Here is a 57,671-nt window from a genome sequence, read left to right on the forward strand (position 1 = left end):
GGTTCGGTGATCTTGATGGGCATCCCCACGACTATGTGTAAACACGATATCCGGCTCGCTTGTGCTGCGTAGCCCTATCAGCCATTCTTTGATAGCCCTGCTCTGAGCAGGAAAATAGCTGTCCTCAAAGTCCCTCAAATGAATTCTGTTATTTTGCGTTCCGGCAAGAAAATTACACGCAGAAGTTTCTGCTTCTGCGTGCCGCTCTCTTCCACCAGACAAAACGCACCAATCCACCTCTAGAGGTATCCCCATTTCGATCAGACTTAGAAGGGTTCCGCCGCATCCAATCTCGATATCGTCTGAATGTGCGCCCAGACATAACAGTCTGAGCGGCCTGCCAAGCTGTGTTAGTGAACACAGGTCAATCATAGTGCGATCGCAATGTTAGCTGCACTAATCTCTGTCTTATGCTTTTTCCAGGGCATATCTCCTTTTTCGACCATGTCTTCGAGAGTCTGCCAATCTCGTAGCGTATCCATGGAACGCCAGAAACCCTCGTATTTATAGGCCATAAGCTGATTGTCGGCGATCAGGCGGCTGAACGGTTCCAACACGAGTTCCTCGCCTTCGCGCATATAATCGAAGATCTCTTTGCGAAACAGAAAATAACCACCGTTTATCCAGATATCGGAGGTGTTGGACGTTCTGAATGCGCGCACGTCACCACCCTCTGCGATATCAGCAAGATGATATGTCAACGGCGGGCGAACGGCCAGAAAGCAGGCCAATTTACCACTCTTTCGAAAACGATCCGTCATATCGTCAAGGTCGACGTCACTAAGACCATCACTGTAGTTTGCGAGAAACATATCCTCGTCCTCGACGTGAGCACGCGCACTCCACAATCTTTCACCGATGTTTCGCCAGATGCCAGTATCAAGCAGGGTTACACTCCAGTCACGATCGACCTCTTCGAGCAAACGAACATTACGTCCGCCATCAGAAACTACACAATCCGCGAAGGTTTGAGGTCGTATACTGAGGAAAAAGTCTTTGACCACATTTGCCTTATATCCGAGGCACAAAACGAAGTCGTTGTGACCGTAGTCAGAATAATACTCCATTACGTGGTGGAGGATCGGCTGATGACCAAGCGGGATCATCGGCTTGGGGACATTCTCTGAATATTCCCTTATACGGGTGCCAAGACCACCGCAGAAAAGAACCACTTTCATAACTAGCGCTCCTCTGTGAGTAATGCCGGATCGATCAGTGTGACATGCGGGATTGGTATGATAAACTTTCCGCCCCATTCAACAACGTGCTGCATCTGACGAATAATCTCATCCTTGAAGTTCCAAGGTAGGATCAGAATATAGTCGGGCTTATAGCTATCAATCATCGAGGTATCATAGATAGGAATATGCATTCCGGGAGTGAAACGCCCGTGCTTGTAAGGATTACGGTCCACAGTGAAATCGAGAAAGTCGGTTCCAATTCCGCAGTAGTTCAGGAGCGTGTTGCCTTTTCCGGGAGCTCCGTAACCGCAAATGCGCTTACCTGAATTTTTTGCAGCTATCAGAAATGACAGCAGATCACGCTTCGTGCGACGTGTCTTTTCAGAAAACTGTTCGTATGTAGCAATTTCGTTAAGACCGAACGTTTGTTCACGTTTTAAAAGTGCCGCAACGCGTGGCCCTGCTTTTCGTCTACTGGCATTGTGAGCGAGATAAACACGGAGTGAACCGCCGTGTGTCGGCAACTCTTCAACGTCAATCACCTTGAGGTGGTGACGATGAGCCATGTAGCGGATAGTAAGAAGTGAAAAATATGAGAAGTGCTCATGATAAATCGTATCAAACTGGTTTTGCTCTATCAGATTGGCCAGATGTGGAAACTCAAGAGTAATAACCCCTTCGGGTTTTAGCAGAATCTGCATACCGCGAACAAAATCATTAAGGTCCGGAACCTGTGCCAGGACATTATTTCCAATAATGAGATCAGCTTTCCCGCCCTCCCCGACCATCTGCGCCGCAAGGGTGGAACCAAAAAAGTCTATACGGGTAGGCACGCCCTTGGAAATCGCGGCCTTTGCCACGTTGGCAGCGGGTTCAATTCCCAGGATTGGAATACCCTTGGGCAGAAAATGCTGAAGTAAATAGCCGTCGTTGCTTGCGATCTCAACAACAAAACTGTCACTCTTGAGGCTCAGTTTTTCGGTAATTTCGTCACAATAAACCCGAGCGTGATCGACCCAGCTTGTAGCATAAGAAGAGAAGTATGCGTATTCTGTAAAAATATCGGCAGGACTGAAATATTCTTTTAGCTGAACCAGATAGCAATGGTCGCACACAAAAGCATATAACGGATAATACGGCTCCATGTGATCAAGTTGTTCCGCAGTGAGAAAGCTCTCGCACGGCGGAGACATTCCAAGATCCACAAATGTGTGTTTAAGAAGCGTCCCGCACAAGCGGCAACCTGCCTGCTCTCGAGCCATGCCTGCACTCCGCGTTATGCCCGGCGTTTGGATGGTCATACGATATACCTCGCCCTGCCCGGTCCCTTATGGGTATGTGGGTTTGAATTCCGTTCGATGCCGGACGATCAAAATTACTAAGTTTGCTATACTTTTCCGAGACTGTAATGAGGGGCGAGCAGTACATACGATCGGGCGCCCCCATCATCCGTCGATTGATCCCGGACAATCCCCCTAAATCCACCCTATGTCGATGTTGGGGTACATCACTACGCCTTTTAGGTAGCTAGACCTTAATCTTAGGGTCAGTTCGATGACCCGAAAACGACACTATTCCCCAACCATGGAACTGTCAGAATGGGCGTACAGAGTGATCCGAGGCAAATAATGCGATTTACCCCGCTTAAGATAGACGGTGCCTGGTCCGTTGAACCAGAGAAGCTCGAAGATGAGCGAGGCTGGTTCGCCCGTGTCTATTGTGAGAGCGCATTTGCCAAACGGAAAATGGAAACAAATTTCCCACAACACAGCCTGTCTTTCTCCCGCGAAAAAGGAACTCTGCGCGGGCTTCATTATCAAAATGAACCACACTCCGAAACCAAACTTGTTACATGCTTACAAGGTGTGATCTGGGACGTCCTCGTCGATCTGCGACCGAATTCACCTACCTATCGACGTTGGACCGGATTGGAGTTGTCGTCGGAAAATGGTGTGCAACTCTACATTCCTGAAGGCTGCGCGCATGGTTTTCAAACACTCACAGACGATGTGCTGCTGCGCTACATGATCTCTCGCCCTTATGCGCCTGATTTTTCAACAGGACTACGATACGACGACCCAGCTCTTGGGATTCCATGGCCCGATCAGCCAAGCGTTATGTCGGAAAAAGACAGAAGTTGGCCTCTCCTCTAATCACTGCAGAAATTCGTTCAACCACTGAGAACTTAAAGCGCCGTCAATAAACCGGCATCACGAAGCCGGTCTGCGGCATCCGCTAACTGTCCGAACGGCAGCTCGGCACGCTCAGCCATGTCGAGGATCGAATGATCACCGTCGGCCAGATTGAGCACCCATAACATGGACATCGCATTCTTAGCCGCATTCCGATCCCCTCCGGTGCTACCGTAAAGGCCTCGACGACCAAGTTGTGGCTCGCCCTTTGGCGACATATTGAGTGGCGTCCAGTTACGCTCTGCTATCTCAATCGCTTGGATAATAAGATTGTAAGATTGTTCCAGATAGTTGGGTTTGATAAAATCCAGATTGTCGGCGGAGGTATGATACTCAGCAAACTCCCCATAGAGACTGCGTTGAAACAAACCAACCGGCAGATTGAAACCCGGAGAGCAGAATTGCCGCTCGTCATATCCATATGGCCAAAAATCATGAACTTTTGCCTCTGGAAGATCGGACCCGTCCAAAATTTGGGTCATAATGCGATCGATTTCCGAATTGCCACGGCGGCTTCGCTTATAGTTGGGCCCGCCGCTATCGCCAACGCACGACAACACAAGGCCATACTTCACAAGTTTCAAATTCTCTTCGTTCTGTTTAAGCCAGGCGAGAGCCCCAAAAGTCGCAGGACCGAATAAAAGTCGGTATGTGAAATGTGTCTTTCGCAACTTCAATACTTCACCCAGACGCGTAAGTAGCGCTATTCCTGAGCAGTTGTCGTTGGCAAGTGAAGGATGACAAAGATGTGTTGAAAGTAAAAAGGTTTCATCAGTTTCGCCTTTATGGATGAATTCGCCAAAAATGAGAGAGCCATCCCGCCGCTCGGCATTAATCACCACCTCGTAAATCTGGTCCTCCATCTGCATAAGCGCATTATGTGTCATGCAGAAACCCCAGGCTTCCGTATGATAGCACGTGCGATAGGGGATCAGATCGGGCTGGTCAGGGAGCGTGTGGATATGTCCTTTCAACTCGTTTAATGTAAGTTTGGTGTGCACTGGCACGCTGAAATTGACCACGTGCAGATTATGTTCCGCAAAATCAACAAAGCGGCGTCCCGCAGTATCCATAATATATGCGTCACGGATCAGCCACTCCTGCGGAGCCTGCCAATCAAAAAGCTGAGTGCCGGTAGGAATTGTATGAATTTTCAAAGGCAAATGTTCACTGATGATGGAGAGCGTTTCGCGCACACCGTCACCAGTGAGACTACGGCAAATTGGGAAGAGCCGCGAAGCGAGCTCGTAGATGCTCATTCCACATGAAGAATGTATTTCAGAGCGTTTAATCTGCGGGCTTCCTACTCTGGTATCCATTATGCAGTTACCCGAAGCGGTTGTAGATGTTCATCTACTCTACGCAGATTGGCATCGAGCACACCTTGAGCAATCAGCTTTCGAATATGAGCTATACGCTGGAACCGCGGACCTTCAAATTCCTCTAGCGTCAATGAAGACCGGCTATAAGCCGCTAGAAGCTCCTGAGCACCAGCGACCGCATCCCATTGCGGCTTAGCCTCTGGCAGAACGCGCGCCAGTTTTTCAAAACTAACCCGATAAGAACGCGTATCAGGGCCTGCGTCATCTGCGTATTCTATCCGGCAATCAGGGACATTGTCTGCAACAATGCTGGCGATATCGCGAATGCGATAATTATGTTCGGTCGAGCCCACATTGAAGGATTCATTAAACACCTTATCTCGCGGTGCTTCCATTGCTGCATTAAACGCACGCGAGATATCTCGGATGTGAACTATCGGCCGCCAGGGTGTACCGTCTGATTTGAGATAAATAAGCCCCTTTGTGACTGCCCAGGCAACCAGATTATTGAGCACTATGTCGAACCGCAGAAATGGGGAAACGCCGTAAGCCGTCGCCGGTCGAAGATAGACCGGACAAAAACTGGTATCTGCCAAGGCTCGTATTTCCCGTTCCGCTCTCACTTTGGAACGGCCATAAGCAGTAACGGGCTTAAGTTCTCCGGTTTCATCAATCAAATCAGCATCACTGATGCCGTAATTGCTGCAGGATGATGCAAACAAGAACCTGGCAACACCGGCTGATTTAGCTGCTTTTGCCATAGCCACACTGGCATGATGATTGATCTCATAAGTGAGGTCTTCGTTGAGATTGCCCAGCGGATCGTTGGACAGCGCTGCTAGATGAATCACAGCGTCGAAGCCTTCCAGATCTCGTGGCGACACATCACGCACATCCTTGCGGATTGTCGGGACATTGAAGACCGAACCTCCCTCTTCAAAAAGACAGTGCTGATACAGGCCGATGTCATAACCCGAGACATCATGTCCCGCATTAATCAATGTCGGCACCATCACCGATCCAATATAGCCCTGATGTCCTGTAACAAGTACCTTCATGTCCGGTTCCTCAACTAAAAACATGGAACTAAGGTAGCGGGCCTGACTTGAAGGGACGAGTTAACCGAAGGCATGTTTACTTCGGACAAGCGTTGAAATCAGACGCGAAAGGTCGTGGAGACTACCTCTTTTGGATGAGCTGCAACTGTTCAGGACTGCCGATTACCAGAATCCAGTCGCTGTTATTTACGTTCTTGCGGTCTTCGGGTGCCGGATAAATGCCAAATTCACCGTCGATTTTCGGGCTTTTTGATGTCAAAATTTTGACCGAACTTGGATCGACCCATATGGCTTCCTGGCCATTAGCAATAGCATTTCGCTTCACTTTGAAACCGTTAGCATCGCCATAGATAACGATCAGACTGCGATCTGGCAAAGCTGCTGCATAGCTTTCATCAACGCCGGAAATCTCATTATCGCGATCTGGCTTCAATTGTGACCACGGTATCTTATCGAAAATCGCTTTCATGACTGACATTGACCGCGCACCGGGACTGGCCAGTGCCTCTTGCCATTTCTGATCCGAGGTGAAGACGCCGGGGCCAGTAAAGTGCCAGGTGGGATTGTTGCCAAAGAATTGCCCAGCCGCACCACCTAAAAGCGCGCCATAAGCATTGCGGCGTATCATGCGTGCGGTCGTCTCACGCTCGTACTCATAGGCCCCTTCGAGTAGGATTACCGGCATCCTGCTTGATTTGCTGCGGTCGAGGATCGTTTTGTGAATATCGTTATATGTATAGACCGTATCGATCACCAACCAGTGCTGATCTGCCCATAGCTTGGCAGTCTTTGTATCGCGTCCCGAATGAACGGTTTGCAGTGCATGAGGAGAAATCGCTGCAATTCCTTCTGCAAGCTTTGACACGAGTTCTCGATCCGGCGCATCAAAATCACCGCCCAACACCCAGACGATGTTGGGGAATTTTGAGAACCTTTGCGCGATGGCTTTGCCGTAAGCTTTCATTTTCTCAGGGCCTGCAGCCTGTGCTTCAGCGAACCAGCCCTGATCGCCACCATTTACGCCGAGATAGGCAGGCGCGAGAAAGACCACCAGCCCAAGCTTCTGCGCCCGTCCAATTATCCATGCAGCATGATCAAAATATTTCGGATTAAGCGCACCAAAGGCCTCGTTTGCGAAAGGCAACTCGCCATACGCATTTCTTGGCGGATTGCTTGAAAACTGACGTTCGATCAGATTGACCAGAATGGCATTAAAACCGCGTTCGCTGCGATCAGCCAGATAAGTTTCGACATCGTTTCGCTTCAGTTCCGCGATCAACGACCAGGCCGTGTCGCCATGCAACAAAAACGGCTTGCCTTGAGCGTCTTCAAAAGTGCGATGATCCTGACTTACTCTGACAGGGAAAACATTCTCGGCTTGAGCCACTCCTGTCAGAAGCAGCAAAAAGCACAAAATGAAACCTAATCGTGAAGTTCTCATCGCTTAGCAGGCGGATATGATGGCGCATCATTAAATCGGCGATATACCACCTGTGACGGGCGCCCAGTAAGATAATTATCGACACCGTCATTAAGTGCCCTGGCATAGACACCAAGTGCTCCATCAATTGCGTCGACGGTACGTGCAATATCCGTGTCACTATGCGTGTAGCTTACAACGAGTGACGGCATGAGAACACCTCGCCTGATCGTCTCTTGAAGAAGAAGTGTCCGCAGCGCCTGAGATGGCTGTCCATTCTCATCGAGAGTTGCGTAAGCCAGACAGCAAGGGCGTCCAACCAACCGAACATTTTTTTCTAATCCATACGCTGAAATTACTGCATTAACCCCTTCTGCAAGCCTCCGACCCTGCTCGTAAAGCCGCTCAATCACCGGTTCGTCACGATAGACCTTCATGGTGGCAATTGCAGCTGCCATGGAGTGAGTTTCAGCGCCGTGGGTGGTCGACAGCAAAAATACGCGGGCAAAGTCGGTTTGTGTAAGCCCACCTAGCTGCATATACTCGGCTTTTCCTGCGAGTGCCGAGATTGCAAATCCATTTCCCAAGGCTTTGCCAAAGCACGACAGATCAGGCTCTATGTCATAAAGCTTTTGCGCCCCGCGCATATGCCAACGAAAGCCCGTTATCATCTCATCGAGGATAAATAGGGCACCGTTTTCATGGGCAATTCGTTTTGCTTCGTGCAAGAAACTATCTTGGGGTTCATCCATCCGCGCTGGTTCAAGAATGAGCGCTGAAATCATGCCCGGATAATTTTCGAACAAAGCCTTTACGCTGGCAATATCATTATAACGAAAGGTAGCTGTCAAAGCGGACACTGATGCAGGAATACCCGCATTCATTTTCGTCGTCCCAATGAACCAGTCGTCAGTCGAGAAAAATGGGTGGTCGGCACAACACGCGATCATATCGCGGCCGGTATAGGCACGCGCCAGACGCACGGCCGCTGAGGTAGCGTCCGACCCATCCTTGCAGAATTTTACCATCTCAGCTCCCACGATTAATTCAAGAAAGCTCTCAGCGCATTCAATTTCTATCGCGCTCGGCCGGGTAAAGTTGCAGCCATCCTGCAACGCATCCCGGACTGCATGCAGCACTGGCGGATAGGCATGTCCGAGACCCACGGAACGATTGCCCATTCCGTATTCAATATATTGGTTTCCATCGACATCAAACACGTGCGAGCCTGAACCACGCTGTATGAAACCCGGTGCCAGAACTGGATATTGATCGTCGCCTTTGGCATAGGTATGACATCCACCCGGTATGAGAGCGTGTGCCTTGCTTCTGAGCACTTGCGAATTGCGAAACCGGGATGTGAAAAGGTTCATGACCTTGTCCCTTTGTTATTTACCAGTTTTGACGATCACACTGTGGACCAAGCTGTGTTCAGGCGCTCTCGCATCTGTCGCAGCCAGTTCTTGACGGGTTTAGGCAACCGGCTTCGCAGACTTGAATGCAACGCAGTTGGCATATTCCACTGCGACAAGGCTAAAGGTGGTGCAATTGCCGGTCGGCTCTGCATGAGGTTTTGGAGAAGCCCCGCATAGGTCTGACCCACCTGATCATTATTGAAAGCGACAGCTACTTTAAGGATAGCGGCCTGAGCCATCTCATCTCTCAAATGCTTATTATCTGCTAGAAAATCTATGTGGAGGGCTGCCTGTCGGAAATCTCCAACCGGAAACAAAAGGCCATCTTCACCGTTAGTGACGATCGTGTCAGTTACACCCGCGATCCTAGAAACAACCGCAGGACACCCCTGGCTCATCGCTTCAATGAGCGTAAGGCCAAATCCTTCAAACCGGGATGGCATAACCATAACGTCGTGCTGACTGACAAGCCAGGGAACGTCTGATGGCGCAATCCAGCTCGTGAAACTTATCCTCTCGCGGAAACTCTCAAGTCGATGACGCAATTCAGCCAAATCCGGGCCGTCACCTGCTACGGTTAGATGATAATCACATTTTAGTTCGCGCAAAATATTGGGCAGCCAGAACACGCCTTTTGAATTGTCCTCGATGCGGCCGAGATAAAGCAGGCGTAAAGGTGCATTTTCATCCCGCTGCGATACTGTTTGCGGTGTACAAATATTCTTGTTCAAGCCATGTGGGATAACCAGTGTTCGCGCGGCATCGAAGCCATAATGGTTCACCAGATCGTCCCGACAGCGTTTGGATACGCCCACCGTCGCATGAACGTGATCGCGTATCGCGCGAGCCGCTGCATAAGTACCCGGCGTGATATTGTGCACGATCATAATGCGTAAAATGTCATCTGGTAGATATCGCACCAAGTTGGTTTCGAAGCGGCTCGACAAAACGTTTACGAACACGGCCTCGAATTTTTTCTCACGCAGAAACGTGACCATCCTTCTGGCGCGTGTTTCCTCGTCCAGCACGCCCATCTGGTCAATTGCATCACCTTTTCGTAACGCATCGCCTAATCCCTGACCTGCAGATGGAAAACTGATCGTTTCTCCTGCGGCTCCCGCAGCTAACCAACGCAATTCAATACCGGACCGTCGAAGCGACGAACTCAGGCGCGTAAACACAGAGTAGGTTCCACCAATATGTGGACGGACGAAGTAAGCACATTTCATGATCGAAACCCTGCTGCCCAGAGACCAAGACTTCGAGGGAAAAATCCCTCGAAGCCTTACTCCGGTATATCGGGGGGCGTTTGATATACCGCTCGCCAGTGTAACGAAATTGCGCGGCAGCGCATTTTGTCTATGAGGGGTATATGCCTTCATACATTAGAGGATGGTGTTCACCCTTCTGCCAGTTTTCATAAAAACTCATACCGGCTTAGCTTGTGAATGCAGCTGGAGACACTTGTATGAGAATAGGTCTTTTCGGTCAGTTCGGTTCTGGCAATACCGGCAATGACGGATCGCTTGAAGCAATGCTGCAACTATTGAAACGCACGTGCCCAAGTGCTCAGCTCATCTGTATATGCTCCAGACCCGAAATCATCGACGAGAAATTCCGAATAGATGCGGTTCCTGTTGGGCAGCCTGCATCGGAAAATGCAATCATAAGGCTGATCAACAAAGTTCTCTTAGAGTTTCCGCGCCGTGTTACCGGCTTCTTGGGGGCAGTGTCGCTCGCCCAAGGCATTGATCTCATCATTGTTCCTGGCACCGGCATTCTTGATGACTTCAACGAAGATCCGTTTGGGTGGCCATTCGCAGTTCTACGTTGGTCTGTAGCAGCGAGATTGGCAGGAGCACGCTTTGCCTTCATTTCAATTGGTGCAGGTCCTGTCACACATCCATTGAGCCGCTTTTTCGTCCGCAAAGCTTCGATGATGGCCGCGTACCGTTCCTACCGCGATCAGGTTTCATGTGACTTCATGAAGTCTTTAAATGTGGATGTTGAAAACGACATTGTCAGTGCTGACATCGCATTTGCGCTACCCACCATAGAAGACGAATTGCGTAACAGCGGCGATCAGCGGGTGGGTCTGGGTATTATGACATATAAAGGTTGGAAAAAGCAGGCCGCGGATGGGGCTGCGATTTACGATAATTATCTCGATAAGATGACCGAGTTGATTGACAAACTTCTACAGGACGGACGGCAGGTACGCTTGCTTACCGGTGACAAGGGTGACCTTGAGGCAGTAGATGATCTACAACGGCGTATTAGCGCATCCAATTTAGGAAATGTTATTTTCGAGCCTGTTGCTTCTCTTAATGATCTCATGCAGCAAATTGCAAAAACGGATATCGTGGTTGCCAGCCGATATCATAACATCATTTGCTCTCTTTCTATGGGCAGACCCGCAATTTCGATTGGTTATGCACGGAAGAACGACGCACTTTTAAACGACACCGGCCTGAGTGAATTTTGCCATCACATCGAGAGCTTTGATCCGAAAACACTGCTCGCTCAGATCGACAATATGTTTTCTCGCAGAGAAGAACTCGTGAAAACTGTCGAAGATGGCGTCAAGCTCTATCGCAAGAGACTTGCTGAGCAAGAAGAAGTATTACGCGTCAATCTTCTCCAAAAAAGCAGATAACACGGTATTGCACGCCCCTAGTTTGAATGTCGTTGGCGGCGCTGAAACAAATAATCGAAAGGTGGCATCAAAGCCATAAGCGGATGCCTTTTGAGCGCAAAGGCCATCAAGGATGCAGATCCCTTTTCACGCCTGACGAGATTTGACCATGCCGACCAATATGCTCGTTTAGTGAGGCAATCACGCGCCATCTCGAGATAATGTTTGGCTTGCGGCATAACTCGTCCCTCATTTTCAAAGAACGAACGGAACCCTGCTTCAAACTCTCGATTCCAGTGCATGATCCCCGTAACTGTTGCAGACTGGTTGTCCGAATGAACACGCGCATAAGCTTGGATACTGTCGGTCGAGGCAACATTCCCGAACAATGCCAGACGTAACCACATCTCAAGATCATCGGTATGCGAGAGTGTTTGACGGTAATATCCAACTTGTTTTTGCACAACCGTACGCACCACCGCCGTCGGTCCCGCGACAGGATTAAAAGCATGTTTGCATGCAAGCCCAATGAAATCGGAGCCAGAGCTGATGTTCCATTGCCCGCCACCAACAATCGTGGGTTTTTGGGGCCTTTTCTCATCTTTTGAGATTTTTTGGGCCGCCCCGAAAGCAAGATGAACATCGGGACATTGTTCGAGCACATGGACAGCTCGGGACAAGGCTCCATGGGCAAGCAGATCATCGCTGCACAATATAAGAAAATATTCAGAGTGTGCCCAGTCGACTCCTTCATTAAAGGAGGCGTGCGGTCCTGCATTTTTTGATCTCAGCAACAATTCAACACGTTTATCGTGCGCTGCAAGATCGCGCGCTATAGCTGCGCTATTGTCTTTGGATGCGTTATCAATAATGAATAAACGGACCTGAACACCTGTTTGAGATAGCACGCTATCTGCGCATTCAAGCAGGTAATGGCCATAATTATAGTTAGGTATTACAACGTCGACAGTTGGGTAATCGGTGCTGTGGGGCTGCATAACAGGCCTCATTCCGCTGGTTCAGACAGATTTGATCGCCGCAATCGCGACCAACCGAAACGGCTTATGAACTTTCCAAAAAGCCATTTGAAAATTGGAATGAGTTCATCGGTGAAAGGGTGGCGGGTGACAAACACCGCCAAGAGCCAGCCTGCGATCCCCACCAAACCGATAATAACTGCCCTCGTCCAGTGCATATCAAGATTAAATCCATCCGCGGCCACCATCATAAGCGGGCCTGCAAGCGCAAGTATCGTGACAAGCGCACTTTTCATAAGCTCTTTGGCCAACACCCGATAAGAAAAATTCACGTGCTTGCGCACATAAACGATGGCGACAATCATTTGAAATGGAAGGCTAATGAACTGGCTCAACGCCACAGCCAGCAATCCGTGAAATGCGGCAAGACATAAGATAATCGTAGCGATTGATCTTGAAATGAAATTGGAAACGAAAGCCTCCCGGTTTGCGCCAAGCGCCATGAGAAGCGGATAGGTCAGAATAACTGGAAACCAGAACAGACTTGCGAGACTTGTGATTGCAACAATAAGCGCTGCTTCGGACCATCCCGGCCCTAGAATTATCTGGACCGCGGGATAGGCCAAAAGTGCCAGTAAGGCTTGTGCTGGCCAATAGACCACCGAAATATAAGATAAAGCCCGCACATAGGCGCGACTGATATCACCTCCTGCACGAACATGAGCCGAGAGCATAGGGAATGCCACGGTGAATACCGCAGAAAGAAAAACGCGATCGGGCAGTCCACTTACAGTGTTAGCCCGATTATATATTCCAACAGATGCTATTGGCATGAAGCGACCCAGCATCAGCTGAGGAAAAGTTTCACAAATCTTGTTCAGACCCGCATTGCCGCCGAGATAAATGCCAAATTTCCAGGCCACATCAATGCTGGCAACCGAAGGCCGTAGCAGACGTCCAAGCGGATAGATGGTCATCGCCAAACCTGTTGTCATCAAGGCGCTGGCGAGCAAACCGAAAGCAAAACACATGTGCCCAAAACCAGATGTCGCCATCGCAATCGTTACAGCGGCCCCGAAACCAGATCCAGCAGTACGGATTCGCGCAAGGATGCCGAATGCCATTTCACGTCGTAACAAAGCCACCACTGGTAATGAAAGGCTTTCAACGATTGCTGCGATGATGGTTATATCGAGGAACATCAAAAGTGATGGATCGTGATAGGATGCTGCAAAATACTCTCGTGCGAGATAAAGCCCCGCTGAGAGCAACAGTGTTACAATCATGAGGAAAGTCATCGAAGTCCTGATGTCGTGATCCTGAACTTTTTCAATCCGGATCAGAAATTCAGGGCTGGCAAATTCTCGCAAAGAGAAGACAATTGCACCAATACTCAGCCCAACCACACCCGCACCCGTTTCTGCTGGACCGAGAAAGCGAGAGACAGCGATGACGGTCAGGAAATTGAACAGCAGGCCAGCATATTGCTCAAGCGCCGCAATGAGAATGCCTCGTCGGCCACCGCTCATCTTCTGCTCCTCTTCGAGAGCTCGGACTTAAAATAAGCTTGGGCTCGCGTTGTAAGCTGCTGGTGTGTTTTCAAGATACTTTATCCCCCCCGGACGGCCTCAACAGAACGGCAATGGGCCATTTTTTGTGCTCACATGTAAGGATAACCGTTTGGAGCCCGTGGGGAACGTCACCGTTGGTGTTAGGCCCTGACCAGAAAGGAGTATACTGCACGCTCTATAGCCAAGTCGTCGGTGCGAGCATGAGCCGGTAAAAATCTACTCAGTCTTAATTTTTACCCGCGCTTGGGAGGAGACATGATCAGTCTTTTCTGCATCACGCTTCTTGCTTTCACCTTGTCAGTTGCATTCTGTTTAGGGTTTCGCGGGCTTGCACGCGAGTGGTATCTAATCGACATCCCCGATGCTCGAAAGAGACACGATGGAAATGTACCCCTATGTGGCGGGATTGCAGTTTTTCTGTCATTCTTGGTGGCCGTTTTTCTGACACCTTCCTTGGGGGGCTCTGCTAGTGCGGTAGCTTTGTTACCAGGTCTATTTCTGATCCTTGCAACAGGCGTTCTCGATGACAGATTCAATCTTCCCGTCGCGCCGCGCCTTGCAATGCAGATCGTGGCGGCATTCCTGATTATCGGAATTGCTGGAATAACACAGATCCATCTCGGCCTTGCTGGAGGTGCAACACAAAGCATACTCCTCCCGGCAACCGAAATCCTGGGGGAGATTCTTACTGGCCCTCTTTTCCTGTTAATCGCGCTCGCATTTGTGGTCGGCCTCGTGAATGCCATCAATATGAGTGATGGTGTTGATGGCCTTGCGGGTTCAGCGAGTGCTGCGGCCTTTTTCTGGTTGGCAGCTATATGCTTCTGGGTAGAGGAAAACCGTATCGGTTTACAAACACTTGCTTTGGCAGCTGGATGCAGCGGCTTTCTCGTCTTCAACATGCGGCATCGCTGGCGCGCAAAAGCCAGCCTCTTTCTCGGCGATGGCGGTAGCACTTTTCTCGGCGCGACACTTGCCGGAATAATCCTAATTCTCTCCGACGCCCATACTGAAGTTGCCTTTCCGATCGCGTTGTGGGTGGTAGTCGTTCCCGTGATCGACACGCTCAGTCTCATCGTGCGTCGTCTAGTAGCGCGCAGAAGTCCATTTTCTCCTGATCGGCAACATTTGCATCACTTATTCATCGACGCCGGATTATCGTCAGGACAAACTGCAGTTGCTGTGATGGCACTCAATTTTCTGGCAGGAGCCACAGCTTATATTGCTATACGCCTGGAAATACCCGCCTGGCCAATGCTGATAGCGCTCATCATCCCGGTGATTGCACACACGTTATTCGTAGTTCGTACCAACAGAGGCTTGCGCCCTATTGTGGCAGCGGCAGAGCCAGCTCAAACACCAAAAGCAAATGTGACTCTACCAGGGGCAACTTCATGAGCGTTTCAGTTCTTATCATGACATTAAATGAAGAGATCAATCTGCCAGCCTGTTTAGCCTCACTGGATTGGTGTGATGATATCGTCATACTCGATTCATTCAGTGAGGATCGCACGGTAGAACTCGCAAAATCAGCAGGCGCACGCGTGTTTCAGCGCTCCTATGATACAGAAGACCGACAGCGAATGTACGGGTTGACCGAGATCAGATTTAAACACGATTGGGTCTACACGCCAGATGCGGACGAGATCACGCCTGCTGATTTACGTGATGAAATGCTGGCAATTGCATCAGATCCAACACGGCCAGAAGTGTTCTTTAAAGCACGCTACAAGAACATGTTCATGGGCCGCTGGATTAAACATGCGAGCCTTTATCCCACATGGATCACCCGTTTGGTGCGCCCCGATCGTGTTCGATTTGAACGCTCGGTGCATTCACGTGCGAGCGGTGGTCCAGAGGGGGCTTTGCAGTCGCATTTCATTCACTACAGTTTCAATAAAGGCCTTGAGGCTTGGTACGACAAGCACAATCGCTATTCTTCTGCCGAAGCTGATCTTTCTGCCCATCGCTTGCTGGAACGAAAGATCGACTGGGGCGGCATAGTATCCACTGCTCCCGAGAGGCGGCGACGAGCTCTGAAGTCCCTGTCTTATCATATGCCATTCAGACCATCTCTGCGCTTTCTTTATATGTATCTGGTGCGACGAGGTTTCCTTGATGGAAAACCCGGCTATCTTTATTGCCGACTTCTCGCTGCTTATGAATTTATGATCGTTATCAAAATGGAAGAACAGCGATGCAATAAAAACGTCAAGTTAAACAACTCATCGGTTCACCATGGTCTGGACAGTAAAGAACCAGAACGGCGTATGGTATGATGTTGTTGATCTTTCTGCCCTGTGCCGTTCTTTTCGGACTCGCTGCGATATTTTATTCAGAACCTGTTCTGACTTTGCAGGATGATGGCGGTAAAGCTGATGTGATTGTTGTACCGGGTGGCGATGGCCCACCACGAGCAGCGCAAGCCGCACGGCTCTGGAAAGAAGGCCGCTCGCCGCTCATTTTGATTACTGGTGACGGCGATTGCCTTTTCAATAAGCAGATAATGGTGCGTGACGGCGTGAAGCCATCCGCTATCCTTGTTGAATGCAAATCGGGCAGCACCTGGCAAAATGCCTACTATTCTGCACCCGTCATGCGAGGAATTCAGGCAAGAAAAGCGCTGATTGTTACGAACTGGTATCATTCTCGTCGCGCAATAGCGAGCTTTCGTGCAGCCTGCCCACAAATGCGTTTCAGCTCTTCGCCCATTGGGGGCGATGGAAGGGAGGCCGGCTTTCCGTCAACCCCTGCTGATGTGGAGCTTGTGGCAAAAGAATACGTGAAACTTGGCTGGTATCTGGCATCCGGTCGCATTTTACCGCAGGATCTGGTTCGGGACGATTCTACCACCACCTTCGGCAGCGTTTGCGCGTCATATGGTAAAAGCCCATGAATATTTCGCTCACCTGGATTTTTGTCGGTCTTGTAGGATGCTTTCTGGCAGGCGGGCTGCTCCTTCGGGCAGAACGCATGTACCAGTTTCCGTTTCTTGCAGGCGTAATGACTTTTGGTTTCTTGCTGCCACAGATCCCGGCTTTGGTGCATGACCAGTTTTTACCCTCAGGTGCGTACGCCAAAACGATGTTCATGGGAATTCTGTCGCTCGCGATGCTGGCGCTAGGTTGGCGTATGACCAAGAAAACTTTCAGCTTTCTCAGCATGAGCTTTAGCGAACACCGCCTCATTTGGGCAGCAACAGGTTTATCCGCTTTTGGTGCTGTCTTCTATTTTCTCTTAAGCCGTCTGCCCGGTGATGTTTCAATCGGAATGCAAATGACAGGCATTCCCGTTGTTTATCTATTCTTTGCGCAACTCATGCCTTATGGCCTCGCTATTGCTCTTTTGTGCTTTGCGCGCCGACCTTCATGGACAGCATTGGCAATTATCGCTTTTGATCTGGTTTTCTATCTCGACCGCATTCTCGTAACAGGAAAGCGCGCAGAGGCAATTCAGCTCTTACTTATGATATTGCTCGCCTTCTGGTTTTATCGTCGGCTTGTGGTGCCGCGTATTCTGATGACGCTTGGTATTCTTGCAGGAACGTTTCTGATGACGAGCATGGGTGACTATCGTCAGATCACGCGCGAAACCTCCAGCTTTATTCTCGATGACATCATGCAGATCGATTACGCGGAAAACTTTAACGAGACGCTGGAGCGCGGTGGTCTCGAAATGCGTAATGCCGTGCAGCGCATTGACGAAATCGACAGACGCCTGGAGCTCGATTACGGCAAATTTCACTGGAACCGCGTCATCTTCACTTTCGTCCCCGCACAGCTCGTCGGCTCGAAGTTGAAGGAGTCACTTCAGTTGGATACGCCCAAACCAAGCCGCGACTATAACCCACTCACAGGAACAACTGAAACCGGACTGGTCGATGCATTTGCATCATTCTGGTATTTTGGAGCTTTCAAGTTCCTGCTGCTGGCATGGATAATGCGCAGACTTTGGGAAACTGCGATGGCGGGAGAAATGCTGGGGCAACTAGTCTATATGCTGTCCATCGTGCCTGCCATGCACGCAATTTCACATCAGACAGACTGGGTTATTCCAGTCTGGATTCATATGGCGATTTTCCTGATACCGGTTCTAGCGGTTTGCCGCATACGCAATCGGTCAGTCAGTCTGCCCACACCGTTGCAACGCGATCCACGCGTCCCTCAATTTATGTAAAGGATGAGAATGATGTCCATTGCATCGCGATCAGATTCTCACATAGCCATAAATGGACGGAAAGAATCCTCCCGTCCAATGGAAGGTGGGGCAACATTCACATTAAAGCATCGTCTTCAGCGTCTCTTCTGGCAGCTGACATGGTTTTCTTTGGCAGCGTGGACACCATCTTTCATGTGGCGCTGGCGGGCGATGATATTACGAGCATTTGGGGCTCAAATCCACAAAACCGCCATCGTACGCGGTAGCGCACAGATATGGTGGCCACGAAATCTCGTCATGGATGCACATTCGTCACTTGGACCCGGCGTACTTTGCTATAATGTCGCGCAAGTCACACTGGCCCCTTTTGCCATCGTCTCTCAACGCGCCCATCTGTGTACCGCAGGCCATAATATCGACCAACACGATTTCCCGCTCACTGCAGCCCCTATTGTAATCGGGCCTTGTGCGTGGATAGCTGCAGAAGCTTTTGTCGGACCAGGGGTAAATGTCGGGGAAGGTGCCGTATTAGGGGCAAGAGCAGTCAGTTTCCGAGATATGGAAACATGGATGGTTTATGCTGGCAATCCAGCAGCCCCTATACGTCCAAGACGAAAATTGTCTTGAACTCTAAAATTACTCTTACATTGCAGTAACCGTACTCAGTCTATCCTGACCAGAAACGACCCCAGTCTTGGGAAGTTGCCATGTCTGATAGGCATCGATGGTCTGAAGCGCAATTCGTGGCCAAGTGTAGTTCTCACACACCAAGCGGCTTCCGGCGATACCCATTTGAACGGCGCGCTTTGGGTCTTCCAGAATACGAATGAGTCCAGCAGCGACGGCCTCTGAAGACAAGGTACACACGACGCCGGCCTCCGCTTCAGCGACTTCAGGAAAATGGCAGGCGTCCGTGATGACAACCGGAACACCACACGCAAGCGCCTCGGTAATGGCAACACTAAAGCCCTCCTGACGGCTAGGCAAACAAAAGCAGGCAGCGTTCTTCAACGCTGCAATCTTGGTATTGCCATATAGTCCGCCCGTCATGTGGACACGATCTTTCAGTCCGGCCTCACGAATGATCTTCAAAAATTCTGTTTCTGCGCCTCCGTCGGGCCCTGCAACCAGGAGGTCCGTTTCCGGAAAGAGTGGCGCAATCTGCCGAAAGGCATCAGCCAGAATGTCGAGGCCCTTTTTATAGTGTAGACGAGACAGGAAAAGCACATACGGACGATCGGGCAAGCCGGTTTTGATCCCCTCACCTCCCTCAACTTCACTGAGAAATATTCCGTTTGGAATAATAATGGATGGAGGTTTCAAACCTAACGGTCGCATCAGTTCAACCTCATCTTGATTAAGCGCCTGGATGAACGCAGCCCCATCAAGCATTTTCCGAAAGCCAAGCCTTAATGCGAGTTTCTTTTTCCATCCCTTTTGTTGCATGCTCCAGACGTCGAGCATGCCACAACAGCATATGCAATAAGCAACATGATAGCGGCGACAGAGCATTGCCGCTCTGAGCAAGTTGGTTTCCCACACACCATGCATGTGGACAAAATCTGCCGCGCGTATAAGGGGCGACATAGCTTTGGTAGCGCGGCTACCTAGGAATTTCTCGCTTATAGTGGGCATGGCGAGCAATAAAGTCTGAACCTTACTGAAATCGGGTATCGCAGCCGTGGCTTTAACAGCGCGATAATTGATCTCATCATCACTATAGCTGACGATAGTGACATCATGCCCGAGCGACGCTTGCGCTGCAGCAAGGCGAACGACAACCGCCTGTGGACCACCTTTAGCCGGATCGAAAGACCCGATGACGTGGACGATCTTCATGCAGCTTCACCCATTGAGAGTTGCGATAAGGCTTGGACCAATCGTTCGCCGTAGCGCACAACGGTAAAATCGCTTGCTCTTTCGCGAGCATTCTCGCTCATTCTGAACAGCATTGCGGGACTACTTGAAAACTGACGAAGGATTTCGACGGTTTCATCAACGTCACGGATCGGGATAATGTATCCATCTATTCCATGGCGAACTATGCTCCCGGCATTTTCAGTACAGATGACTGGAAGACCCGCAGCAAGTGCCTCGTAACATGCAGTTGCCGATCCTTCGCACAATGAAGGGAGATAAAACACATCTGCCCATTCAAACTGTGAACGCATTTCGCTGCGCGGTATCGGTCCGGTCAACTCGACAATCGTTTTAAGCTGTTCATGCACTTTTGGCTGGATATCGATGGGACCCACCATACGAAACTGAACCTGCCCTTTTAACTTTCGCGCCACCTCACCCACATAAGGCGAGCCTTTTCTGAGTCCCACGGCACCAACTGTTAAAACCCGCAATGTTCCCGCTTTGCGCGAACCTGGGCTGATAGAAAAACGATCATCGACACCATAGGGCACAACGATCACCTTTTTGGCCGCACAGCCCGCTTCAATCACGTGTTTTGCCACAAAGTTCGATGGGCATATCACGGCATCTGCGATCTGCCATTCTGCCTGTTCCCTTGCCGCAAACGCTGCGGAATTCACATCGTCAGTAGTGGATAGTTGCCAGCCTGGATTTAGAATTTCCTCCTCGCAGGCCAATTGATCGACAACGTTACGCGGCGCGATCATTTGTTCGACTGCAGTCCAAAGACCCTGTTTTCTTGCAGCGCTCAGCAGTTCGAGTGCTTCTCCGCTAAATGCATAAACCCCGCTTGCGCCATGAAACCCCTGTGCAGCGACCAGCTTACCAAAGGTCTCGCCTGCCCATATCGCGTTAGCAGTTGATTGTGGCCCCGTCTGATTAGCCAGTCTTCGCATTGCAGAATGAAGGCCGAAGGTTGGAAATGTCGTCATTCTTTCCTGAGGAATGCCCTGAGGTGCGCGTCCCACCAGTCGCCGTACAGCAGTCGGCAACATTGTGGAAGGCAACCGACTGAGCAGCCTGGGCCATCCCTGCAACGCGCAGATATCGGTGTAAAAGTGTGCCAGCCTCTGATGGTTTGCAAATATACGAGGCACCGCATAATGCATTCGCGCGCCCAATTGGCTTACGACAAACGAGCCTTCCATCACATTTTCTCCGCGTGAAATTGCCGATCCATAACCGGCATTGCTGAGAACTGACCTTTCCTCACTATTCGGCCAATTGCTGACTGCCAGACGGCCGCACCAAATTCGCGTGAATAGGCGGTTTCCATGAGATAACGCGCGTTGTTACCCATCGTGTTGCGATTAAGCTGCGAGTTTCGCAACAACAGGATCGAACTTATCAACATCTCGACCTCGCCCGGACATACAGACAAGCCACAGTGAAAATCACGCACAACACTTGCTATCTCACCATCAGGATCACCAATGAAAATTGTTGGGCGAGCAGCTGCAAGAACACCATAGAATTTGCTTGGCACAATGCAGTGTTCAAGCTCAGGCTTCAGTGACACCAGATGAACATCGGCGGCACCCAGGCTATCCGAAAGCTGCTCCACGGGCTGGAAAGGCTTCATGACAACATTCGATAGCCTGCGTCGCTTTACTTCCTGTTCGACATAGACACGTTGTTGCCCCTCTCCAATCATCAAGAACACGATATCCGAATTCGACTGTAGCTGCTCTGCAGCATCGAGCACGGTGCTGAACTCATGCGCTCGGCCAAAATTACCGGAATAGCCAATGACGAATTTTTCGCCTAGGCCCCATAAGTCGCGCAGCGCATTCTCTTCACGGTTAACGGGCAAAATCTCGTTTTTATCTGCCCAGTGATGAACCACTGCTAAATTTTCTGAAGGTATGCCTTTTTCGGACAAATAGCGTGCCATTTTGTCTATGGGGCAAATCGTAAGTGCCGATTGACGCATCGACCAGTTGCGTAAAGCGACAGCGAGCCTCCCTGATACATTTTTGTGTTTCATCAGGCCAAGCTCGATAGCTGTTTCAGGGAACAGATCCATGACCCAGTTTACAAGGTGTGCTCGACGGAACCGAACAGGCAGCGCAGTTGAAACCGAAAGAAGTGGTGGGTCCGTGCAGACCACACAAATATCATCCCTTCTAGTGTTTACAGCAAACCATGCAGCAGCCGAGAGGTGAAACGTTGCGTAGTCAATTGCTCGACCTGCAAGCCTCTTGCGACCAAAACCGGACGTCCATATCCTATGTACATCGACACCCTCGATCGTTTCGCGAGCGGGCAAAGTGGGGTTGCCATTTTCATGATAGTTGCGGCTGGCAACTACAGTGGTTTCAACGCCTTCACGCACCAGTTCATGAGCTAGGCTCGTCACCATCCGGCTCGTGGCGGATTGATCGGGATAAAAATACCTGTTTGCTAGAACAACACGCATGATTTGGAGTTCCCTTAGCTCGATCGGGTTTTGATCAGGATGGCAACACCCTATCCAATGTCGCAAGGAGCCCAATGGCATAGGGAACACAGACAGCGGGCGAGAGACATACCTCTTTGGTCGAATGAGGGGATGTTCAATGCGAATTGATGTTCATCCAAAGAGGGATACTTGGCGTCTGTATTACCGTTTTGAAGTCGTTTAGTTGGGTATCTAAATCGCTATCATGGCTGTATTCAATTCTGGCCGGAGGGAAGACCTTGCAGGAAAAGACAGCTCTCATCATTGGCGTAACTGGACAAGATGGCGCCTATTTAAGTGAGCTACTGCTCAAGAAAGGATATCGAGTCCACGGCCTTAAGCGACGATCTTCTTCATTCAATACCGCTCGCATCGACCATCTTTATCAGGACCCACATGAAGAGGATATCCGATTTCGCCTGCATTTTGGCGATCTAACAGACGCGACCAATCTCTGCCGGGTCATTCAGGAAGTTCGCCCCGACGAGATTTATAATCTCGGTGCACAAAGCCACGTTCAGGTCAGTTTCGAAACACCTGAATATACTGCTAATACAGATGCGCTCGGCACATTGAGGTTGCTTGAATCCATACGGATTCTTGGACTTGGCAAATCATGTCGCTTTTATCAGGCTTCGACATCAGAACTGTTTGGAAACAGCTCCCCCCACGCGCAGAGTGAGCAAACGCCATTCGCCCCACAAAGCCCATATGCAACGGCAAAACTTTTCGCCTACTGGACAACCGTCAACTATCGTCAGGCATATGGATTTCATGCCTCCAATGGCATTTTATTCAATCATGAAAGTCCTCTGCGTGGCGAAACCTTCGTGACACGTAAGATCACGCGCGCGGTCGCAGCAATCGAAAGAGGACTTCAGGAAAAGCTGCGTCTGGGTAATCTTAATGCTCGCCGTGACTGGGGCCACGCGCGTGACTATGTTGAGGGGATGTGGCGAATTCTGCAAGAAGATGTGGCGGACGACTACGTGCTTGCCACAGGGGAAACCCATACCGTGCGCGAATTTGTTGAGCTGGCGTTTAACGCTGTTGACAAACAGATCGAGTGGGACGGTGACGGTATCAAAGAAATCGGTGTTGATCGAAGATCAGGTAAATGTCTCATCGAGATTGACCCGCGCTATTTCCGTCCCAATGAAGTTGATTTCCTGTTGGGCGACGCATCCAAAGCAAAGAACAGACTTGGATGGGAACATACGACGGGGTTTGGAAGTCTTGTTAGCGAAATGGTCGACTGGGATATGCGCAACATTATGCGAGAGGCTGGACGCAATGATTTCTACGGCTAATGATAAGCTTCGTCCTGTCTATTCGCTTTCAGGAAAAAAGGTGTTCGTTGCTGGTCATACCGGCATGGTGGGATCAGCTATCCTGCGAAGGCTTCAAACTGTGGATTGTGACGTCATTAGTATCGCCCATAGCGATCTTGATCTCACGCGACAAAGTCAGACAGAGCAATATATCGCTCATCATAAGCCCGATGTCGTTATCGTAGCTGCCGCCCGCGTTGGTGGAATTCTGGCCAACTCACAATACCCGGCAGACTTTCTGTACGACAACTTGGCCATTGGCATGAATGTTATTCGTGCGGCACATCTATCAAATGTAGAACGTCTGCTTTGGCTTGGGTCGAGCTGTATATATCCCCGCGATGCTCCTCAGCCCTTGCATGAGCCAGCATTACTGACTGGCTCTTTAGAGCCAACCAATGAAGCCTATGCAATCGCGAAAATCGCGGCGCTGAAGTACGCTCAGGCATGTTCTCGCCAATTCGGCAACCAATTTATGACGGCAATGCCTACAAACCTCTATGGACCCAACGACAACTTTGATCCTCATACATCACATGTATTACCGGCATTAATGCGTCGTATCCATGAAGCAAAAATCAATTGCAGTGATCATATAACGCTGTGGGGAAGCGGTACGCCATTACGTGAGTTCTTGCACGTGGATGATCTTGCTGATGCCTGTGTGCATCTGTTGCGTTTCAGCGATAGCATCGAGCCTATAAATATCGGTACTGGAGAAGAAATTTCGATCAAGGAACTTGCTCTGACGATCGCGAACGTAGTCGGATTTGAAGGCAAGCTGGAACATGATCTGACTAAACCAGACGGAACTCCGCGCAAGCTCCTCGACACTTCGCTCATGCATGCACTTGGATGGAAACCGCGTATCCGTTTGAATGATGGCATCAAAGAAGTTTATCGGAACTGGGTTCAAAACATCACCGCACCAGTTGCGGCTTGAGCCACAAATTTCACTGTCATTAAAACAACAATGGGCGCCTCCTTTTTCGTGGGAGGCGCCTTCCTTGTTGGAATCCGTGATAGTTTAAACTTATGAAGGTGAACCAGTTAATTTGCTCATGTCCAATTCGATACGCAAAATATCACCAGGCTTGATCTCGGTGCGTTCGTTGCCGACGATGTCCGCAAATGCGCCGTTTACATTCCGACTGATTGTAAAGACCAGTTTCTGACGCATGTCTGAAGATGAAATGTTGCCTGAAGATTTGGCGATTTCGGCCATCGTCTGAAGTTGCGCATTGCTGCGCAATTCCATACGGGCAATATTGAGATCCAGCTCCTGTAGACTACCAGCAGCTTCGCTTTTCCGGACTTCCTCAAGATTAGCAATACGCTGTTGTACTGCGAGTTGATTTTGTCTTGCCCGGGCCAAAAACGACCCTAACTCCAGTGCATCGCGCCGCGTTGCTGAAAGATCGCGTTCCATATCGCGAAGATTGGATTTTGCGGCAAGACCGCGATCGACGAGAGATTTACTTGAATCGACATTTTCCTGCAGAAGCTGAATTTCAGCATCGTGAAGTTTGATGCTCTGCTGGAGTGTCTCGATCTCATCTCCATAACTTGCCGACTGCGCTTCCAATGCCTGACGTTCGGCTGCGAGATTATTGCGACGGACATCAAACAGCGTCTTTTCACCATCAAGCATATGCTGGCTGAGTGCAGCAGCCTGCTTATTTGCTGGGGTAGAATCGGGTAATTCATACTTGAACTCAGTTCCATTGAGTTCAGCTTGAAGACGAACCCTACGAATATTCGTCGTTGTGATCTGCATTTGCAAATCAGCATATTCTTGTTGCGCGGAAATGAGTTGCATGCCGGCCGTGACTGCTGGGGCTTCACCTTTTCCGGCACCTCCTCCCAAAGCCATAAGCTCAAGCGCAACCATTCCCGGACGAAATTCATATTTACCGGGTGCTTTGACGTCTCCAACGATAAACACCGGCGCATATTGATTGATCGCTGCGGTTACAGTGAGTCCCGGAATATGTTCGGACAACGAACTGGCAATCTTTTCGCTGATTTGTGGGGTTGTCAGGCCGCTTACATTGATGTTGCCCACAACCGGATAGCCAATATTGCCATCCACATCGACCGGATAAAGGCCGGTTAGAGATGGTTGGCCGTAAACTGTGACCTGCAAAACATCATTGGGACTAACGAGATATGCCTGGCCTTGTGCCAAGGCCTCATTACTCGCCCCAATAGCGATAAATCCCGACAACATCGCTGCTTTGAAGTGGGCGCTCAACCGGAATTGATTAAGTCTATAAACCATTTTATTGCCTCACGCCTGATCTTGCATTTTGTCAGCCCCGGACTGATTGCGCCGCGCTATTGCTGCTTGCAGAAATCTGCCAGCTTTTCTGGCGCCAGGACGACAATACGCAAAAGCAATATTGATCCAGTTGCGATAGCTAGTTGAGACCTGATTGACGACTGCAAGCGCTGGCTTACGTCCTAAAGACGCCATTGTTTGTATGAGCGCCAGGTTCGCATGCTGATCCTTTCGATCCGGCTGGACCACTAGAATTGCAGTGTCAGTAGCTCGAGATAGAAGGAGCGAGCGCTTATCCTCCATCACTGCCGGTAGGTCCACCAGTATAATTTTATGGTCCAAGCGGAGTTGGGCTATGAGGTCTGCTAGCCATTCACCCTCTTGCAATTGCTTTCCAGGGGTTATGATGTCAATTCCTGAACTGTGGTCATGTATGAGAGTTGCCCCCGGAAGAACCCGGCCAAATGACGTCACACCATATTCATTTTCAGGAAGTCCGAAAGCTTCCGATAGCCTCGAATGCCGGTTGGTTGCATCAATGACAGCCACGGCCATACCTGATGCCGCAAACTGTTGGGCTAGCGCTGTAATAAGAAGGGTTTTCCCCTCATTGTCTGTCAGAGACACGACTGAAAGAGCGAGTGAATCTCTCCCACGTGTCAGCAAACGCAGACGATCATGAACTGATTTGATCGCTCGTCCGAAAGCGGTCGCTGGATCGAGCCCACGATTGACGAGCATCGGCACAGTCAGTTGCCGCGTCAATGGAAGCAGGGTCGCTGCGGGAATTCCGGGCAGTATAAAAGACGCCGTCTGAGCGGGACGAATTTTATCGAAAGTTTCTCTCAAAACGGTGCCTAGAAGCGCGGCCAGTCCACCCAGTCCCAAACCAAGTAACAACCAGTTTGCGAGATTAGGCCCCGCCTTGGCCATTGCTGGTTCTGCAGCAGAGATCATCTGCGCTTCAGGGACTGCAATGCCATCTTGCTCAATGAGCTGTTTGTAGCGCGTTAGGTAACTCTCATAAACAGTCCTGCTGGCATTGGCCTCCCGGTCGAGTTGCACTGCTTTGACCTGAGCCTGATTAGCATCGCCAAGTTCGAGCTCTGCGGTTTTGAGTGCTTCTTCGAGCCCTAGCCGTCGTTGTCGAGCGATTTGAATCTCGTTACCTAGACTTTTTGTGATTTCATCAACCTGGGCTGTAATCTGCTGCTTGAGCGCTTCCCGTTCAGCGGTTAGAACCGGGATTTCAGAGCTTTTCAAAGCTCCATTGGACCTCAGCTCATCGAGTTGGCGCTCGACACGCGCTTGCTCATTGCGAAGTGTCTGGATTGCCGGTGAGGATAACACTTCGGTCATAGCGGGCGCTTCATTGTTTGTTTTCAGAGACTCAGCTGTGCTAAGCCTTGCTTCTGCAAGTGATACCGCGCCTGTTGCCGCAACGATTTCAGTGTTTAGTGCAGCAACACGTTGAGCCTGAAAACTGATCTGTCCTGGATCTCCAGCGAGCCGCGATTTTTGTCTGAAGTCTTCAGCAGCGCGCTCGGCGTCTTCAAGATTGCTGCGCAACGTCACGAGCTTCTCCCCAAGCCATTCACTCACACGTCGCGCAGCCGATTGTTGCACATCGATCTGATGATCAAGGTAAGCCGTTACGAATGCATTGGCGACCTTTGCTGCATAAATGGGGTCTGGTGCACGATATGAAATGAATATTGTATAGGATCGACCATCGTTGTTTACGCGTAGGCGTGAAAGCAAAAGATCAATCCTCTGGCGTTCGCGCGCTACAGGGTCTACATCGCGTGCTTCACGCTCCCGCGTTACACTATCCGATGCAGAAGAAAGCACCGTGCGTGAGCGGAACTCAGTGGGCACGACGATATTTTCAGCTTGTAGAATGTCTATAACTTTACGTGCCATCATACGTGAACTGATGATATCGAGTTCAGAACGCAGAACAGGACTATCCTGAGGTAGTGGGGTGATAGCACTCTCGTTTGGAAGTGCTTGTACACGTCGCATATCAAGCACAAGAACGGATTCTGAAACGTAACTTACCGGCGCTGTGAGATAACCTACAAACCCGATGAAGGCCCCCGCCACCACCGGAACGATAAGTAGCGTCTTTCTGCGTTTTATAGTTTCTAGCACGTCAGCCAGAGGCTGCCGCGCGTTTCCTGATGAAACGTCGGAGATAATCACAAAAAGTCTCCTTTGAGAGAAAAGGCTCTGCGTTGTGACGAAGCTGTTTTACCGAACCCGTAAGGGCTTTAATGGATGTCGGAAAAGGATGTTTCCGACGGAAACAGTTCGTTGATAATGCAGGCAACTTCTGTGCGATTGGACGCCTTCAGTTTCTTCATGATATTACGAATATGAACTTTAACGGTACTTTCCCGAAGCTTGAGTTCATAGGCGATAATCTTGTTTGCCTTGCCACGACGCAACGCATTAACAACCTCAGCCTGACGCTGGGTAAACATGCCGCCTAACGGCTGAATCCGGTGCGAGTTGGGATCAGTCGCGTGACGAAGTGCAAGAACACTGCTTGCAGGAACAAAGGTTCCTCCAGCCATGGCCAGCCGCAAAGCCTCCACACATACATTCACATTGACGGATGTTGGAATATAACCCCTTACACCATAATCGAGCGCCTTGAGGACCTGGGAGATTTCCTCTTTGTCCGCCAGAATAATGACTGGTGCGGGTGCGCAGTCACTGACTATACGGTTCAGATAATTGCCTACTGCAGGATCCGAAACTTTTTGACCGCCTATATTAAAAAGTACGGCACTTACAGTCCGTCCCCGGCGTTGATGCTGCCATTGCTCGAAGGAGCTGAATGTCGCAATCGACATCTCTATACTGTGGTTGGTTAGCCCATGTGCCAGACATTCACGATCCAACGCACGGTTGTCGATGATAACAAGCAATGGTAACAAACTGTCGAATGAATCTTCCGATTTATTTGCTGAATCTTTCGCCACAATGTGACTATTATTTCTTATTTCACTGCTTACGCTATTGAAATGCGGAGAAACGTTCATTTTTTCGCCCTCAAAGCCGAATTAAGCGCACAGTTCAATCGTTCTCATGTCACGATGACTGAAAAGCAACGGCCGCCTGTTTTTGATTTCAGTGAGATATATTTATAACCCCGTAATCAATTCTTATTTTTGCTTTTATTGATTAGAAGACTGCCTGAATTTTATCACAATGTCATTAACCTAGATTAAGCACTTGCGGGAAATATGGTTTAGTAAAAGCTCAGACATCTACGCAATTAGTGGTAGAGATTACTACCTTGCCAAAACAAATGCGCTCCCTGACACTTAGTGGAACGTCTACTCCCTAGAAAAATGGACGGCGTGAGAATCAGGCAAACCATCACTTATATGGATATGTGCCAATGGCGGTCAGTACTGACGACGCAAAAACATTTCGCCATTTCCTCGAAAGCCCCCCAATCGGTGCGGTCTTTGAAGAGAGCGATTTCGGCATCATCAATTCACTTCCAGTGTCTGTCAAAACTTACGCGCCTCATACTGTTGTCAGCAGTCAAGGTGATTGGGCTAATTCTCTTCATATCATTAAAGGGGGGTGGGGCTGCATCTACCGCGATCTCGCTGACCGCGACCGGCAGATTCTCGACTTTCCGATGAAGGGTGACTTTCTCGGTTTCAGAACCGGAATCGGATTTAATTATTATACTCTGATCTCGGTCACTGAACTTTCGGTTTTCGAGCTTTCTCTGGACCATCTCACAGAATGTCTGTCAAAATCCCCCCGCCTCGCCATGACCTTCATGGAATTAATGGCGAGACAGCGCGCAATCCTTGTGGAACATATTATCAGCATCGGACGGCGCAGCGCCCTCGTACGCGTGGCCCATCTATTGTTGGAGCTTGGTCATCGCGCACGATTGAACGGAACAGGAAATGAGGACCTTTTCTTCTGCCCCCTTACTCAATCAGAACTTGGCGATGCACTCGGACTTACGCCGATACATATCAATCGGATGTTACGCGAATTGCGAAGCGACGATTTACTGACATTTCGAAACAACACGGTTGAATTTCTCAACCGTGCCGCTCTGGTTCATATCTCCAGTTTCGATGAAGACTATCTCTCAATGGAGATTTTTCCCCGTTTCCGCACGAACCGATAGCTTAGACGAGCGGAATGTAAGGCACGTTTTTCTTGGCGATTTCGTCAAAAGACTCTTCGTAGCCCGCATCGGCATAACGAATAACACCAAGCGCCGTATCGTTGGTCAGCGATTGTTCAAGGCGCTCAGCACCTTCCGGCGTACCATCAGCCACCACGGTCACGCCCGCACTGGTCATGTAACCGGCATAGCCACCACCACCCGAATGCACGACCACAAGATCAGCCATCGATGCGCAGAGCATCATCGCGTCGATCAGCGGCCAGTCAGCAATGGCGTCAGAACCATCCTTCATGCCTTCGGTCATGATATTTGGATGCGCCATAGCGCCAGCATCAAGGTGATCGCGTGAGAACGCAACAGGGCCTTTGAGTTCACCTGATGCAACCATCTCGTTGACGCGGAGTGCCAGCGCCGTGCGTTCGCCATGACCAAGCCATGCAATGCGTGCGGGCAGACCTTCAAATGGCACATATTCACGCGCAAGCTTGATCCAGTTGGTGACGATGTGATTGTCTGCAAACATTTCCAGTAACACATCATCAATCTTGGCAATATCGCTCTCTACACCGGAGGTCGCCATCCAGCGGAACGGGCCGATGGCTCGCGCGAACAGAGGGCGTAAGTAAGCTTCTGTGAAAATCGGAATATCGAATGCGTTTTCAACACCGCCTTCCCGCGCCTGCGTGCGGATCAGGTTGCCGTTGTCAAACACTTCCGAGCCCTTTTTCTGGAAGTCCAACATCGCCGTCACGTGCTCAACGATTGAGGCACGGCTTGCCGTCATCAGCTGGCCATGGCCGTCTTCGCGCAAGCCTTTTACTTGATCAAGGCTCATGCCCTTTGGCACATAGCCATAGACCAGATCATGCGCCGAGGTCTGATCGGTAACGATATCCGGCACGATGCCGCGACGGGCGATTTCCGGATAGATTTCCGCCGCATTGCCAACAAGACCAACCGACAGAGCGCGTTTTTCCTTAACCGCCTGATCGATCATGGCAAGCGCCGTATCAAGATCAGGCGCGATTTCCTGCAAGTAACCAATTTCCTTGCGCATTCTGGCGCGTTCAGGATCGATATCCACACAGAGGATTGCAGCCCCTGCCATACGACCAGCCAGCGGCTGCGCGCCGCCCATGCCGCCAAGGCCGGCGGTAAGTATAAAGCGTCCGGCCAGATCACCGTCGAAACGTTTCTGCGCGATCCGCATGAAGATTTCATAGGTGCCCTGAATAACGCCCTGACTGCCAATATATTGCCATGCGCCTGCGGTCAGACCACCCCAGCAGATCAGACCCTTGCGCTGTAGCTCGTAGAAATATTCGGCCTTTGCCCAATGCCCGACAATATTGCAATTCGCCATGATGACGAGTGGTGCCTTGGCATGGGTTTTCATCAGGCCAACCGGCTTGCCCGACTGGATGAGCAATGTTTGGTTCTCATCCATTTCCAGAAGCGTCTTGACGATGGCGCGATGCGCAGGCCAGCTACGCGCAGCCTTGCCGAGTGCGGCATAGACGATCAGGTTTTCAGGATCCTCACCAACAGAAAGCACATTTTCGAGGAGGCGCAGCAGCGCTTCCTGACGCCAACCCTTGGCACGAAGTTCTGGGCCACCCGGAATTGGGAAGTTTGGGTGACGTGGATTTGCCTTTGGCATGATTACTTCACTCCCTGCACGTATTTCGCAATTTCAATACCCATGGCTTTTTCAACCGAAGGGTAGACGCTGGCATCCAGAACACTGGCTGAGAGCGGGATGATATTCATCGGCACATGCAGGATGAAAATCTTCATGCCCTCTCTCAATTCGCCAACGCTTAAAGGATGGCCTTCTTCGGAAAGCGTGGTGATAACGGACGGGAATGTCGCCAGGCGTTGACCGTCTTTGTCATCCACCGCCATATATTCGTTCATCACGTGCAGCGTCACGGCCTTATCGCCATTGCCAACCTTCACAGTGCCAATATCGAAGGCTTCCTTGGTATAGACCACGTTCTTTTCCGTGATCACACCTTCCGCCAGAATATGTCCGCCAGTGTTCTTGCAGATCGCATCAATCACCGCATGACCGCCCTTAGCTTCGGCAGCGATGATCGCTTCGCCAAGGCTCAGAGCCAGCGAGATACCGCCGAGCGCTGCATGGGTGCGCACATAAGATGCGCGGAGCGGATTGCGGCAGGAAGCGATAAAGCCGCCCGACTGATCGGAAGCCGCACGCAGGATTGGCGAGACTTTCGCGGTCGCACCTTTGACCACCAGCTCGATATAGCGGTTTTCAGAGCGATTACCGCCAACAGCGGTCTGGATCATCTGTTCAGGCGAACCGGCCATGCCGATTGAACCCATATCGCCGGTCGGATGCGCTCGGATATCGCCCACGGCATCGACAACCTTGGTACCGAGAATAGCCGACGGCAACCAGCCATTGAGCGTCGAGGATTTGCCGTTCTGCCCGATGATCAGGCCCTTGAGCGGCTCGCCCAGTTCTTTTTGCAACAGATCGACAGCCTTGACATAATCAACGCCCTGCATTTCCCACGGCGTAGTGGAAGCCGGTGCGCCGATGGCTGCAGCAGTTGCAATCCAGTCATTGTCATCCAACTCATCGACGGAAACCAATTCCGGCTTGCCGATGCTCACCGCTGCATAGCCCAACATGCGGCCATGATCTGCCCAACCACCGCCGCCAGCCGCGTAAACAGAACCACCCTTGACCGCGGCTTCAACGTCTTTCTCAACGAGTATGCGTCCCATTCAGCTTCTCCTGCCTGTTCGTTATTTTGTCAGCGTTTTGTCGAGCGTCAGCACTGCTTCATAAAGCACGGCGGCGCCCAAGGTAATTTCGCTGTTTTCTGTCCATTCTTCCGGCGTATGGCTGCGCCCGCCTTTGCTCGGCACAAAAATCATCGCCGTAGGCGTAACTTTCGAAAGCCATGCCGCATCGTGACCTGCACCGGATGCGAGACGACGATGCGTGGCACCGACCTTGTCGCAAGCCTGCTCCAAATGTGTCAGCACAGTCGCATCGCTTGGCGCCGGATTGTTATCCGAAACGCGATTAACACCGGCAATTGCTACACCATCGGACTCAGCACGTTTGACACAAGCCTGATCAAGCCACGCGGCAAAATTCAGCATATCATCGCGATATTCTGCCCGTGCGTCGATCAGCAATCGCACCATTGATGGCACCACATTGGCAGCATTCGGCTCAATGCGGAACTCACCGACAGTCGCCGTGAAATGCCCCGGCGTTGCCGCCAGTGCAAAAGCCTTTTCGTTGATTTCCAGCACCAGCTTGGACGCCGCGGCCAACGCATCGGCACGCTGTCCCATCGGCGTAGTGCCTGCATGATCAGCACGGCCTTCGATGATGATTTCAAAGCGGCTGATACCGGCAATCGCGGTGACAATGCCGATATCTACATGCTCGGTTTCCAGCACCGGCCCCTGCTCGATATGCAGCTCCAGAAACGCTGCAAGATCAGGACGGCTCTGGCTTAGAACAATGCCTGCATCGCCACCGACCTCACCAAAAGCTGTATAAAGCGTGCGCCCATCGCTGACCCGATCCAGCCATTCCTTTGGCAACTGGCCTGTCATGCCGCGACTACCAATGCAGGAAACACCAAACGGGCTGACTTCCTCTGCGAGAAAATCAACGACTTCAAGATCGTGATCAAGCTCAATACCGTGATCGCTCAGCGCGCGCGCCACTTCCAAAGCCGTGACCACACCCGCAATGCCGTCGAAACGTCCGCCTTCCGGTACCGTATCGGAATGCGATCCGAGCATGATCACGCCTTTGCCGACACTTTTACCTTTGCGAAGGCCGATCAGATTGCCAGCCGCATCAATACGGGTTTCAAGACCCGCCGCCCGCATGCGCTTTTCGAGATAGGCGCGGCCTTCGAGATAAAGCGGCGAGAACACGCGCCGTGTCCACGGGCGACCCGGCTCGGTAATGGCGGCCAGCGCGTCGAGATCTTCCGCGATGCGTATCGCCCGAACCGGCAGATTGGTGCTCATTATGCATGCCCTGCAATGATATGGCGAAGTGGCGGGCGAACGAAATGGCCAAAGCCAGCCTCCGCTATCACGTTCTTGCCGTCATAGACCTTTTGCCCGCGCACATAGGTTGCCGCCACTTTGTAGGGCAGCTCTATCCCGTCGAAAGGCGACCATCCAGCAACATTATTGCCCGTTGAGGCCGCATCGTAGATATATGTTTCAGGTGTCAGGATGGTGATATCAGCATCGCGATCCGGCGTCAGAGCGCCCTTGATATGATCAAGGCGGAAATGCCTGGCAGGGTTCTCTGCCATCAGTTTGGCACCCCATGACAGCGACACGCCGCGTTCCATCGCACCCTTCACGAACAGCGGGATGAGCGTTTCCAAGCCCGGCAGGCCGGATGCATTGGCCAACATGTCCGGATTGGTTTTGCGATCAAGCGACCAGCTCACATGGTCGGTCGAGAGCAGCGTTACATTGCCATTGGCCAGTTCACGCCAGAGCTTTTCGACTTCCGCACGCGGGCGCAGCGGCGGGTTGCACTTGGAACGACCGCCAAGACGCTTGGCGTCATTTTCATCATCCAGCATCAGATAGTGGATGAGGCACTCAACCGTCGCCTGATACCCCCGCGCACGGTAAGATGCGGCGATTTCATAACCGCGACCAAGCGAGCAATGCACGACATGCGCCGGACAGCCGATTGCAGCACCTATCTCATAAATCTCGGTCATGGCGAGAAGTTCGGTCAGCGGTGGACGCGACATACCATGCGCACGATAATCGGTAATGCCCGCTTCTTTCACCTTCTTCATCGCCGACTGCACATATTCGTCATTTTCGTTGTGCACGCCAGCGGTCAGTCCGGTCTTCGCCACTTCCGCAAAACACTCTGCCAGAAGCGGCGGATTGATGCGCGGGAAGCGCTTCGGATCGGTGCCAAAGGTCGAGAACTTAAACGCTGCTACGCCTGCTTCCGCCTGCTCAGCAATACGCTTGGCACCTTCAAGCGGGTCAATCGTGCCATAGAGAGCAAAATCGACAAAAGCCTGCTTTCCGGCATGGGTGATCTTGCGTTCCACCGCCGCTGCCGAGCAGATCAGATCGCCTTCGTCATAAGGCATATCAACAATCGTCGTGACGCCACCTGCTGCTGCTGTGCGGGTTGACCAGATGAAATCTTCCTGATTTTTCTGCGATAGCGAATGCACCTGCGCATCAATCGCGCCCGGCATGATGAGCGCTTCGCCCAATAGGTGACGCTCCTTGGCTTCAGGCGGTGTTCCGGTGCCCAACTGGATGATTTTGCCATCGCGCACCGCCACATAACCGCGCTCCACCACGCGGTCGGGCAGCACAACGGTTCCCTGTAAAACCAGATCGAAATCGGCCATATCAATTCTCCTGCCCAATCAACTCTTTTGAGTCAGCGTGTTTTAAGTCAGTTTTCTTTAAATGCGGGGGCGGCAACCACGACTTTCGCGCGTGTTGCTTCCGGTGTGCCTTCGGGGGCTGTACCCAAAGCGAAGAAACTATCGAAACTATTGATTGGCGCGCGGTCGATGATCTGCGCCACAATCGCATCCGAGCAGATGAGCTCTTCGATGCATTCCACCTCAGCAGAAAGCGGTCGATCTTTCTCATAGAATGGCGAGCATTTGCGTACCTGTTCATAAATCAGGCCCGAAACGCCCTGCGGTTCATCACCGACAATATCTATAGCCTGCGACGCCAGAAGCGCTTCCAGAGCGGCCAGACGTTTCAACGCTTCCACCTGACGTTCAAAGCGCTCAATTACTAGCGGCAAGAAAGCCGCCTCGTCTTCCATTCCGCCAGCGACCACCAGCGACTGCGCAGACACTGGACTACTGAGCGAAAGCACGCGGGAGAAAATTTCACCTGCGAGCTTTATGATCGGGCCAAATCCGGTTGCGATCTTACCGTCCGGCACGAGATTGAGTGGTAGACCACGACGATGGCCATTGCCCAACAGCACGCAGCGATTGAATGCATTGCGCGCTGCATGCGCCATACAGACGGAGACGGATTCAAGCAACACTGTCACATCAAGTGGCAATGAGCCGCCGGAGGTCACGACACGGCCTTCAACCACAACCGGATTGTCATCAGAGCGTCCAGTCGCCTGCAAAATTTTGTACCCGGCACCAAGCAGGCTCTCGATAATCGTGCCAAAAACCTGCGCCACCATACGAAGGCTCAGCGGGTCCTGCACATGGGTCGATACCGGCCATTGCCATGAGGCGGCGGCATCGCAGAACCATTTGCCGACCAACGCCTCACGCGGCGTGCCAACATGACATGCCGCCAGCCACGGATCGGGCGATGCACCAAGTGCGCCGGAAGCCGTGAGGCTTGTTGCAAGCATAACGCGGATGACAGAAGCGGCATCACGCAGGGCGCGGGCAGCGGCAGCAAAGCTCACGGCATTGGCCGAAAGCGAAGCCAGTGCATCTCGCGGTGCCATACGGTGCGGCTTTAGCCCTGCCTGTTTCAGCGCTTCACTGGCAGGCATGCGCTTGCCTTGATACATTGCCTCGCCAACACCGGTCAGCACAGCGCCAATCTGCCCCATCAGCCCAATGTCGGCGCAACCAATCGAGCCAGTGCGACGCACGACAGGAATAACATCGGCACGCATCAGATCGAGATAGGCATCAACCAGACCCGTGGTGCAACCGACCTGACCGGTCAGGATCGTGTTGATGCGAATGGCGATCGCCTTGCGCACGACAGATGGCGGGAAAGCGGCACCGGTACCGAAATGATGCGCGCGTACCAGCCCCATATTGAACTCTTCGAGCTCATCATCAGACCAGCTCACATCTTTCATCGCGCCGACACCGGTCGTGCTGCCATAAACGGGGACACCGTTGCGGATTGCCTCTTCCAGCACTTCGCGCGAGGCTCTGACCCGCTCCATGCCCTCCGCAGAAGCCGCAACTTCCACTTCCCCATTCCCGATTTTCATCATATCGGCAAAGCCAAGCGGCTGCCCGTTCAAAACGATCTGCACTGTGTTCGATACCTTCAAGATTAGGCTGTCGGGATGAGTTTACCTGACAGGGAGATCACAAGGGATATCCCATATTGCGAACGCGCGATGTGGGAATTTTGGAGGAGTATGAGCCCTGAATACTGGATGATATGTTTCGGGTCGCGACTTCGAGCAACATTGCCAATCTCGCTGAATTGGCCTTCGAGAATTATAAAGACCTGCATAAGTCATGATGCAAGCAATATGAATCTATGCGATAGGCCAACGACAACTTGAGGCCTATTATTCAGCAAGCACATCACATGCGGCGCGACTGTAGTGTAGATCGGGGTATATTAATGGACATTGCCACTATTCTGATCATCAATTCGCTGATTGCAACTTGCTCCATCCGCGAAACCGCACGTCTGGAAGGTCGCGCTCCGTCCACGGTCAGCGCGGCCTTGGATCGAATGGAAACAGCGCTCGCGGTACCACTCATGCGGCGCGAGGGAGCAGTTCTAAGCCTTACACTCGAGGCACAAAAGCGCCGCAGACTATTTAATGAAACAGCGCAGCTCAGTCGCGAGCTGCAATCTATCGGCGGCACCACCAATAATCGTGCAGCCATCTCTCTCACCGCTCTCATTCGCTTTTCTGTTGCAGCCCAGGCGGGCAGTATCCGCGCCGCAGCCAAAAGCCTCGGCATGGGGCAGCCGCAGCTGACTCGTCAGCTATCGGAACTGGAGCGCAACCTTGATTGCCGCTTATTTGAGCGGACACGATCTGGTGTCAGTTGCACCGAAGCCGGTAAGCAAATGCTCACTCTTGTGGAAACAATTATAAGCAATTGGGAGGAGCTGTCTCATGCATCGTCTGATCGCTTCCGATACAACCTCGCGACCTGCCGGGTCGGGTCCGTTATGCCGCTTGGCCATGAAAGCAATATTGCGCAGATCCTTGCCAATCTGACAGCCGGATGGGAAAAGCTCTATCCGCGTCAACCGCTATCGATCTCGGCCAACACCGCAGAAGAACTGATCTCTGGGCTTAAAAGTCGCCGCTATGATGCGATCCTCATCGACCACGACGACTTCTCCCGGGACTTTGATGGCCGCATCGTATCAGATGCCCCGCTCGCCCTGATCGGTGATCATCGTGTCATGGCGGAACTGAATGACAACATGGCTACGTTCTTACAAAAGCATCGCCTGGCACTTCCCAGTGCGAAAAGCGGTATCCGACAACATGCGATGCTCTATCTGGAAAGCGTGCTTGGTCCGGTAGGTCCATCAAAACTTCGTTTAATCGAGATGGATTCAATTCCGGTCATCATCAATCTGGTCACGCGACACGGTTATCTTTCGATATTGCCCGAACCAGTTGTTGCCCGTCTTCCCTTCCCGATTACGCAATACCTACTTGGCCAAGAACACCGCCAGATACTTTCATTTGTATGGCGACGGAACACTTTCACACCAACGATGTTAAATGAGATGGTGTCACTACTGACAGAGGATAATTAGTAGAATTTTATTTCTCGCGACGACTAGTTTTCGACGCTTATAAAACACTAGCGGGATGACAGAATTTTGCTGAGGCATCCTTCGTTCGGAATCTGGGATATATCCCTTTCCGGTGTTTTAAACTAGCCTGCAAATCAAACAGCGGGTGACTGTGAGGGAGAACAAAATTATGAAGAGATCTTTGATTGTTGCTGGCGTATTGGCCAGCATGGTAGCTGCTGCCGGGTCTGCTTTGGCTGCAGACGTTGTTGTGGGGTCCAAGATCGACACCGAAGGCGGGGTGTTGGGAAACATTATTTCGCAGGTTCTTAAGGCAAACAATATTGCTGTTATCGATAAGATCCAGCTTGGTGCAACGCCAATCGTGCGTGAAGCCATTACGCAAGGTCAAATCGATATTTACCCGGAATATACCGGGAATGCTGCGTTCTTCTTCAACAAGGGCGATCTTGCTCTATGGAACAAGGCGCGTGAGGGATATGAAGAAGCCAAAAAGCTCGATTACGATGCCAACAAGATTGTTTGGCTGACGCCGGCTAATGCCAACAATACCTGGGCAATTGCTGTGCGCCGCGATGTCGCGGAAAAAAACAATCTCAAGTCTCTGACTGATTTCGGAAAATATGTGAGTGGTGGTGGGCAGATCAAACTTGCGGCGTCGTCAGAATTTGTAAGCTCGGCCACAGCTTTACCGGCGTTCCAGACGGCATACAGCTTTACCCTCAAGCCTGATCAACTGATTACGCTTTCAGGGGGTGACACTGCGGCTACGATCGCTGCTGCTGCACAGCAAACTTCGGGCGCCAATGCGGCCATGGTCTACGGTACTGATGGCGGCATTGCGCCTGCGGATCTCGTCGTATTGGAAGATGACAAGGGTGTGCAGCCGGTTTATTTACCCACCCCCATTATTCGCGAAGCAGTTCTGAAGGAAAATCCGCAAATAGCCGAACTGCTAAAGCCAGTGTTTGAATCCTTTTCCCTCGAAAACTTGCAAGAGCTCAATGGTCGCGTCCAGGTCGGTGGCGAACCTGCAGCTGATGTTGCACGCGAATACTTAACCTCAAAAGGCTTCATCAAGTAACCCTTTTGCCTGCCGGAATAAATAGCTTCGGCAGGGACTCAATCCTTAAAGGCTGGCTTTGGAGCGATGCTAAGCGCAATCGTCGCTAAAGCCAGTAGAATTCCCGGCGAACAGGACTCACCATGCAATTAGCCGTAGACCGTACCGCCGCCTCTCACCCACGTTTTGCCTTTGACCGACTGGGGCTGGTAATTTCCCTCATCATCATTGCTGCGATGTTCATCCAACCTTTTGCCCTCGTGCGTCCCAATCGCGTCGCGGCGACTGCACCGGTCTATATTTGGAATGCCTTACCGTCGTTACAGGCGTTTGCACTGATTGTCCTGTCGCTGGTCACTGCCCTCGTCATGGCGCTGCGCACGCAGCTGACATTGCGCCTTGGTCTTCTGGTAATCACCCTTATTACGCTCGCCATCGCTATTGGCTGGAGCGCGACCTACCTTACACCGGCAAGCAATAATTATGCCCGTGTTTCGCCTGGCGGCAGCCTGTGGCTAATACTCTTGGCGCTGGCACTCGCCATTGGTGACACGCTTGTCCGCATGCGTCTCAAGCCGCTTTCACGGCTGGCAGCGCTAGGTATCTTCATATTCCTTCTTGGCGTGTTTCTCTATAGCGGCGTCTGGAACGACATTTCCATTCTAAAGGAGTATGCCTCTCGTCGCGGTGCGTTCATGAGCGCACTGAGCACTCACGCTTTTCTCGCGATCGGCTCGCTCATTGCAGCCTTCATCATCGCCACGCCAATCGGCATACTTATCCACCGCGTCAAGCGCCTGCGCGATGCTGTTCTGTCCTTCTTCAATGTCATCCAGACTATCCCGTCCATGGCCTTGTTCGGCGTGCTGATTGCGCCGCTGGCATGGGTTGGCGCCAATCTGCCCGGTGCGAGCGCACTTGGCATCGCTGGTATCGGTCCGGCACCAGCCTTCATCGCTCTCGTCGCCTATGCACTTCTGCCCATCGTTTCAGCAACCGTTACCGGCCTTGATAATGTCTCGCCTTCCGTTGTGGACGCCGCTCGCGGTGTGGGCATGACCCGCCGCCAGCGCTTGTTCTCAGTCGAATTGCCGTTGGCGTTCCCCGTAATCCTCACCGGCATCCGCGTGGTGTTGGTGCAGAATATCGGCCTTGCGGTTATTGCCGGCCTTGTGGGCGGCGGAGGTCTTGGCATGTTCGTCTTTCAGGGCATCGCCCAGACAGCCACCGATCTGGTGTTGCTTGGTGCTTTGCCGACCGTTGCTTTGGCCTTCGTCGCCGCCATCTTGCTTGACGCGCTGATAGAAATCAGCCGCGGCCACCAGAATTAGGAGCCCGTCCTATGATCGAGATTTCAAACATCACCCGCATTTATGGCGCGCAAACGGCCGTCGACCATGTTTCGCTGACAATCGACGCGGGTGATTTGGCCGTCATCGTTGGCACGTCTGGCTCCGGCAAGACAACGCTGATGCGCATGATTAACCGGCTTGTCGAACCAAGCCATGGCGTGATCAAGATCGACGGCAAAGACAACCGAGAACTACCACCTCATATTCTGCGACGCGGCATCGGCTATGCCATTCAGGGCCATGGACTGTTTCCACACCGCACCATTGCGGAAAATGTCGGCACAGTCCCCACGCTGCTCGGCTGGGACAAGGCTAAAATCTCCGCGCGTGTGGATGAATTGCTATCGCTGTTTCACCTCGATCCTGCGATCTATCGCAACCGTATGCCGCATGAACTTTCAGGTGGTCAGCAACAGCGTATTGGTGTTGCCCGTGCGTTGGCGTCCAATCCAGCAATCCTCCTGATGGATGAGCCATTCGGTGCGCTTGACCCGATCATCCGCGACAAGGCTCAGGAAGATCTGCTGGCGATCCAGAAACATTACGGCACCACCATCGTGCTTGTTACCCACGATATGGAAGAAGCGATCCGCCTTGGCTCGCGTATTGCAGTGATGGATAAGGGCGAGTTGCTGCAATATGCAACGCCGGAAGAAATCATCACCAAACCGGCAACGGACTTTGTCCATGCCCTGCTCGGCGGTGGCAGTGACCGCGTATTCCGTCTGTTGTCGCTTGAAACCGTTGACGGTCTCGTCGAGACCGGCGACGCGAGTGGTGATGCGATCAACAGTGACGCGTCGCTGCGTGAAGCACTGGGCGCAAGCCTATGGTCAGGTCGCACCGCACTCCCTGTCAGCCGTGATGGTCAGATCATCGGCCGCATCACCCGCGCTGCAATTGAAGAACACGCCCGGAGGGTCGCATGAGACTGGGCACAGTTCTCAAGACCGCACTGCTGGTCCTGCTTTGTACTTTCATTCTGAAGCCGGAATGGTTTCAAAGCTGGCTGGCACCTTTCACCCGCAACAATGCACCGGCCATCTATACGCAGAACTCACTGCTGGCGCTGACCATCAACCATCTGGCACTGGTCGGCATCGCAACGCTCACGGCAACCATCATCGCCGTGACGCTCGGTATTTTAACGACACGTCCAAGCGGACGTGAATTCCTGCCGCTCTCGCGCGCAGTGGCCAATATCGGCCAGACATTCCCGCCTGTCGCAGTTCTCGCCATCGCCGTGCCGATCTTCGGCTTTGGCTCAATTCCTGCCTTCATAGCGCTTCTGCTTTATGGCCTGCTGCCGATCTTTGAAAACACGTTGACCGGTCTCACCGAGCTTGAACCATCCGTGGTTGATGCAGGGCGTGGCATGGGCATGACCGACCGGCAATTGCTGTTTAATGTCGAGCTGCCACTAGCTCTGCCGGTTATTCTGTCGGGCGTTCGTCTCGCCGCAATCATCTCGCTCTCCACAGCAACTATCGGCTCGACCGTAGCTGCAAGTACACTTGGTGAAGTTATTGTTGCAGGACTGTTATCGGGCAATACGGCATTCGTTTTGCAGGGTGGCTTTATCGTCGCAGCACTTGCGATCCTTATCAATGCGGCCTTCGTTTATGCTGAGCGAAGGTTGAGAAGCAACGCCCACTAAATGCGCGCGCATAGGAAACCAAAGCAGGTTTTAGTCTTTTCGCCTTATCCGGCCACTTAAATGGCCTCGCTGAGATCGGCAACAATGTAGCCCGGATGTTCGATACCGATCGAAAGCCGTCCGTTTGAGCAGGTCGCGAGCTGGTCATCGGCAGCCAGTTGCGAAAGTGGTGCCGTTAATGGATGGAACGCTAGAGAACGTGCGTAGCTAGTATCGGGTACGTGTTAGAAATGCTGCGGCCTGCCTCGCGTCCACCTTTGAGATCAAATCCGACCAACGCGTCATGTGATCTTCTCCGCCCGACCACTGGAACGCCTTACACTTCGTAAATATGCGAAGAGCACGGCCTATATGCGCGGGCGACTTTTCCGCGGATGGCCAACCCGAAATCGTTGTTGGTTACGGCGTCGCGCGATCTCGTTGGAATGCTTCACTGCTCCCGTAACGGCCAGCGCTTATTCATTGCTGTTTGGTGTTAAACATCCGACCAGTCGCGGCGAATTGCCCATCACCATCCTTCAGACACCTGTCGCATGGGCAAGAATGAGTTGTCCGTAGTGGACGCTCAATTGCATCTGCGAGAATCAGACAATCTCTACATTGTCGACGGATCTGTTCTACCAAGCCTGACTTGCGGGACCGATTCATGCCGCAATTCAAATAGTTGCCGAAAGCTTTTCTGTGCGTTTTCCAACTAAATACCCAGATCTTTTCGGAAATAATCCATTGCAATTCTTCGTTTTCAATATGGTCTTGATAAACCAAAGCGAATGGGCGGTCTGACCAATTCGATAAACCGCCCCCTATTTCTTACTTCGTCGTATACCCTCCATTGACCAGAATAGTCTGACCGGTCATCCACCAGCCATCTGAAACCATGAAGCGGATGTAAGGAACAATATCCTCAATATCGGTGAGACCTGTTTTGGAGAAATTTGACAGTGCCGCAGCGGTCTTGTGATAAGCAACCGCATCGTCTCCTTCAGCCGGATAGAAAAACGGCGTATCCATCGGGCCAGGTCCGATTGCTGTGACCGAGATGCCGCGACCGCCAAACTCCTTTGAGGCCGCCCTCGTGAAATGCTCAATGGGGGCCTTGGTACCTGCATAACTCGCATAAAATGGCGTGAAAGCACCCAATAGCGAGGTGACCAGCGTCAAAAGCTTACCATTATCATTGAGATGGTTGCCTGCTTCTTTAATAAAGAAGAATGCGGCCTTAGCGTTAACTGCACTCATTTCATCGTACTCAGCCTCCGAAATATCTAAAATCGGCTTTTTAAGCACTTTGCCGACTGTATTAATCGCGATGTCTGGACGACCGATTGACGCTACAGCGTCTGTAAACAACTTTTCGACTGCATCGGCCGTTGTCAGATCGGCCTGAAAGGCGATTGCTTCAGCGCCAACGGCTTTTACAGCGGCTACGGTAGCTTCTGCATCTGCCTTGCTCGCAACGCTATTGTAGTGAATAGCGATTGCTTTGGCACCGTGAGCGGCAAAATCGCGTGCAAGCAAGCCGCCAAGGTTTTTGCCACCGCCAGCGATAAAGACGGTTTTACCTTTAATGCTGTGATCAGTCATGAATAGCCTCCTATGCCCAATGGCGACCTCGGTCGCTTTCGTTGGAGGAATGTATCGTCTATACATTCAAGATAAAGATGTGCATCCTGACATCACTTGTCAGAAAACCGATACAATTGAGGAATTAGGGCGGTTGGACCGGATAGACCTATTTCGAATTTTTACTCGCGTTGTTGAGTGTTCAAGTTTCACACGTGCCGCCAATACGCTTTCCATTCCGCGGTCTTCAGTCTCGGCGGCAATTCAGGAGTTGGAAGGGCGTGTCGGCACACGACTGCTTCACCGCACGACCCGTAAAGTCTCTCCGACGCACGATGGTGAGGCATTTTACGAACGCTGCCAGCGGGTCATAGCCGATGTCGAAGATGCCGAAAGTCTCTTTCGACAAGCAGCAGCGCAGCCATCCGGAAAGCTCCGCGTTGATGTTCCGGGACGGATCGGCCGTCTGATAATAGCGCCTGCGCTGCCAGATTTTCTTAATCTTTATCCGCAGATCGACATTGATTTCGGGGTAACGGATCGTGCAGTGAACCTGATAGAGGACAGCGTTGATTGCGTTTTGCGTGTCGGCCCACTAAGCGACTCCGGCCTTATCGGGCGTTCAATTGGCAAGCTGCCTCTAATCAATGTTGCCAGCCCAGCTTACTTAAAGCGCTATGGCAAACCTCACACACCGGACGAACTCACAAGCCATTTGGCAATTAATTATTCATCCCCATCAAGCGGTCGGGTTGAACCTTGGGAATGGCTAGAAGATGATGTGCTTCACGCGGTGCATCTGCCTGGGCGTATTACAGTAAACAGTGCGGAAGCGTACATCGCTTGTTGTTTAGCTGGTCTCGGCTTGATCCAAATCCCAGCATATGATGTGCACAATCATCTAGAAGCAGGTGATCTGATCGAAGTAATGCCACGACACCGCGCCCAACCTATGCCCATGACACTGCTCTATCCCCATCGCCAACATCTCTCACGACGGTTACAGGTCTTCGCTGACTGGCTTGAGGCTCTGCTCAAGCGACATCTCTTGCCATAGGAGAAAATTAATTGTCGTTCGGTTTATAACTCTCTTTATCGCAAACATTGAAGATACCGTCGATCAACTATGATCGTCGACACCCCTGCGCCAGTAGGGAACGACGAGATGTTCTGCCTTATCCAATTTTTGTTCACCAGGAAGGTAGATGCGGATGGAGCAGAAAGTATCGTACTCACACCCTGCCCAAACATATCGGCGTATTTGGGGATCCGGCATTCTCACACTTCATATCGCATCCTGAAGCAAACTTCTGGTTCACGTTGCAGCACGACCGCGGCAAAGCCAATTCGCCTTTATTGCGGCTTTAAAGTATATTGACTGGACTTCACTTTCATCTGTGACTTCTATAAAGGTATAGCCGCTGGCAGATGCAGGTAGATACTCCAGCATGCGCGCAAGTACGCGCAGAGCTGTTTCATCTCCGGCAAACAGATACCACTGAGCATCTATCAGACCGCCGCCACCCGGGCCAATCACACTGAGCTCATCACCCACGCGCGTTTGAGCTGCATAGTTTGAACCAGGTCCAGCATTGTCATGCAATATAAAGTCAATATCGATAAGTCCGGTATCAACCTCGACCGAGCGCAGTGTGTACTTACGCATATCTGGCCTTAGCTCAGGATTTGCCCACAGTATGAGGCCGTTCAGGCCGATGCGTGGCCATTGGGGTACGTCAGAATCAGGTTTTTGGGCCATAAGGTGACATGTAAGGCATCCAATGATGGCATACCTTACTGCATCGTCGCAATGAAAGGTAATGCGTCGCATATGCGGAGTAATATCGCATATCGACTGCACCTCGAGTTTACGGAAATTTGGTGAACGTTCAAGGTCGTCACCATCGTCACGCCAGATGATAACTGGCGCTGTCTCACTTGCAAATTCCATTCATGGGAAACAACTGCCGTACGAATGAAATAAATGTCTTCCAGATTTGACGCTGATAAATCGATACGCTCTTGCGCGCCTTTGTAACAAACCGTGTGCTGGCGCCTCTCATGCGCAAAAGCGTTCCAGCACCTTCACGCTCAGCTTCCCCGTCATGTTCGAGCATATGATCACACAGCTTGTTGACGACAAGGCCAGGGTGGGGCAACTCAACAATGGCAGAAGCTGCAAATTGTTTGTTTTATAATTCCGTCATTGAGCTACGGGCTCGATTTTTGTCATTTCGTCGTCAAGGCCCACCCAAAATGTTCCCTCTATCGGCACCGCGAGAAAGCGCCGATTTATTTCAGCAAGCGTCGCATTGGGATCAATGTCTGCAAATATTTCTGGATGCGCCCATTTCGCAAAGCACTCGAATATCAAAACATTCAGTGCCGAAATAGACACCTGATGCGATATACCGAAAGCGCGTCGTTCACTCACCGCTGTAAGATTGCGACGAATACTGTTGAAAACGACATTGCGAAGTGATGCGAGCGCGGTTTCCTTGGAAATACCGCCCCCTACAATCAAACTCGTGTCTGGCGATAAGTTTGGTGCGCCTGTCGCAATGTAAATCTGTGGGTCAGTTTCAAGCACGTATTCTGGACTGAGTCTGCCTTCATAGGCCGAAACCACGTCTGCGCCGATACTCACTGCTCCGGCCAAGACAATGTTTTGGGTCATTCGATTGTTTTGCCCAGGCGTGGAACAGCACGTGGCATTAGCAAAACCGTCAACCAGCACTTTTGGGTGCTCTGAAACATTTTTTAGACGCTCGGTAATCGATCTATACCGCTGGCGCACGAACGTCGTATATTCCCCGGCTTGTTTTACACGCCCGATCGCCTTTCCGAGTAGTTCAACGGAGAACGCCGTAGATTCCAAGGGGTTTCGCTTGTCATTGACTGGCCCGTCCAGAAATATCACGGGGACTCCGGCCGCATTGAGCAGTTCAACTGTATCTTCCCAACCCGCTTGCCACTGGTTGATCACAAACAGATCTGGCGACGCGCTGAGGATACTCTCGACCGAAGTATCAGTTGGCTGTAGCGCACCTACTGTTGCGATGTTATCGATCTCCGGAAATAGCTTGTGGAAAGAAGCATACACCCCCTTATCGATCCGCTGCGGATTTGCCCACCCTGCGATCCTTGAAACAGGATCGTTTTCGATCAAAGCTAATGAAAGAAGAAGCAGGCTCTCGTTAAAAACAATTCGTTTTGCGGGAGCGTTCAGCCGAACCTCCCGCCCCGCAGCATCCTCAAGCACGATCTGCGCTGTCGCCTCTCGAACTGGCCCCATAAGACCAGCCAAAAGAAAAATCGGCAGAATCCCGATGATAAGCAATAATCGTGTGAGAATTGCGCGAACATGGGTGCCCAACTGCATTACCAACGGTATTTCAGGCTGGCGTTGACAGCACGTCCTGCTCCATAGTTACAGCTGCCGCCGGTGTCATTTAGACAGTGAGAGACATATTTACGGTCAAACAGGTTGGTCGCGTTGACGCGCAGTGTCATGCCATCAAGCTCTTTTCTCACTTTACCGAAGTCCATTTCGACACCGAGATCAACGAGCATTTGCCCCGGGATACGTAATTTCTCTAGATACTTGCTGTCGGTCTGATAGGACGACCAGCCGCGCACGCCCGCACTCACCGAAAGACCAGAAGCCCAGATAGGGCTGTATTTAGCCCAGACGCTTGCCTGATGTTCAGGCAAACGGAGGATTTCGCGACCCCGTTCGACAGCCAGATTGGATTCCAGTATTTCTGAGTCCGAATACGCGTAGGATCCAAGAAGTTCAATCTCGCGTGTAAGCTCAACCTTGCCTTCAACCTCGACTCCACGAACCCGTTGTTTTCCTGACTGCACGTAGCCAGTCTGTACCCCAGTAGTCAGATAAGGGGTCAGCGCGTTTTTAATATCAAGATTGTAGAACGAAACGGCGATCATACCGTTACTCCCCAAGGGCTCATATTTCACACCAACCTCGATTTGACCGGCGCGCTGGGCTTTGTAGGGCTCATCAAACGCATCAACGCCGAGTAAAGGCGTGAATGTGGTTGAATAACTCACATAAGGGGCTAGGCCGTTGTCAAACAAATAAGTTAGACCTGCGCGCCCAGAAATCTGGCCTTCGCTGTTCTCAACATATGCCTTATCTGGTGTTGCACGGCGATTGAAGGTCGATATTTCTGATTGATCATAACGTAGACCCAGCGTTCCCACCCAGCGATCGTAACGCACCTGATCTTGCACATATACCCCCAGTTGCTGCTGTTTTTGCAATGCTGAAGTCGAATAAGCAGGATAGGGAATGGATACCCCACCATAGACGGGATTGAGATAGTCTATTGGAGGAACGCCTGCGGTCGTGTTACCGAAATTGCGGTCTGAAGTGGCGCGCAAGTATTCGAGACCGAGAAGCACCGTGTGATCAATTTCTCCGGTATTGAAACGTGCTTCAGCTTGAGTATCGACGGTAAACGATGTCAGTCTATCGTCGGAAGCACCTGACGCGCGGTTAAGCGTATGTCCATCCGGCTGATACGCAAATGCCGGATTAACGAGCACGAGGAACATATCCTGTGAGGACCGGCTATATCGCAGGTTCTGTCTCACGCTCCAGGTTTCGTTGAAGTCATGGGAAAATTCGTAGCCAAGCGTGTAAAAATCCCGATTGAATTCATTTGCTTCTGGATCACCCAGATAAAGATCACGCGGTATCTGGCCGTGGGGATTGGGCAGCAATGTTCCCACCGCAGGGTAAAATCGAGGATTGAAGATTGCACGGTCCCGCTGATAGTAACCAGATAGCGTCAGCGAAGTTTCCGTGGAAGGGCTCCAGGTCAGGCTCGGCGAAAACATCAGAGCACGATCGCGCTCCTGATCAATCTGCGTATGCATATTGCGCCATTGACCGACAAACCGGTACTGCCAATCGCCGTTTTTCGTAACTGGCCCTGTTGAATCCACCGAAGTCTGGATGCCACCAAAAGCTGAGGTGCCGATGACAACTTCATTATGCGGCGTGGCCTGCGGAGACTTGCTCACGTAATTTACGAGACCACCTGGCATTGTTCGACCATAAAGCACGGAAGCAGGTCCTTTGATTACCTCGATTCTTTCGAGGGCATAAGGATTCACGCTTGGTGTTGCGTAACTGCTCGGATCTCCCGGAAGTGCCAGGCCATCCATCCAAATTGTGCCATAGGTGTTGTAGCCCCTGATATGAAGCCAGTCGTATCGTATGTCGTAACCATTTGCTTCAGAAAGAACACCGGGCGTATAACGCAACGCTTGCGGAACCGTGTCGGCGCTTTGGGCATCCATTTGCTGACGCGTTACGACACTGACTGCCTGGGGCGTTTCCAGAAGCGACGTGTTAGTTTTAGAAGCCGCCTTGCTTCGCTTAGCGATGATTGAATCATCAGGTCCAGTCAGGTTTTCACCGTCACCGCTAATTGTGATTGTACCCAGTATCGTCGTACTTACTGTCTGTTCCTCAGAGAATGCCGTTTCAATACAACAGATGCCAATCGCAGTGGAAGCGACAAGAAGCGTCGCCAGCCGTGCGTGTAATCCCCTTGGTCCTTTGCAGGCGTTCCACTGACCGACAATTACATATTTCACGAAATCCCCATCCATATGATGCAATAACAAATCTTTGAATTCAGGACGCTTTCATCGATGATCGAATTAAACTTGACCTATAAATTCATATTAATGTAGAATTACAAAATGGGTGAGCCTTTCTGCAAGTGGGGAAGCTTTGACAGAGAAAGAAAAACCTTTGTTGGAAGCACAAAGATCTCTAGAAGCTGCGCGGAATGTACCGGGATGCAATATGAAGGCATATGAACTTGTCTCACGGCTTAAAGCCTTGAACCTCAGCGACTTCTGAAAGTTAATTGGCATGAGCCCCTCTAAGAGATCGCCGCATTCTCGTTCAAAGCCCGAAACTACCAAACTGCGCGTTCGCGATTTTTTGCGACGCGAAGGTGTGCAACTCGAAAGCCCTGACGACAAACTTTCCCCCGAAGATACGCTGATTGAAGGACAGTTCATTCATCAAGAACTGCGCAACGGTCTTTTCCTGCATGTCAGCGACGTTCTAGAAAGACGTCCATTCACAGCCACGTCCCAATTATCTGCCGGCTTATCGTGCATCTTTTTTCTAGATGGTGCGGTTGACATAAGAATGGGCGACAGGCCATTCCATTTCGAGGGTGCGCGGATGGGCGCAGTCGAGGGAACAGCGATTATGAATGCCCGCCCCGAGAGTTTTCAACGTAGCTCCTTCGGTAGCCAAAGGCTGCGGCATCTCGTGGTCACGGCCTCACCAGAGTGGCTGGATATGGAAGGTTTGGAGGACAGTGAAGCGGGTACAAAACTGTTTAGCAATCACCTCGCCAGTCAACGTTGGACGGTAACGCCCCGCGCGATAGAGCTTCTCCATCAAATTGTAGCACCTACCAATTTGGCTCCGTGCTTACGCAAACTTTTTCTGGAAAGCCGGGCGGTTGAGATCATTGCTGAGGCTCTTTCCGCGATTACGCAGTCACCATCAAGCAACTCATCCAGTCGTCTCTCGACCCGGCAAGATGGGGTACGCCTTACAAGAGCAAAGGAATTTATCGCGACCAATTTGGCTGCGTCGCTCAACGTGCCCACAATCGCGCGTGCTGCTGGGATCAATGTCAGCGGACTTCAGCATCTGTTTCGGCTACATGAAGGGTCGAGTGTATTCGAGTATATCCGCAAAGCGAGGCTCGAAAACGCGTATGAGGCTCTCGCGTCGGGAGAAGTCGGAGTTTCAAGCGCCAGTAGCCTGGCAGGATACTCCACTCCTGAAAACTTCGCGACGGCATTTAGACGCCAATTTAACATTACCCCCAAACACCTTATTAAAAGAAGATGAACCATTTTTCAGCATAAACATTTTCTAAATTAAAAATGTTAGTGTTTTAATTGGCATCATTCAAGAATATACAAAAGTTAAATTATAAATAATAATTTTAATACATGAATACGCCTCATGAATAACTCCATCATAGAGATCTTCTATTGCAGATGTATATCCACACGACTTTTCGACTTATGTATATCTCCGAACTGGTCTGCTCCCATCGGGTGATGCGGGTTTAATGTTAGTGCGTGCTGGGTCTAATCGCTAGCGTCGGCGTTGATACAGGTCCGTTTTGAGGTGGCCAGACAGAGGCTTCTGGCGCCGGCGGCTTGTAGCCCAAGGATGAGTGCGGTCGCACGGTGTTGTAGTGTTTCCGCCCGCCCTCGATTATGATCTTCGCCTCCTTGAGCGTGTAAAAGATTTCTCCATTAAGCAGTTCATCCCTGAGCTTGGAGTTGAAGCTTTCGCAATACCCGTTTTCCTATGGGCTCCCCAGCATAATGTAAGCCGTCTTGGCACCGACAAGCGTAGTCCATTCCCTCAAAGTCTTGGCGATAAATTCCAGGCCATTGTCGGAACGAATATGCGCAGGATGAAGAGATCGGAGAGCACATCGATAACGTTGACAGCCTTCAGCCTTCTCTCGACCCTGATGGCGATACATTCTCGCGTGAATTCGTCAATCACGTTTAACATGCGGATTTTCCAGCCATTATGGTCCGGTCCTCGACAAAATGGTAGGACCAGACATGGTTGGGGCGTTTCGGCCGAAGCCTAATGCAAGAGCTGTCGTTCAGCCAGAGCCAACCGCGCTTTGGTTGCTTGTAGGGAACCTTCAGCCCTTCCCGTCGCCATATCCGCTCGACCCGTTTGACGTTCACGATCCAGCCCGCCTGATGCGGCGATATCCATATCGGCCATATTGGAGGGAGAGCGTTGTGATCTCGGCGACCAACGCCGCTTCGTCATCTGGTGTCTTTGCGACCTTACGTTGCGTAGAACGATGCTGGCCGAGAACCAGGCAGGCCCGTCGTTCGTACACGCCCAGCTCTGCGATGACATGATCAACACAAGCACGGCGGCGGGCGGGACTTAGAAGTTGCCCCTAGCAGCCTCCGTCAGGATCATCCTGTCCAACGTCAGATCGGAAACTGCCCGGCGAAGGCGAGCGTTCTCGGTCTCCAATTCCTTCAGGCGCTTCACCTGGTCGCCCTTCAGTCCACCGTATTCTGCGCGCCAGCGGTAATATGTGACTTCCGTTACGCCTATCGATCCGATCGCCTCAACTGTCGATTTTCCCTGCGCATTCAGCACGTCAACCTGACGAAGCTTCGTGACGATCTCTTCCGCCTTGTGTGTTACGCTGGGTAATCGTTTCACTGGATCGATTACTTATACAGCTCCAATCTCTGCCATTTCAATGTCCTTCTTCGGCTCATATGCCATACTTCAAAAAGGATCACTTTTCAGGGGGCAGACCAGATTCTAGATTTACAAAAAAGGATCATCAAGATGGATTGACTAAATCCATATATCCTCTATTCTGGATATATGGAAAACGAAGATGCAATTGCAGCGCTGGCTGCCCTCGCTCAGTCAACACGGCTCGACACATTCCGCCTGCTGGTGAAGCATGAACCTGACGGTGTTGCGGCAGGTGAACTTGCACGCATTCTGGATGTTCCGCAGAACACGATGTCTGCACATCTGGCGACATTATCCCGTTCTGGTCTCGTAAAGGGTGAGCGACAAAGTCGATCGATCATCTATCGCGCGGACCTCAACCGGTTCCGCGACCTCACGCTGTTCATGATCAACGACTGTTGTGGTGGCAATGCGAAACTTTGTGCGCCTTTAGTTGAAAGCCTGACACCCTGCTGCGAACCAAAAGCAGCAACACAATGAGCTATTCTCGATGATTTTGGCCCTCATCTAATGGACTAATCATATGACTGATCATGTTTATAACGTGCTCTTCTTGTGCACGGGCAATTCCGCGCGCTCAATTTTGGGCGAGGCAATTCTGAACAAGGATGGCGAAGGACGATTTCACGCCTATTCGGCTGGAAGTCAGCCAAAAGGCGACATTCATCCTCTCGCAATCAAGGAACTGGACGCTCTCGGCTATTCTACCGAGAACCTGAGCTCGAAAAGCTGGGACGTGTTTTCAGGTACCGACGCCCCTCAGATGGATTTCATTTTTACGGTCTGTGATAACGCTGCCGGAGAAGCCTGCCCTGTCTGGATTGGCCATCCCATGACAGCCCATTGGGGCGTTGAGGACCCTGCCGCTGCCGAAGGAAATGACGCAGAAAAACAGCGCGCCTTTGCGCAGGCGGCCCGTTTTCTGAAGAACCGGATATCAGCATTTCTGAGCCTTCCCCACGCCACGATAGACCGCATGGCGCTTCAAAATCATCTGAAAGAAATAGGCACCATGGAAGGTAGCACACAGACAAATGTGGAGAATGACTGATGTCCACATTCGAACGTTATCTGACTGTCTGGGTGGCTCTTTGCATTGTCTCTGGCGTAGCTCTTGGTCATTTCTTTCCGACAGTATTCCATGCAATCGGATCTGCTGAAGTCGCCAGGGTCAACATTCCAGTCGCCATTCTTATCTGGCTCATGATCATCCCCATGTTGCTGAAGATCGATTTCAGCGCATTGAAACAGGTCACTGAGCACTGGCGTGGCATCGGCGTCACGCTCTTTATCAATTGGGCCGTCAAACCATTCTCTATGGCACTTCTTGGCTGGTTGTTCATTGGCTGGTTATTTCGCCCTTATCTGCCTGCAGACCAGATCGACTCCTACATTGCTGGGCTGATTATTCTGGCGGCCGCCCCTTGCACGGCAATGGTGTTCGTCTGGTCCAACCTGACCAAGGGCGAGCCGCATTTCACGCTGTCGCAGGTCGCACTGAACGATGCGATCATGGTTGTGGCATTTGCTCCTATCGTCGGGCTACTGCTCGGATTGTCGGCAATTACCGTCCCGTGGGATACGCTCGTTTTGTCGGTTGTCCTCTATATCGTCATTCCGGTGATTATCGCGCAAATCCTGCGCAGAAGCATTCTCGCCAGCGGTGGAGAACGAGCTTTCGAAGCAATGCTCAGAACGCTACAGCCGCTGTCGCTGATTGCGCTTTTGGCGACACTTGTTCTGCTATTCGGATTTCAAGGAGAGCAGATCATCGCACAGCCCATGATCATTGCGATGCTGGCCGTTCCGATCCTGATCCAAGTCTATTTCAACTCTGGCCTCGCTTATCTGTTGAATCGAATTTCAGGCGAGCAACATTGCGTCGCCGGTCCCTCGGCTTTGATTGGTGCTTCAAACTTCTTCGAACTGGCAGTAGCAGCCGCTATCAGCCTTTTCGGCTTCTCATCTGGTGCGGCGCTCGCAACAGTGGTTGGCGTTCTTGTTGAAGTGCCAGTCATGCTCTCAGTTGTCTGGATCGTGAACCGCTCCAAGGGCTGGTACGAACGCGGTGCCAATCAAAAGCCAGTCACCGAAACAGGAAAACTCTGATGTCAGTTACGATCTATCACAATCCGAACTGTGGCACGTCTCGCAACACATTGGCCTTGATCCGTGCCAGCGGCGAAGAGCCTGTCGTCATCGAATATGTGCAACATCCGCCTTCGCGAGAACAACTGGTCGAACTGCTCACTGCAATGCAGATGACGCCTCGCCAACTCCTTCGCGAGAAAGGCACACCATATGCCAAGCTGGGATTGTCCGATCTCAACTTGACCGATGATGAACTGGTCGACTTCATGATGGCGCATCCTCTTCTGATCAATCGACCAATCGTTGAAACGCCACTTGGCACCAAACTGTGCCGTCCGTCAGAACTGGTTCTCGACATCCTCGAGAGCCCGACTTCGTCATTCACCAAAGAGGACGGAGAAGTCATCACTAATGAAAGAAAGTCCCGCTGACATGGACCTGCCGAACCTAGATCGGAATTCGTTTGCTTTGCTCGACCCAGATGCACTACGCGCCGACTTTCCAAAGCATAAGCCTCGTATCCTTTTGCTCTATGGCTCACTTCGTGATCGTTCCTATAGTCGGTTTCTGACGCTGGAAGCGCAGCGTCTTCTCGATGCGATGGGCGCTGAAACGCGTATCTTTCATGCCAATGGTCTTCCTTTGCCTGACGACGGTTCAGCAGAGCATCCGAAGGTGCAAGAATTGCGTGAGGCAATGCTTTGGTCAGAAGGGCAAGTCTGGACCAGTCCAGAACGTCATGGAGCCATGAGCGCTGTCATGAAATCGCAGATCGACTGGATTCCATTGCCGGGTGGAGCAATTCGTCCGACGCAGGGCCGAACTCTGGCATTGATGCAGGTATCAGGCGGATCGCAGAGCTTCAACGCTGTCAATCAGATGCGCATTCTTGGGCGCTGGATGCGAATGATCACCATTCCAAACCAGTCATCCGTCGCAAAGGCATGGCAGGAATTTGACGACGCTGGACGGATGAAACCTTCATCATTCTATGATCGCGTGGTCGATGTGATGGAAGAACTAATGAAGTTTACACTTCTGACGCGTGGCATCTCGGATCATCTCACAGACCGTTATAGCGAGCGCAAGGAAGAAGCGGCCAAACTCGAAAAGCGTGTTTCGTTGAAATCGGTTTGAGTGGGAACTCTTCCCAACTACCAGGCTTTTATACAAACCATATGGTGATGCGTAGCTGGCCGCTGCGAATGCCCCATGCCTTGTGATAACCTTGAATGCATGAATTATTATTCAATATATGAATTATATTGACAGCGTTTGGATCTTGCGCTTAGTTGTCCCTATCAGCATTCGAGGAGGAGTGCTGGTCTTCATAAAGAATAGCGGCGCCATATAAGGCGCGCATCAACGGAGGGGCTTAAGGCCCTAAAGGGGGAATTTTGCGCAAATTTCTAAGCACGACTGCACTAACATTTCTTGCATCTACACTTTTTACATTCGCTGCAAATGCGGAAACGGAGAATCCGTTTCGTTGCAAACCGGGCGAAAAATACGTCATGAACGTAATGGTTTCCGGGGTTGAATATTGGTTCCCAGTCTATGAAATGTTCAAACAGGCCGGTCAGCAGTTTGGCTGCGAAACTGCCTACACGGGCACCCCGGAATATGATGTTAACAAGCAAATTGCTAGTTTTGACCAAGCCTTGGCCCAAAATCCAGCAGGCATCCTTGTTCACCCAATGAATTCAGATCCATTCATTGAACCTATCAATCGTGCGGTTGATCAGGGAACAGCAGTGGTTACTTTTGCAGCAGATTCACCACTTTCCAAGCGGGTTTCCTTCATCACATCAGACAATACGCGCGAAGGCACTTATGCCGCTGATGCTATTGCTGAAAAATTGGGCGGCAAAGGCGAATATGCGGTGCTTGAGAATCCCGGTCAGGATAATCATGATAAGCGCGTGGCAGCATTTACCGCACGGATGAAGGAAAAATGGCCGGACATGAAACTGGTTGGTAGGGCCGCATCCAATCAAGACCCAACCAAAGCTTATCAGGCACTGATGAGTATTATCCAGGCTAATCCCAATCTTAATGCCGTATTTATGCCAGAAGCAAATTCGGCCATTGGTGCTGCGCAAGCCAATAAGGAAAGCGGTGGCAAAGTTCTTGTAATGTGTGCCGATGTGAATGCCAATATTCTGGATATGATCAAGGCTGGTGAAGTTTTTGGTTCGATCAATCCTAATCAGGGCATGCAGGGTTATATGGGCTTTCTGATGCTCTGGTTTGCGAAGCACCCTGAGCTGATCGACCCCATGAATGATGCAAAACGCGCTGGTTCCAATCCGATGAGTATTCCATTCGTGGATAATGGATTGTCCATCGTTACAGCTGCGAATGCAGATGATTTTTATTGGGATAAGTATCTCAAACGCCGCGGTACAAAAGGCATCGAAGAGTAAGTCACACGCGTTTAGTGTTCTGCGAATGTAAGGGACAATGATTTAGAGTGGATAGAAAAATCACTCTAAATCGTGCCCCAGAACCAAAAATCTATCCGTGGAGTGATGCACCTTGACGCTGAAGTCAGTCTTAAAAATCCGCTCTGTCACCAAACGGTTTGGTCCCGTAAAGGCGCTGACGAACATGAACTTTGCCCTGGAAAAAGGCGAAATTCATGCAGTATGCGGCGAGAATGGTGCTGGAAAATCAACTCTGATGAATATCATTGCTGGTATTTTACAGCCCGACGACGGCGAAATTCTGATCGACGGAGTGCCAGTTAAAATCACCTCACCAACTGTGGCGCAGTCGCTTGGCATTGGCCTCGTGCATCAGGAAATCGCGCTGTGCCCTGATGCAAGCGTTGCCGAAAACATTTTCATGGCAACGACAAATCGCCGTCGTTCGGTATTAATGAACTATCGCAGATTGGAGCAAGAAGCACAAAAGATCATGAACCGGCTTGCCCCGATTGACGTTCAACAGAAAGTTAGCAGTCTCACGATTTCTAGTCAGCAACTGGTAGAAATCGCT

The 57,671-nt window shown here is 51.2% G+C and carries 49 protein-coding genes and 2 pseudogenes (2 of these 51 only partly in view); 25 read left to right on the forward strand and 26 right to left on the reverse strand.

The genetic code is table 11. The features are described 5' to 3' along the window. The 3 genes in view from OIV19_RS08715 to OIV19_RS08725 are tightly spaced (at most 2 nt apart) and all read right to left on the reverse strand, a layout consistent with a single transcriptional unit that may run on beyond the window. Positions 1–372: the 5' portion of a PIG-L deacetylase family protein gene (locus OIV19_RS08715; RefSeq protein WP_264231294.1), read on the reverse strand. The gene continues 285 nt to the left of window position 1, outside the view; only the first 372 of its 657 coding nucleotides appear in the window; its start codon is at positions 370–372; the stop codon falls past the left edge of the window. Next, on the reverse strand, positions 369–1,178 hold the full coding sequence (locus tag OIV19_RS08720; protein ID WP_095448081.1) for a sugar phosphate nucleotidyltransferase: 810 nt from the start codon (positions 1,176–1,178) through the stop codon (positions 369–371). Before OIV19_RS08720 ends, OIV19_RS08715 begins: the two co-directional genes overlap by 4 nt. A 2-nt stretch (positions 1,179–1,180) precedes the next feature. Beyond that, entirely contained in the window at positions 1,181–2,482 is a 1,302-nt protein-coding gene (locus OIV19_RS08725; protein ID WP_264231295.1) for a class I SAM-dependent methyltransferase, read from the reverse strand. Positions 2,483–2,809: 327 nt separating this feature from the next. On the opposite strand from OIV19_RS08725, the gene rfbC reads away from it, so the two are divergent. Continuing rightward, the gene (gene rfbC / locus OIV19_RS08730) at positions 2,810–3,334 is read left to right on the forward strand and encodes a dTDP-4-dehydrorhamnose 3,5-epimerase (protein WP_264231296.1); all 525 of its coding nucleotides are present in this window, start codon (positions 2,810–2,812) and stop codon (positions 3,332–3,334) included. Positions 3,335–3,366: 32 nt separating this feature from the next. Here the strand turns inward: rfbC and OIV19_RS08735 are convergent, their stop codons facing one another. The 5 genes from OIV19_RS08735 to OIV19_RS08755 all read right to left on the reverse strand — a co-directional run bounded on the left by OIV19_RS08735 (position 3,367) and on the right by OIV19_RS08755 (position 9,817). Beyond that, positions 3,367–4,692, reverse strand: a complete 1,326-nt coding sequence (locus OIV19_RS08735) for a DUF4910 domain-containing protein (RefSeq protein ID WP_264231297.1) — start codon at positions 4,690–4,692, stop codon at positions 3,367–3,369. Continuing rightward, positions 4,692–5,753, reverse strand: coding sequence for an SDR family oxidoreductase (locus OIV19_RS08740; protein ID WP_264231298.1), 1,062 nt, complete (start codon positions 5,751–5,753; stop codon positions 4,692–4,694). Before OIV19_RS08740 ends, OIV19_RS08735 begins: the two co-directional genes overlap by 1 nt. A gap of 121 nt (positions 5,754–5,874) precedes the next feature. Next, a complete protein-coding gene (locus OIV19_RS08745) occupies positions 5,875–7,194 on the reverse strand; it encodes a glycoside hydrolase family 140 protein (protein WP_264231299.1) in 1,320 nt (439 codons plus the stop codon). After that, the gene (locus OIV19_RS08750) at positions 7,191–8,546 is read right to left on the reverse strand and encodes a glutamate-1-semialdehyde 2,1-aminomutase (protein ID WP_264231300.1); all 1,356 of its coding nucleotides are present in this window, start codon (positions 8,544–8,546) and stop codon (positions 7,191–7,193) included. The genes OIV19_RS08745 and OIV19_RS08750 overlap by 4 nt, the downstream gene beginning before the upstream one ends. A gap of 35 nt (positions 8,547–8,581) precedes the next feature. After that, a complete protein-coding gene (locus OIV19_RS08755) occupies positions 8,582–9,817 on the reverse strand; it encodes a glycosyltransferase (protein WP_319637594.1) in 1,236 nt (411 codons plus the stop codon). A 239-nt stretch (positions 9,818–10,056) separates the two neighbouring features. Between OIV19_RS08755 and OIV19_RS08760 the strand changes: the two genes are divergently transcribed. Then, entirely contained in the window at positions 10,057–11,244 is a 1,188-nt protein-coding gene (locus OIV19_RS08760; RefSeq protein WP_319637595.1) for a polysaccharide pyruvyl transferase family protein, read from the forward strand. Between the two features lie 17 nt (positions 11,245–11,261). Here the strand turns inward: OIV19_RS08760 and OIV19_RS08765 are convergent, their stop codons facing one another. Continuing rightward, positions 11,262–12,221, reverse strand: a complete 960-nt coding sequence (locus OIV19_RS08765; protein ID WP_264231303.1) for a glycosyltransferase family A protein — start codon at positions 12,219–12,221, stop codon at positions 11,262–11,264. Positions 12,222–12,229: 8 nt separating this feature from the next. After that, the gene (locus OIV19_RS08770) at positions 12,230–13,729 is read right to left on the reverse strand and encodes an oligosaccharide flippase family protein (RefSeq protein ID WP_264231304.1); all 1,500 of its coding nucleotides are present in this window, start codon (positions 13,727–13,729) and stop codon (positions 12,230–12,232) included. Between the two features lie 297 nt (positions 13,730–14,026). Between OIV19_RS08770 and OIV19_RS08775 the strand changes: the two genes are divergently transcribed. Genes OIV19_RS08775 through OIV19_RS08795 form a run of 5 tightly spaced genes read left to right on the forward strand, consistent with a single transcriptional unit; the run spans position 14,027 to position 18,556 of the window. Further along, on the forward strand, positions 14,027–15,169 hold the full coding sequence (locus OIV19_RS08775; RefSeq protein WP_264231305.1) for an MraY family glycosyltransferase: 1,143 nt from the start codon (positions 14,027–14,029) through the stop codon (positions 15,167–15,169). Continuing rightward, positions 15,166–16,050: a glycosyltransferase family 2 protein gene (locus tag OIV19_RS08780; protein WP_264231306.1), complete on the forward strand. Its 885-nt coding sequence runs from the start codon at positions 15,166–15,168 to the stop codon at positions 16,048–16,050. Before OIV19_RS08775 ends, OIV19_RS08780 begins: the two co-directional genes overlap by 4 nt. Further along, the gene (locus OIV19_RS08785; RefSeq protein WP_498831036.1) at positions 16,050–16,667 is read left to right on the forward strand and encodes a YdcF family protein; all 618 of its coding nucleotides are present in this window, start codon (positions 16,050–16,052) and stop codon (positions 16,665–16,667) included. Before OIV19_RS08780 ends, OIV19_RS08785 begins: the two co-directional genes overlap by 1 nt. Beyond that, complete coding sequence (locus OIV19_RS08790; protein ID WP_264231308.1) at positions 16,664–17,947, forward strand: hypothetical protein; 1,284 nt, start codon at positions 16,664–16,666, stop codon at positions 17,945–17,947. Before OIV19_RS08785 ends, OIV19_RS08790 begins: the two co-directional genes overlap by 4 nt. A gap of 12 nt (positions 17,948–17,959) precedes the next feature. After that, positions 17,960–18,556, forward strand: a complete 597-nt coding sequence (locus tag OIV19_RS08795) for an LbetaH domain-containing protein (protein WP_264231378.1) — start codon at positions 17,960–17,962, stop codon at positions 18,554–18,556. 15 nt (positions 18,557–18,571) lie between these two features. Here OIV19_RS08795 and OIV19_RS08800 read toward each other — a convergent pair whose 3' ends face one another. Genes OIV19_RS08800 through OIV19_RS08810 form a run of 3 tightly spaced genes read right to left on the reverse strand, consistent with a single transcriptional unit; the run spans position 18,572 to position 22,271 of the window. Further along, positions 18,572–19,768, reverse strand: a complete 1,197-nt coding sequence (locus OIV19_RS08800) for a glycosyltransferase (RefSeq protein WP_264231309.1) — start codon at positions 19,766–19,768, stop codon at positions 18,572–18,574. Further along, positions 19,765–21,000, reverse strand: a complete 1,236-nt coding sequence (locus tag OIV19_RS08805; protein WP_264231310.1) for a glycosyltransferase family 4 protein — start codon at positions 20,998–21,000, stop codon at positions 19,765–19,767. The genes OIV19_RS08800 and OIV19_RS08805 overlap by 4 nt, the downstream gene beginning before the upstream one ends. Beyond that, complete coding sequence (locus OIV19_RS08810; protein ID WP_264231311.1) at positions 21,000–22,271, reverse strand: glycosyltransferase family 4 protein; 1,272 nt, start codon at positions 22,269–22,271, stop codon at positions 21,000–21,002. The genes OIV19_RS08805 and OIV19_RS08810 overlap by 1 nt, the downstream gene beginning before the upstream one ends. Positions 22,272–22,531: 260 nt before the next feature. Here OIV19_RS08810 and gmd point away from each other — a divergent pair, with 260 nt between their 5' ends. After that, positions 22,532–23,602 (forward strand): GDP-mannose 4,6-dehydratase, encoded by a 1,071-nt coding sequence (gene gmd, locus OIV19_RS08815; protein ID WP_095448063.1) that lies wholly within the window; start codon positions 22,532–22,534, stop codon positions 23,600–23,602. Beyond that, positions 23,586–24,566 (forward strand): GDP-L-fucose synthase family protein, encoded by a 981-nt coding sequence (locus OIV19_RS08820; RefSeq protein WP_264231312.1) that lies wholly within the window; start codon positions 23,586–23,588, stop codon positions 24,564–24,566. Before gmd ends, OIV19_RS08820 begins: the two co-directional genes overlap by 17 nt. A gap of 90 nt (positions 24,567–24,656) precedes the next feature. On the opposite strand, the gene OIV19_RS08825 is transcribed toward OIV19_RS08820, so the two are convergent. From OIV19_RS08825 to OIV19_RS08835, 3 genes are all read right to left on the reverse strand, one after another. Next, positions 24,657–25,904, reverse strand: coding sequence for a polysaccharide biosynthesis/export family protein (locus tag OIV19_RS08825; protein WP_264231313.1), 1,248 nt, complete (start codon positions 25,902–25,904; stop codon positions 24,657–24,659). Between the two features lie 9 nt (positions 25,905–25,913). Continuing rightward, a complete protein-coding gene (locus OIV19_RS08830) occupies positions 25,914–28,109 on the reverse strand; it encodes an exopolysaccharide transport family protein (RefSeq protein ID WP_264231314.1) in 2,196 nt (731 codons plus the stop codon). Positions 28,110–28,177: 68 nt separating this feature from the next. Next, positions 28,178–28,954, reverse strand: a complete 777-nt coding sequence (locus tag OIV19_RS08835; protein WP_264231315.1) for a response regulator transcription factor — start codon at positions 28,952–28,954, stop codon at positions 28,178–28,180. Between the two features lie 362 nt (positions 28,955–29,316). Here OIV19_RS08835 and OIV19_RS08840 point away from each other — a divergent pair, with 362 nt between their 5' ends. After that, entirely contained in the window at positions 29,317–30,075 is a 759-nt protein-coding gene (locus OIV19_RS08840; protein WP_264231379.1) for a Crp/Fnr family transcriptional regulator, read from the forward strand. 1 nt (position 30,076) lies between these two features. On the opposite strand, the gene ertB is transcribed toward OIV19_RS08840, so the two are convergent. The 5 genes from ertB to OIV19_RS08865 are packed head-to-tail and all read right to left on the reverse strand — an operon-like array spanning position 30,077 to position 37,087. After that, entirely contained in the window at positions 30,077–31,738 is a 1,662-nt protein-coding gene (ertB, locus tag OIV19_RS08845; protein ID WP_264231316.1) for a thiourocanate hydratase, read from the reverse strand. 2 nt (positions 31,739–31,740) lie between these two features. Next, complete coding sequence (gene ertC, locus OIV19_RS08850) at positions 31,741–32,835, reverse strand: thiohydantoin desulfurase (protein ID WP_264231317.1); 1,095 nt, start codon at positions 32,833–32,835, stop codon at positions 31,741–31,743. Positions 32,836–32,856: 21 nt separating this feature from the next. Next, entirely contained in the window at positions 32,857–34,110 is a 1,254-nt protein-coding gene (locus OIV19_RS08855; RefSeq protein ID WP_264231318.1) for a Zn-dependent hydrolase, read from the reverse strand. After that, the gene (ertD, locus tag OIV19_RS08860) at positions 34,110–35,489 is read right to left on the reverse strand and encodes a hydantoin-5-propionate amidohydrolase (RefSeq protein ID WP_264231319.1); all 1,380 of its coding nucleotides are present in this window, start codon (positions 35,487–35,489) and stop codon (positions 34,110–34,112) included. Before ertD ends, OIV19_RS08855 begins: the two co-directional genes overlap by 1 nt. 47 nt (positions 35,490–35,536) lie before the next feature. After that, positions 35,537–37,087, reverse strand: a complete 1,551-nt coding sequence (locus OIV19_RS08865; RefSeq protein ID WP_264231380.1) for an aromatic amino acid lyase — start codon at positions 37,085–37,087, stop codon at positions 35,537–35,539. Between the two features lie 362 nt (positions 37,088–37,449). On the opposite strand from OIV19_RS08865, the gene OIV19_RS08870 reads away from it, so the two are divergent. From OIV19_RS08870 to OIV19_RS08895, 6 genes are all read left to right on the forward strand, one after another. Continuing rightward, positions 37,450–38,616 (forward strand): LysR family transcriptional regulator, encoded by a 1,167-nt coding sequence (locus tag OIV19_RS08870; RefSeq protein ID WP_264231320.1) that lies wholly within the window; start codon positions 37,450–37,452, stop codon positions 38,614–38,616. 169 nt (positions 38,617–38,785) lie between these two features. Then, on the forward strand, positions 38,786–39,700 hold the full coding sequence (gene osmF / locus OIV19_RS08875) for a glycine betaine ABC transporter substrate-binding protein OsmF (protein WP_264231321.1): 915 nt from the start codon (positions 38,786–38,788) through the stop codon (positions 39,698–39,700). A 122-nt stretch (positions 39,701–39,822) separates the two neighbouring features. After that, positions 39,823–41,010, forward strand: coding sequence for an ABC transporter permease (locus OIV19_RS08880; protein ID WP_264231322.1), 1,188 nt, complete (start codon positions 39,823–39,825; stop codon positions 41,008–41,010). A gap of 11 nt (positions 41,011–41,021) precedes the next feature. Next, on the forward strand, positions 41,022–41,960 hold the full coding sequence (locus OIV19_RS08885) for an ABC transporter ATP-binding protein (RefSeq protein WP_264231323.1): 939 nt from the start codon (positions 41,022–41,024) through the stop codon (positions 41,958–41,960). After that, positions 41,957–42,688 carry an ABC transporter permease gene (locus OIV19_RS08890; protein ID WP_264231324.1) on the forward strand — a complete coding sequence of 244 codons (732 nt, stop codon included), beginning with the start codon at positions 41,957–41,959 and terminating at the stop codon, positions 42,686–42,688. The genes OIV19_RS08885 and OIV19_RS08890 overlap by 4 nt, the downstream gene beginning before the upstream one ends. Before the next feature lie 533 nt (positions 42,689–43,221). Then, positions 43,222–43,386: a GMC oxidoreductase gene (locus OIV19_RS08895; RefSeq protein WP_264231325.1), complete on the forward strand. Its 165-nt coding sequence runs from the start codon at positions 43,222–43,224 to the stop codon at positions 43,384–43,386. A gap of 112 nt (positions 43,387–43,498) precedes the next feature. Here the strand turns inward: OIV19_RS08895 and OIV19_RS08900 are convergent, their stop codons facing one another. Further along, the gene (locus OIV19_RS08900) at positions 43,499–44,272 is read right to left on the reverse strand and encodes an SDR family oxidoreductase (RefSeq protein WP_095448047.1); all 774 of its coding nucleotides are present in this window, start codon (positions 44,270–44,272) and stop codon (positions 43,499–43,501) included. A gap of 133 nt (positions 44,273–44,405) precedes the next feature. Between OIV19_RS08900 and OIV19_RS08905 the strand changes: the two genes are divergently transcribed. After that, positions 44,406–45,308, forward strand: coding sequence for a LysR family transcriptional regulator (locus OIV19_RS08905; protein ID WP_264231381.1), 903 nt, complete (start codon positions 44,406–44,408; stop codon positions 45,306–45,308). 63 nt (positions 45,309–45,371) lie between these two features. On the opposite strand, the pseudogene OIV19_RS08910 reads toward OIV19_RS08905, so the two are convergent. The 3 genes and pseudogenes from OIV19_RS08910 to OIV19_RS08920 all read right to left on the reverse strand — a co-directional run bounded on the left by OIV19_RS08910 (position 45,372) and on the right by OIV19_RS08920 (position 49,879). Next, positions 45,372–46,202: pseudogene (locus OIV19_RS08910) on the reverse strand (siderophore-interacting protein). Positions 46,203–46,454: 252 nt separating this feature from the next. Then, a complete protein-coding gene (locus tag OIV19_RS08915) occupies positions 46,455–47,633 on the reverse strand; it encodes an ABC transporter substrate-binding protein (RefSeq protein WP_264231326.1) in 1,179 nt (392 codons plus the stop codon). Next, a complete protein-coding gene (locus OIV19_RS08920) occupies positions 47,633–49,879 on the reverse strand; it encodes a TonB-dependent siderophore receptor (protein ID WP_264231327.1) in 2,247 nt (748 codons plus the stop codon). Before OIV19_RS08920 ends, OIV19_RS08915 begins: the two co-directional genes overlap by 1 nt. A 283-nt stretch (positions 49,880–50,162) precedes the next feature. Here OIV19_RS08920 and OIV19_RS08925 point away from each other — a divergent pair, with 283 nt between their 5' ends. Then, positions 50,163–51,167, forward strand: coding sequence for a helix-turn-helix domain-containing protein (locus OIV19_RS08925; protein WP_264231328.1), 1,005 nt, complete (start codon positions 50,163–50,165; stop codon positions 51,165–51,167). A 229-nt stretch (positions 51,168–51,396) separates the two neighbouring features. On the opposite strand, the pseudogene OIV19_RS08930 reads toward OIV19_RS08925, so the two are convergent. Then, positions 51,397–52,535: pseudogene (locus OIV19_RS08930) on the reverse strand (IS3 family transposase). Between the two features lie 171 nt (positions 52,536–52,706). Between OIV19_RS08930 and OIV19_RS08935 the strand changes: the two are divergent. From OIV19_RS08935 to OIV19_RS08965, 7 genes are all read left to right on the forward strand, one after another. After that, entirely contained in the window at positions 52,707–53,060 is a 354-nt protein-coding gene (locus OIV19_RS08935; protein WP_264231329.1) for an ArsR/SmtB family transcription factor, read from the forward strand. Positions 53,061–53,103: 43 nt separating this feature from the next. Continuing rightward, positions 53,104–53,631, forward strand: a complete 528-nt coding sequence (locus OIV19_RS08940) for an arsenate reductase ArsC (RefSeq protein WP_264231330.1) — start codon at positions 53,104–53,106, stop codon at positions 53,629–53,631. Beyond that, positions 53,631–54,689, forward strand: a complete 1,059-nt coding sequence (gene arsB / locus OIV19_RS08945) for an ACR3 family arsenite efflux transporter (protein ID WP_264231331.1) — start codon at positions 53,631–53,633, stop codon at positions 54,687–54,689. Before OIV19_RS08940 ends, arsB begins: the two co-directional genes overlap by 1 nt. Next, a complete protein-coding gene (arsC, locus tag OIV19_RS08950; protein WP_264231332.1) occupies positions 54,689–55,102 on the forward strand; it encodes an arsenate reductase (glutaredoxin) in 414 nt (137 codons plus the stop codon). Before arsB ends, arsC begins: the two co-directional genes overlap by 1 nt. Beyond that, complete coding sequence (arsH, locus tag OIV19_RS08955) at positions 55,083–55,808, forward strand: arsenical resistance protein ArsH (RefSeq protein WP_264231333.1); 726 nt, start codon at positions 55,083–55,085, stop codon at positions 55,806–55,808. The genes arsC and arsH overlap by 20 nt, the downstream gene beginning before the upstream one ends. 260 nt (positions 55,809–56,068) lie before the next feature. Further along, positions 56,069–57,097: a substrate-binding domain-containing protein gene (locus OIV19_RS08960; protein ID WP_264231334.1), complete on the forward strand. Its 1,029-nt coding sequence runs from the start codon at positions 56,069–56,071 to the stop codon at positions 57,095–57,097. A 112-nt stretch (positions 57,098–57,209) separates the two neighbouring features. Continuing rightward, positions 57,210–57,671: the start of a sugar ABC transporter ATP-binding protein gene (locus OIV19_RS08965; protein ID WP_264231335.1), read on the forward strand. It continues 1,077 nt past the right edge of the window; 462 of the gene's 1,539 nt are visible here — the first part of the coding sequence; it begins with the start codon at positions 57,210–57,212; its stop codon lies off the right edge, out of view.

The organism is Brucella sp. HL-2, assembly GCF_025846885.2.
GTDB classification, from domain to species: domain Bacteria; phylum Pseudomonadota; class Alphaproteobacteria; order Rhizobiales; family Rhizobiaceae; genus Brucella; species Brucella quorumnocens.

Coding starts and splice junctions, on each gene's coding strand:
- OIV19_RS08720 (WP_095448081.1), bottom strand. CDS start 1,178: ATGAAAGTGGTTCTTTTCTGCGGTGGTCTTGGCACCCGTATAAGGGAA.
- OIV19_RS08725 (WP_264231295.1), bottom strand. CDS start 2,482: ATGACCATCCAAACGCCGGGCATAACGCGGAGTGCAGGCATGGCTCGA.
- rfbC (WP_264231296.1), top strand. CDS start 2,810: ATGCGATTTACCCCGCTTAAGATAGACGGTGCCTGGTCCGTTGAACCA.
- OIV19_RS08735 (WP_264231297.1), bottom strand. CDS start 4,692: ATGGATACCAGAGTAGGAAGCCCGCAGATTAAACGCTCTGAAATACAT.
- OIV19_RS08740 (WP_264231298.1), bottom strand. CDS start 5,753: ATGAAGGTACTTGTTACAGGACATCAGGGCTATATTGGATCGGTGATG.
- OIV19_RS08745 (WP_264231299.1), bottom strand. CDS start 7,194: ATGAGAACTTCACGATTAGGTTTCATTTTGTGCTTTTTGCTGCTTCTG.
- OIV19_RS08750 (WP_264231300.1), bottom strand. CDS start 8,546: ATGAACCTTTTCACATCCCGGTTTCGCAATTCGCAAGTGCTCAGAAGC.
- OIV19_RS08755 (WP_319637594.1), bottom strand. CDS start 9,817: ATGAAATGTGCTTACTTCGTCCGTCCACATATTGGTGGAACCTACTCT.
- OIV19_RS08760 (WP_319637595.1), top strand. CDS start 10,057: ATGAGAATAGGTCTTTTCGGTCAGTTCGGTTCTGGCAATACCGGCAAT.
- OIV19_RS08765 (WP_264231303.1), bottom strand. CDS start 12,221: ATGCAGCCCCACAGCACCGATTACCCAACTGTCGACGTTGTAATACCT.
- OIV19_RS08770 (WP_264231304.1), bottom strand. CDS start 13,729: ATGAGCGGTGGCCGACGAGGCATTCTCATTGCGGCGCTTGAGCAATAT.
- OIV19_RS08775 (WP_264231305.1), top strand. CDS start 14,027: ATGATCAGTCTTTTCTGCATCACGCTTCTTGCTTTCACCTTGTCAGTT.
- OIV19_RS08780 (WP_264231306.1), top strand. CDS start 15,166: ATGAGCGTTTCAGTTCTTATCATGACATTAAATGAAGAGATCAATCTG.
- OIV19_RS08785 (WP_498831036.1), top strand. CDS start 16,050: ATGTTGTTGATCTTTCTGCCCTGTGCCGTTCTTTTCGGACTCGCTGCG.
- OIV19_RS08790 (WP_264231308.1), top strand. CDS start 16,664: ATGAATATTTCGCTCACCTGGATTTTTGTCGGTCTTGTAGGATGCTTT.
- OIV19_RS08795 (WP_264231378.1), top strand. CDS start 17,960: ATGTCCATTGCATCGCGATCAGATTCTCACATAGCCATAAATGGACGG.
- OIV19_RS08800 (WP_264231309.1), bottom strand. CDS start 19,768: ATGAAGATCGTCCACGTCATCGGGTCTTTCGATCCGGCTAAAGGTGGT.
- OIV19_RS08805 (WP_264231310.1), bottom strand. CDS start 21,000: ATGGAAGGCTCGTTTGTCGTAAGCCAATTGGGCGCGCGAATGCATTAT.
- OIV19_RS08810 (WP_264231311.1), bottom strand. CDS start 22,271: ATGCGTGTTGTTCTAGCAAACAGGTATTTTTATCCCGATCAATCCGCC.
- OIV19_RS08820 (WP_264231312.1), top strand. CDS start 23,586: ATGATTTCTACGGCTAATGATAAGCTTCGTCCTGTCTATTCGCTTTCA.
- OIV19_RS08825 (WP_264231313.1), bottom strand. CDS start 25,904: ATGGTTTATAGACTTAATCAATTCCGGTTGAGCGCCCACTTCAAAGCA.
- OIV19_RS08835 (WP_264231315.1), bottom strand. CDS start 28,954: ATGAACGTTTCTCCGCATTTCAATAGCGTAAGCAGTGAAATAAGAAAT.
- OIV19_RS08840 (WP_264231379.1), top strand. CDS start 29,317: ATGGCGGTCAGTACTGACGACGCAAAAACATTTCGCCATTTCCTCGAA.
- ertB (WP_264231316.1), bottom strand. CDS start 31,738: ATGCCAAAGGCAAATCCACGTCACCCAAACTTCCCAATTCCGGGTGGC.
- ertC (WP_264231317.1), bottom strand. CDS start 32,835: ATGGGACGCATACTCGTTGAGAAAGACGTTGAAGCCGCGGTCAAGGGT.
- OIV19_RS08855 (WP_264231318.1), bottom strand. CDS start 34,110: ATGAGCACCAATCTGCCGGTTCGGGCGATACGCATCGCGGAAGATCTC.
- ertD (WP_264231319.1), bottom strand. CDS start 35,489: ATGGCCGATTTCGATCTGGTTTTACAGGGAACCGTTGTGCTGCCCGAC.
- OIV19_RS08865 (WP_264231380.1), bottom strand. CDS start 37,087: ATGATGAAAATCGGGAATGGGGAAGTGGAAGTTGCGGCTTCTGCGGAG.
- OIV19_RS08870 (WP_264231320.1), top strand. CDS start 37,450: ATGGACATTGCCACTATTCTGATCATCAATTCGCTGATTGCAACTTGC.
- osmF (WP_264231321.1), top strand. CDS start 38,786: ATGAAGAGATCTTTGATTGTTGCTGGCGTATTGGCCAGCATGGTAGCT.
- OIV19_RS08880 (WP_264231322.1), top strand. CDS start 39,823: ATGCAATTAGCCGTAGACCGTACCGCCGCCTCTCACCCACGTTTTGCC.
- OIV19_RS08885 (WP_264231323.1), top strand. CDS start 41,022: ATGATCGAGATTTCAAACATCACCCGCATTTATGGCGCGCAAACGGCC.
- OIV19_RS08890 (WP_264231324.1), top strand. CDS start 41,957: ATGAGACTGGGCACAGTTCTCAAGACCGCACTGCTGGTCCTGCTTTGT.
- OIV19_RS08895 (WP_264231325.1), top strand. CDS start 43,222: ATGGGCAAGAATGAGTTGTCCGTAGTGGACGCTCAATTGCATCTGCGA.
- OIV19_RS08900 (WP_095448047.1), bottom strand. CDS start 44,272: ATGACTGATCACAGCATTAAAGGTAAAACCGTCTTTATCGCTGGCGGT.
- OIV19_RS08915 (WP_264231326.1), bottom strand. CDS start 47,633: ATGCAGTTGGGCACCCATGTTCGCGCAATTCTCACACGATTATTGCTT.
- OIV19_RS08925 (WP_264231328.1), top strand. CDS start 50,163: ATGAGCCCCTCTAAGAGATCGCCGCATTCTCGTTCAAAGCCCGAAACT.
- OIV19_RS08935 (WP_264231329.1), top strand. CDS start 52,707: ATGGAAAACGAAGATGCAATTGCAGCGCTGGCTGCCCTCGCTCAGTCA.
- OIV19_RS08940 (WP_264231330.1), top strand. CDS start 53,104: ATGACTGATCATGTTTATAACGTGCTCTTCTTGTGCACGGGCAATTCC.
- arsB (WP_264231331.1), top strand. CDS start 53,631: ATGTCCACATTCGAACGTTATCTGACTGTCTGGGTGGCTCTTTGCATT.
- arsC (WP_264231332.1), top strand. CDS start 54,689: ATGTCAGTTACGATCTATCACAATCCGAACTGTGGCACGTCTCGCAAC.
- arsH (WP_264231333.1), top strand. CDS start 55,083: ATGAAAGAAAGTCCCGCTGACATGGACCTGCCGAACCTAGATCGGAAT.